General features: G+C 65.4%; 50 protein-coding genes and 1 pseudogene (1 of these 51 only partly in view). 21 read left to right on the top strand and 30 right to left on the bottom strand.

Going from position 1 to position 57,276, the window contains the following annotated elements; all coding sequences use genetic code 11:
* A protein-coding gene (recQ, locus tag G7007_RS14060; RefSeq protein ID WP_181102606.1) for a DNA helicase RecQ crosses the window boundary here: on the bottom strand, window positions 1-975 show its start. It extends 1,164 nt beyond the left edge of the window; 975 of the gene's 2,139 nt are visible here — the first part of the coding sequence; its start codon is at window positions 973-975; its stop codon lies off the left edge, out of view.
* A 242-nt stretch (window positions 976-1,217) separates the two neighbouring features.
* On the opposite strand from recQ, the gene G7007_RS14055 reads away from it, so the two are divergent.
* From G7007_RS14055 to G7007_RS14030, 6 genes are all read left to right on the top strand, one after another.
* The gene (locus G7007_RS14055) at window positions 1,218-1,805 is read left to right on the top strand and encodes a UPF0149 family protein (protein ID WP_060393017.1); all 588 of its coding nucleotides are present in this window, start codon (window positions 1,218-1,220) and stop codon (window positions 1,803-1,805) included.
* Between the two features lie 3 nt (window positions 1,806-1,808).
* On the top strand, window positions 1,809-2,168 hold the full coding sequence (locus G7007_RS14050; protein WP_181102605.1) for a YbaN family protein: 360 nt from the start codon (window positions 1,809-1,811) through the stop codon (window positions 2,166-2,168).
* A 163-nt stretch (window positions 2,169-2,331) separates the two neighbouring features.
* Entirely contained in the window at window positions 2,332-4,119 is a 1,788-nt protein-coding gene (locus tag G7007_RS14045; protein WP_181102604.1) for an N-acetylglutaminylglutamine amidotransferase, read from the top strand.
* Window positions 4,120-4,122: 3 nt separating this feature from the next.
* Entirely contained in the window at window positions 4,123-5,868 is a 1,746-nt protein-coding gene (ngg, locus tag G7007_RS14040; RefSeq protein WP_181102603.1) for an N-acetylglutaminylglutamine synthetase, read from the top strand.
* A gap of 15 nt (window positions 5,869-5,883) precedes the next feature.
* Window positions 5,884-7,077, top strand: a complete 1,194-nt coding sequence (locus tag G7007_RS14035; RefSeq protein WP_181102601.1) for an osmoprotectant NAGGN system M42 family peptidase — start codon at window positions 5,884-5,886, stop codon at window positions 7,075-7,077.
* 86 nt (window positions 7,078-7,163) lie between these two features.
* Window positions 7,164-7,391 (top strand): YheU family protein, encoded by a 228-nt coding sequence (locus tag G7007_RS14030; RefSeq protein WP_181102599.1) that lies wholly within the window; start codon window positions 7,164-7,166, stop codon window positions 7,389-7,391.
* A gap of 3 nt (window positions 7,392-7,394) precedes the next feature.
* Here G7007_RS14030 and G7007_RS14025 read toward each other — a convergent pair whose 3' ends face one another.
* Entirely contained in the window at window positions 7,395-7,727 is a 333-nt protein-coding gene (locus G7007_RS14025) for a YnfA family protein (protein ID WP_181102598.1), read from the bottom strand.
* Window positions 7,728-7,941: 214 nt separating this feature from the next.
* Here G7007_RS14025 and G7007_RS14020 point away from each other — a divergent pair, with 214 nt between their 5' ends.
* Window positions 7,942-8,094: a DUF3309 family protein gene (locus G7007_RS14020; protein WP_085987307.1), complete on the top strand. Its 153-nt coding sequence runs from the start codon at window positions 7,942-7,944 to the stop codon at window positions 8,092-8,094.
* A 20-nt stretch (window positions 8,095-8,114) separates the two neighbouring features.
* Here G7007_RS14020 and G7007_RS14015 read toward each other — a convergent pair whose 3' ends face one another.
* From G7007_RS14015 to G7007_RS13970, 10 genes are all read right to left on the bottom strand, one after another.
* Window positions 8,115-9,326 carry an EAL domain-containing response regulator gene (locus tag G7007_RS14015; RefSeq protein ID WP_181102596.1) on the bottom strand — a complete coding sequence of 404 codons (1,212 nt, stop codon included), beginning with the start codon at window positions 9,324-9,326 and terminating at the stop codon, window positions 8,115-8,117.
* A 2-nt stretch (window positions 9,327-9,328) separates the two neighbouring features.
* Window positions 9,329-13,021: a transporter substrate-binding domain-containing protein gene (locus G7007_RS14010; RefSeq protein WP_181102594.1), complete on the bottom strand. Its 3,693-nt coding sequence runs from the start codon at window positions 13,019-13,021 to the stop codon at window positions 9,329-9,331.
* A complete protein-coding gene (locus G7007_RS14005) occupies window positions 13,018-13,644 on the bottom strand; it encodes a response regulator transcription factor (protein ID WP_181102592.1) in 627 nt (208 codons plus the stop codon). Before G7007_RS14005 ends, G7007_RS14010 begins: the two co-directional genes overlap by 4 nt.
* A 21-nt stretch (window positions 13,645-13,665) precedes the next feature.
* Window positions 13,666-14,403, bottom strand: a complete 738-nt coding sequence (locus G7007_RS14000) for a molecular chaperone (protein ID WP_181102590.1) — start codon at window positions 14,401-14,403, stop codon at window positions 13,666-13,668.
* A gap of 114 nt (window positions 14,404-14,517) precedes the next feature.
* Complete coding sequence (locus tag G7007_RS13995) at window positions 14,518-15,738, bottom strand: hypothetical protein (RefSeq protein ID WP_181102588.1); 1,221 nt, start codon at window positions 15,736-15,738, stop codon at window positions 14,518-14,520.
* Window positions 15,735-18,233, bottom strand: coding sequence for a TcfC E-set like domain-containing protein (locus G7007_RS13990; protein ID WP_181102586.1), 2,499 nt, complete (start codon window positions 18,231-18,233; stop codon window positions 15,735-15,737). The genes G7007_RS13995 and G7007_RS13990 overlap by 4 nt, the downstream gene beginning before the upstream one ends.
* 98 nt (window positions 18,234-18,331) lie before the next feature.
* Complete coding sequence (locus G7007_RS13985) at window positions 18,332-18,952, bottom strand: CS1 type fimbrial major subunit (protein ID WP_308852301.1); 621 nt, start codon at window positions 18,950-18,952, stop codon at window positions 18,332-18,334.
* A gap of 69 nt (window positions 18,953-19,021) precedes the next feature.
* Entirely contained in the window at window positions 19,022-20,686 is a 1,665-nt protein-coding gene (locus G7007_RS13980; protein WP_181102584.1) for a cation acetate symporter, read from the bottom strand.
* Window positions 20,683-20,994, bottom strand: a complete 312-nt coding sequence (locus G7007_RS13975; RefSeq protein ID WP_181102582.1) for a DUF485 domain-containing protein — start codon at window positions 20,992-20,994, stop codon at window positions 20,683-20,685. The genes G7007_RS13980 and G7007_RS13975 overlap by 4 nt, the downstream gene beginning before the upstream one ends.
* Before the next feature lie 250 nt (window positions 20,995-21,244).
* A complete protein-coding gene (locus G7007_RS13970; RefSeq protein ID WP_181102580.1) occupies window positions 21,245-22,093 on the bottom strand; it encodes a glycine betaine ABC transporter substrate-binding protein in 849 nt (282 codons plus the stop codon).
* A gap of 218 nt (window positions 22,094-22,311) precedes the next feature.
* On the opposite strand from G7007_RS13970, the gene G7007_RS13965 reads away from it, so the two are divergent.
* Window positions 22,312-23,886, top strand: a complete 1,575-nt coding sequence (locus G7007_RS13965) for a glycoside hydrolase family 17 protein (protein ID WP_181102578.1) — start codon at window positions 22,312-22,314, stop codon at window positions 23,884-23,886.
* Between the two features lie 443 nt (window positions 23,887-24,329).
* Here the strand turns inward: G7007_RS13965 and G7007_RS13960 are convergent, their stop codons facing one another.
* Window positions 24,330-24,659 (bottom strand): hypothetical protein, encoded by a 330-nt coding sequence (locus tag G7007_RS13960; RefSeq protein WP_258198579.1) that lies wholly within the window; start codon window positions 24,657-24,659, stop codon window positions 24,330-24,332.
* Window positions 24,660-24,921: 262 nt separating this feature from the next.
* Between G7007_RS13960 and G7007_RS13955 the strand changes: the two genes are divergently transcribed.
* The 3 genes from G7007_RS13955 to G7007_RS13945 all read left to right on the top strand — a co-directional run bounded on the left by G7007_RS13955 (window position 24,922) and on the right by G7007_RS13945 (window position 28,175).
* Entirely contained in the window at window positions 24,922-26,220 is a 1,299-nt protein-coding gene (locus G7007_RS13955) for a serine/threonine protein kinase (protein ID WP_181102574.1), read from the top strand.
* A complete protein-coding gene (locus G7007_RS13950) occupies window positions 26,213-27,028 on the top strand; it encodes an MlaA family lipoprotein (protein WP_308852300.1) in 816 nt (271 codons plus the stop codon). Before G7007_RS13955 ends, G7007_RS13950 begins: the two co-directional genes overlap by 8 nt.
* Before the next feature lie 148 nt (window positions 27,029-27,176).
* Window positions 27,177-28,175: an NADP-dependent oxidoreductase gene (locus G7007_RS13945; protein ID WP_181102572.1), complete on the top strand. Its 999-nt coding sequence runs from the start codon at window positions 27,177-27,179 to the stop codon at window positions 28,173-28,175.
* Between the two features lie 319 nt (window positions 28,176-28,494).
* Here the strand turns inward: G7007_RS13945 and G7007_RS13940 are convergent, their stop codons facing one another.
* Genes G7007_RS13940 through G7007_RS13930 form a run of 3 tightly spaced genes read right to left on the bottom strand, consistent with a single transcriptional unit; the run spans window position 28,495 to window position 30,033 of the window.
* Complete coding sequence (locus G7007_RS13940; RefSeq protein ID WP_181102571.1) at window positions 28,495-28,983, bottom strand: DUF421 domain-containing protein; 489 nt, start codon at window positions 28,981-28,983, stop codon at window positions 28,495-28,497.
* A 9-nt stretch (window positions 28,984-28,992) separates the two neighbouring features.
* A complete protein-coding gene (locus tag G7007_RS13935; protein ID WP_308852299.1) occupies window positions 28,993-29,502 on the bottom strand; it encodes a hypothetical protein in 510 nt (169 codons plus the stop codon).
* A gap of 24 nt (window positions 29,503-29,526) precedes the next feature.
* A complete protein-coding gene (locus G7007_RS13930) occupies window positions 29,527-30,033 on the bottom strand; it encodes a CinA family protein (RefSeq protein WP_181102569.1) in 507 nt (168 codons plus the stop codon).
* A gap of 301 nt (window positions 30,034-30,334) precedes the next feature.
* Here G7007_RS13930 and G7007_RS13925 point away from each other — a divergent pair, with 301 nt between their 5' ends.
* Window positions 30,335-31,513 (top strand): GGDEF domain-containing protein, encoded by a 1,179-nt coding sequence (locus G7007_RS13925; protein WP_181102568.1) that lies wholly within the window; start codon window positions 30,335-30,337, stop codon window positions 31,511-31,513.
* 107 nt (window positions 31,514-31,620) lie between these two features.
* Window positions 31,621-33,975 carry an FdhF/YdeP family oxidoreductase gene (locus tag G7007_RS13920; RefSeq protein ID WP_181102567.1) on the top strand — a complete coding sequence of 785 codons (2,355 nt, stop codon included), beginning with the start codon at window positions 31,621-31,623 and terminating at the stop codon, window positions 33,973-33,975.
* A gap of 176 nt (window positions 33,976-34,151) precedes the next feature.
* On the opposite strand, the gene G7007_RS13915 is transcribed toward G7007_RS13920, so the two are convergent.
* A complete protein-coding gene (locus tag G7007_RS13915) occupies window positions 34,152-35,342 on the bottom strand; it encodes an MFS transporter (protein WP_181102566.1) in 1,191 nt (396 codons plus the stop codon).
* A gap of 110 nt (window positions 35,343-35,452) precedes the next feature.
* Between G7007_RS13915 and G7007_RS13910 the strand changes: the two genes are divergently transcribed.
* A complete protein-coding gene (locus tag G7007_RS13910) occupies window positions 35,453-36,421 on the top strand; it encodes a LysR family transcriptional regulator (RefSeq protein WP_181102565.1) in 969 nt (322 codons plus the stop codon).
* Here G7007_RS13910 and G7007_RS13905 read toward each other — a convergent pair.
* Window positions 36,395-37,282, bottom strand: a complete 888-nt coding sequence (locus G7007_RS13905; RefSeq protein ID WP_181102564.1) for a LysR family transcriptional regulator — start codon at window positions 37,280-37,282, stop codon at window positions 36,395-36,397. The genes G7007_RS13910 and G7007_RS13905 overlap by 27 nt on opposite strands.
* Before the next feature lie 87 nt (window positions 37,283-37,369).
* Here G7007_RS13905 and G7007_RS13900 point away from each other — a divergent pair, with 87 nt between their 5' ends.
* Window positions 37,370-38,590 (top strand): alpha/beta fold hydrolase, encoded by a 1,221-nt coding sequence (locus G7007_RS13900; RefSeq protein WP_181102563.1) that lies wholly within the window; start codon window positions 37,370-37,372, stop codon window positions 38,588-38,590.
* A 769-nt stretch (window positions 38,591-39,359) separates the two neighbouring features.
* On the opposite strand, the gene G7007_RS13895 is transcribed toward G7007_RS13900, so the two are convergent.
* Window positions 39,360-40,475 (bottom strand): mechanosensitive ion channel family protein, encoded by a 1,116-nt coding sequence (locus tag G7007_RS13895; protein WP_181102562.1) that lies wholly within the window; start codon window positions 40,473-40,475, stop codon window positions 39,360-39,362.
* Window positions 40,476-40,597: 122 nt separating this feature from the next.
* Window positions 40,598-41,689: an NADH:flavin oxidoreductase/NADH oxidase gene (locus G7007_RS13890; protein ID WP_181102561.1), complete on the bottom strand. Its 1,092-nt coding sequence runs from the start codon at window positions 41,687-41,689 to the stop codon at window positions 40,598-40,600.
* Between the two features lie 55 nt (window positions 41,690-41,744).
* Between G7007_RS13890 and G7007_RS13885 the strand changes: the two genes are divergently transcribed.
* Both G7007_RS13885 and G7007_RS13880 read left to right on the top strand, forming a co-directional pair.
* Window positions 41,745-42,080: an ArsR/SmtB family transcription factor gene (locus G7007_RS13885; RefSeq protein ID WP_181102559.1), complete on the top strand. Its 336-nt coding sequence runs from the start codon at window positions 41,745-41,747 to the stop codon at window positions 42,078-42,080.
* A 643-nt stretch (window positions 42,081-42,723) separates the two neighbouring features.
* Window positions 42,724-43,626: a DMT family transporter gene (locus G7007_RS13880; protein ID WP_181102558.1), complete on the top strand. Its 903-nt coding sequence runs from the start codon at window positions 42,724-42,726 to the stop codon at window positions 43,624-43,626.
* Between the two features lie 44 nt (window positions 43,627-43,670).
* Here G7007_RS13880 and G7007_RS13875 read toward each other — a convergent pair whose 3' ends face one another.
* The 3 genes from G7007_RS13875 to G7007_RS13865 form a co-directional block, all read right to left on the bottom strand.
* Window positions 43,671-44,564 (bottom strand): PA4780 family RIO1-like protein kinase, encoded by an 894-nt coding sequence (locus tag G7007_RS13875; RefSeq protein ID WP_181102556.1) that lies wholly within the window; start codon window positions 44,562-44,564, stop codon window positions 43,671-43,673.
* 134 nt (window positions 44,565-44,698) lie between these two features.
* Window positions 44,699-45,994, bottom strand: a complete 1,296-nt coding sequence (locus G7007_RS13870) for a PQQ-dependent sugar dehydrogenase (protein ID WP_181102554.1) — start codon at window positions 45,992-45,994, stop codon at window positions 44,699-44,701.
* Entirely contained in the window at window positions 45,991-46,419 is a 429-nt protein-coding gene (locus tag G7007_RS13865) for a DUF2231 domain-containing protein (RefSeq protein ID WP_181102553.1), read from the bottom strand. The genes G7007_RS13870 and G7007_RS13865 overlap by 4 nt, the downstream gene beginning before the upstream one ends.
* A 239-nt stretch (window positions 46,420-46,658) precedes the next feature.
* Here G7007_RS13865 and G7007_RS13860 point away from each other — a divergent pair.
* Window positions 46,659-46,970 (top strand): annotated as a pseudogene (locus G7007_RS13860) (TonB-dependent receptor domain-containing protein); the annotation flags it as partial.
* 259 nt (window positions 46,971-47,229) lie between these two features.
* Here G7007_RS13860 and G7007_RS13855 read toward each other — a convergent pair.
* From G7007_RS13855 to G7007_RS13835, 5 genes are all read right to left on the bottom strand, one after another.
* Window positions 47,230-47,409, bottom strand: a complete 180-nt coding sequence (locus G7007_RS13855) for a DUF1289 domain-containing protein (RefSeq protein WP_181102552.1) — start codon at window positions 47,407-47,409, stop codon at window positions 47,230-47,232.
* A gap of 84 nt (window positions 47,410-47,493) precedes the next feature.
* Window positions 47,494-48,213 (bottom strand): TorF family putative porin, encoded by a 720-nt coding sequence (locus tag G7007_RS13850; protein WP_181102551.1) that lies wholly within the window; start codon window positions 48,211-48,213, stop codon window positions 47,494-47,496.
* A gap of 200 nt (window positions 48,214-48,413) precedes the next feature.
* A complete protein-coding gene (locus G7007_RS13845; RefSeq protein ID WP_181102550.1) occupies window positions 48,414-48,851 on the bottom strand; it encodes a DUF3597 domain-containing protein in 438 nt (145 codons plus the stop codon).
* Between the two features lie 83 nt (window positions 48,852-48,934).
* Window positions 48,935-49,828 carry a YsnF/AvaK domain-containing protein gene (locus G7007_RS13840; protein ID WP_219859088.1) on the bottom strand — a complete coding sequence of 298 codons (894 nt, stop codon included), beginning with the start codon at window positions 49,826-49,828 and terminating at the stop codon, window positions 48,935-48,937.
* Window positions 49,825-50,292 carry a YsnF/AvaK domain-containing protein gene (locus G7007_RS13835; protein WP_219859087.1) on the bottom strand — a complete coding sequence of 156 codons (468 nt, stop codon included), beginning with the start codon at window positions 50,290-50,292 and terminating at the stop codon, window positions 49,825-49,827. Before G7007_RS13835 ends, G7007_RS13840 begins: the two co-directional genes overlap by 4 nt.
* Window positions 50,293-50,553: 261 nt before the next feature.
* On the opposite strand from G7007_RS13835, the gene G7007_RS13830 reads away from it, so the two are divergent.
* Window positions 50,554-52,758 (top strand): OsmC domain/YcaO domain-containing protein, encoded by a 2,205-nt coding sequence (locus G7007_RS13830; RefSeq protein ID WP_181102549.1) that lies wholly within the window; start codon window positions 50,554-50,556, stop codon window positions 52,756-52,758.
* An 87-nt stretch (window positions 52,759-52,845) separates the two neighbouring features.
* Window positions 52,846-53,859 carry a DUF4917 family protein gene (locus tag G7007_RS13825; protein WP_181102548.1) on the top strand — a complete coding sequence of 338 codons (1,014 nt, stop codon included), beginning with the start codon at window positions 52,846-52,848 and terminating at the stop codon, window positions 53,857-53,859.
* 12 nt (window positions 53,860-53,871) lie between these two features.
* On the opposite strand, the gene G7007_RS13820 is transcribed toward G7007_RS13825, so the two are convergent.
* A complete protein-coding gene (locus G7007_RS13820) occupies window positions 53,872-55,107 on the bottom strand; it encodes a class I SAM-dependent methyltransferase (protein ID WP_181102547.1) in 1,236 nt (411 codons plus the stop codon).
* A gap of 140 nt (window positions 55,108-55,247) precedes the next feature.
* Here G7007_RS13820 and G7007_RS13815 point away from each other — a divergent pair, with 140 nt between their 5' ends.
* Window positions 55,248-56,087 carry an EamA family transporter gene (locus G7007_RS13815; protein ID WP_181102545.1) on the top strand — a complete coding sequence of 280 codons (840 nt, stop codon included), beginning with the start codon at window positions 55,248-55,250 and terminating at the stop codon, window positions 56,085-56,087.
* A gap of 489 nt (window positions 56,088-56,576) precedes the next feature.
* Here G7007_RS13815 and G7007_RS13810 read toward each other — a convergent pair whose 3' ends face one another.
* Window positions 56,577-57,194 (bottom strand): TPM domain-containing protein, encoded by a 618-nt coding sequence (locus G7007_RS13810; protein WP_181102543.1) that lies wholly within the window; start codon window positions 57,192-57,194, stop codon window positions 56,577-56,579.
* Window positions 57,195-57,276: the final 82 nt, after the last annotated feature.

Raw genomic sequence — 57,276 nt, 5'->3', positions numbered from 1 at the left:
AGGCAGGCCGTCACGCCCGGCACGCCCGGTCTCCTGATAGTAGGCTTCCAGGGACTTGGGCAGGTCCAGGTGGGCGACGAAGCGCACGTTGGGCTTGTCGATACCCATGCCGAAGGCGATGGTGGCGACCATGATCAGACCTTCCTCGTTGAGGAAGCGGTGCTGGTTGGCCGATCGCGTCTCGGCGGCGAGCCCGGCGTGGTACGGCAGCGCCGGGAACCCCTGGTCGCAGAGGAACGCTGCCGTTTCGTCGACCTTCTTGCGCGACAGGCAATAGACGATGCCCGCGTTGCCACGGCGCTCGCCGAGGAACGCCAGCAGCTGCTTGCGGGGCTGCTCCTTGGGCACGATGCGGTAGAAGATGTTCGGCCGGTCGAAGCTCGACAGGAACCGCTCGGCGCCTTGCAGGTGCAGGCGCTGGACGATCTCTTCGCGGGTACGCATGTCGGCGGTCGCGGTCAGGGCGATGCGCGGCACGTTCGGGAACAGCTCGGCCAGTTGCCCGAGCTGGAGGTATTCGGGACGGAAATCGTGGCCCCACTGCGACACGCAGTGCGCTTCGTCGATGGCGAACAGCGAAATGTGCAGGGAATTCAGGAAGTCCAGCATGCGCGGCTGCACCAGACGCTCCGGCGCCAGGTACAGCATCTTGATTTCCCCGCGACGCAGGCGTGCGGCCAGTTCACGCTGCTGGTCGGTGCTCAGGGTAGAGTTGAGCGCGGCCGCAGCGACGCCCAATTCATTCAGGGTGGCGACCTGATCGTCCATCAAGGCGATCAAAGGCGAGACCACCACCGTCAGCCCCGGTCGCAGCAGGCCAGGCACCTGGAAGCACAGGGACTTGCCGCCCCCGGTGGGCATCAGCACCAGGGCGTCGCCGCCATTGGCCACGCATTCGATGATCGCGGCCTGCCGACCGCGGAAACTGTCGTAGCCGAAGACGTCCTTGAGGACGCGCTGAGCCTGTTCGAGCATTGGAAACTCCACGAATCGCCTGATCCTGCGGGGCACAGGCTGACGGAAAAACCGGCCTGGCACACCCACGAATGCGTAAGCGGCTTTTGCCGCGCGGGCAAGACGCCCACGTCGGTGGAAAACCGCCGAGTATACCCCAGCGCAGCTTCCGACAGGCGTTTCGCTGACAGGCGTTCCCTTTGCCCCGCAGCGACTGCAAGGTGCTAGAATTCGGTATCGTTTATTCCCAAGGTAGCCCTGTAATGTCCTTCGCCGAGCAACTGACCCGCCTGCAAGCCTTCCTCGACGCCGACGAGCTGCACGAAGAAGCGCTGGACTACGTCGCCGCCCACGGCTACCTGACCGCGCTGTCGATCTGTGCCGAAGACGTGCCGGAACGTGAATGGATCGATGCGCTGTTCGCCGAACAGCCGCGCTACACCAGCGAAGCGCAGCGCACCGAGATCGAAACCACCCTGGCGTCGCTCAAGGGCCACATCGCGCGCCAGCTGGCCAGCGACGAGGAATTCGAGTTGCCGTGCGACCTGGACCTGGGCGACGAGCCGGACGATTCCGACCTGCGCGGCTGGTGCATCGGCTTCATGGAAGGCGTGTTCCTGCGCGAGGAAGCCTGGTTCGAGAACGCCGAGGAAGAAGTCAGCGAGATGCTGCTGCCGATCATGGTCGGCTCGGGCCTGTTCGACGAGCAGCCGGAGTTCGAGGACATCGCCCGCACGCCGAGCCTGCAGGACGACATGATCGTGCAGATCCCTGAAGCGCTGACCGCGCTGTTCCTGCTGCTGCAAGCGCCGGACGAGAAGCCTGCGCTGCTCAAGCCCCGCCACCACTGATCCGTGACGCGCTACCTGCTGCTGGCCCTGGGCTGGCTCAGCGTCGCGCTGGGGGTGATCGGCATCTTCCTGCCGCTGCTGCCGACCACCCCGTTCCTGCTTCTGGCTGCTGCCTGCTTTGTCCGCAGCTCGCCGCGCTTTCACGCCTGGCTGATCGAACATCCCCGCCTGGGGCCCTGGATTCGCGGCTACCTGGACGGTGAGGGCATTCCACTCAAGGGCAAGGCTTGGGCCATCGGCGTGATGTGGGCAAGCATCGGCCTGTCCTGTTACCTGGTACCCGTGCCATGGGCGCGGGTATTCCTGTTGGCCAGTGCGATCGGTGTCACACTCTATATCCTTCGCCAGAAAACCCGTCGCTGACCTCTGCTGTGCGGCGCTTTTGCAGCGCATCGACACGCACCTGCAAGCGGTCTTCTAGCCCTATATAACCAAAAGCTCTAAAACTCTTGACGTCCGCATCGGGTCACTACCTGAGTGCTCCATGTTGGAGCACCTTCCCCAACGGAAAAACCGGTAAGGACTTATGTGCGGATTAGCTGGCGAGTTGCGCTTCACCCCTTTCAATCAAGCCCCACGTCCGGCGGACCTCGCCGCCGTGGAGCGGATCACCCATCACCTGGCGCCACGCGGGCCGGATGCCTGGGGGTTCCATAGCCAAGGGCCGGTCGCGCTCGGCCATCGACGCCTGAAGATCATGGACCTGTCCGACGGGTCGGCGCAGCCGATGACCGACGGCAACCTGGGTCTGGCACTGGCGTTCAATGGCGCCATCTACAACTTCCCCGAACTGCGCGAAGAGCTGCAGGCCCTGGGCTACGCCTTCCACTCCGATGGCGACACCGAAGTCCTGCTCAAGGGCTATCATGCCTGGGGCGAGGCGCTGCTGCCCAAGCTCAATGGCATGTTCGCCTTCGCCGTCTGGGAGCGCGATACCCAGCGCCTGTTCCTGGCCCGCGACCGCCTGGGCGTCAAGCCGCTGTACCTGTCGCGCAACGGCGAGCGCCTGCGCTTCGCCTCCAGCCTGCCGGCGCTGCTCAAGGGCGGCGACATCGACCCGATGCTCGACCCGGTGGCACTGAACCACTACCTGAACTTCCATGCCGTGGTACCGGCACCGCGCACGCTGCTGGCCAACGTGCAGAAGCTTGAGCCGGCCACCTGGATGCGCATCGACGCCCATGGCCAAGTCGAGCAGAAGACCTGGTGGTCGCTGCAGTACGGCCCCAACGCCGATGAACAGCACCTGACCCTGAACGACTGGACCGACCGCGTGCTCGACGCGACCCGCGACGCCGTGGCCATCCGCCAACGCGCAGCGATCGACGTCGGCGTGCTGCTGTCCGGCGGCGTCGACTCCAGCCTGCTGGTCGGCCTGCTGCGCGAGGTCGGCGTGGACGACCTGTCGACCTTCTCCATCGGCTTCGAAGATGCGGGTGGCGAGCGTGGCGACGAGTTCCAGTACTCGGACCTGATCGCCCGTCATTACGGTACGCGGCATCACCAATTGCGCATCGCCGAGCACGAGATCATCGACCAGTTGCCCGCTGCCTTCCGCGCCATGAGCGAACCGATGGTCAGCCATGACTGCATCGCCTTCTACCTGCTCTCGCGCGAAGTGGCCAAGCACTGCAAGGGCGTGCAGAGCGGCCAAGGCGCCGACGAACTGTTCGCCGGCTACCACTGGTACCCACAGGTGGACGGTGCCGCCGATCCGTATGCGGCCTACCGTGCGGCGTTCTTCGACCGCAGCTATGACGAGTACCGGCAGACGGTCAAGGCGCCCTGGGCACTCGACTACGACGCCGCGGGCGAGTTCGTCCGCGAGCACTTTGCCAAGCCCGGGGCCGAGGCCGCCGTGGACAAGGCCCTGCGCCTGGACAGCACGGTGATGCTGGTGGACGACCCGGTCAAGCGGGTGGACAACATGACCATGGCCTGGGGCCTGGAAGCGCGTACGCCGTTCCTCGACTACCGCCTGGCCGAACTGTCGGCACGGATTCCAGCACGCTTCAAACTGCCCGATGGCGGCAAACAGGTGCTCAAGGAAGCCGCGCGCCGCGTGATCCCCCACGAGGTCATCGACCGCAAGAAAGGCTACTTCCCGGTCCCCGGCCTCAAGCACCTCGAAGGTGCCACGCTGGGCTGGGTCCGCGACCTGCTGACCGACCCGAGCCAAGACCGTGGCCTGTTCGATCCGGCCATGCTCGATACCTTGTTGAGCAACCCCCACGGTCAATTGACCCCATTGCGCGGCTCCAAGCTCTGGCAACTGGCGGCGCTGAACCTGTGGCTCAGCGAGCAAGGACTCTGACCGATGAAACCCCATGAAACGTCCTACGGCCAGCGGTTGCTTCGCGGCCAGACCCCGTCCTACGAGCGCCTGCAGGCGCGTCTGGCCGAGGATGGCAGCGAGCCGCACCATCATCCGCGCGCCGTGCACTGTGGCTGGGGACGGCTGCTCATCGGCCATACTTACCCGGACCCGGCCAACCTGGCCAAGGCGCTGCTCGACGAGCAGCCTGGCGAGCGCGACATTGCGCTGTACGTCGCCGCGCCCCAGCAGGTGTTGGCCTATTCACCCCAGCAACTGTTCCTCGATCCTTCCGACACCCTGCGCTTGTGGTTCACCGACTACCGACCGGCCCAGCGCGTGTTTCGCGGCTTCCGTATCCGCCGTGCCCAGGCCGACAGCGACTGGCAGGCGATCAATACCCTGTACCAGGCCCGCGGCATGCTGCCGATCGACCCCGAGCGCCTGACGCCTCGTCACCAGGGCGGTCCGGTGTACTGGCTGGCCGAGGACGAAGACACCCAGGCGATCATCGGCAGCGTCATGGGCCTGAACCACAGCAAGGCCTTCGACGACCCCGAGCATGGGTGCAGCCTCTGGTGCCTGGCGGTGGACCCCCACTGCACGCGGCCCGGCGTGGGCGAAGTGCTGGTGCGCCACCTGATCGAGCACTTCATGAGCCGTGGCCTGGCCTACCTGGACCTGTCGGTGCTGCACGACAACCGTCAGGCCAAGCGCCTGTACACCAAGCTGGGCTTTCGCAACCTGCCGACCTTCGCGGTCAAGCGCAAGAACGGCATCAACCAGACGCTGTTCCTCGGCCCCGGCCCGGAGGCCAAGCTCAACCCTTACGCCCGCATCATCGTCGACGAGGCCTTCCGCCGCGGCATCGAGGTGCAGGTGGACGATGCGGCGGCAGGCCTGTTCACCCTGAGCCTGGGCGGGCGCCGGGTGCGCTGCCGCGAGTCGTTGAGCGACCTGACCAGCGCGGTGAGCATGACCCTGTGCCAGGACAAGCGACTGACTCGCCAGGCCCTGCACGGGGTCGGCCTGCAGGTCCCCGCACAGCAGCTGGCGGGCGATCCCGAGGAAGACCTGGCGTTCCTGGAGACCCATGGCGCAATCGTGGTCAAGCCGGTCGATGGCGAGCAGGGCCAAGGCGTGGCCGTGAACATCACCCGCGTGGACGAACTGACCCAGGCCATCGAACAGGCCCGGCGCTTCGACAGCCGTGTGCTGCTGGAAAGCTATCACCCCGGCCTGGACCTGCGCATCGTGGTCATCGGTCACGAGGTCGTGGCCGCCGCCGTGCGGCACCCGGCCCAGGTGATCGGCGACGGCACCCACACCATCAAGGCCCTGATCGAGGCGCAGAGCCGACGTCGCCAGGCAGCCACCGGGGGTGAAAGCCGCATCCCGATGGACGAGGAAACCGAGCGCACCCTGCGTGACGCTGGTCTGGACTATGACCACATCCTGGCCAACGGCCAGCGCCTGAACGTGCGTCGCACCGCCAACCTGCACACAGGCGGCACTCTGGAGGATGTCACCGAGCGGCTGCATCCGGTACTGGCCGAAGCGGCCATCCGCGCCGCGCGCGCCCTGGACATTCCGGTGGTCGGCCTGGACCTGATGGTAGGCGCCGCCGACCAGCCCGAGTACGTGTTCATCGAGGCCAACGAACGCGCGGGCCTGGCCAACCATGAGCCGCAGCCCACGGCCGAACGTTTCATTGACCTGCTGTTCCCGCACAGCCGTTCGATCACCTGACCCGAAGGAGCGTGCATGCCTGAAGCCACCCCGGAACCCGACCTGGACTACCTGCGCAAGGTGCTGTTGGAAATGCTCGCCATTCCCAGCCCGACCGGCTTCACCGACACCATCGTGCGCTATGTCGCCGAGCGCCTGGAAGAACTGGGCATCCCCTACGAGCTGACCCGGCGCGGCACCATCCGCGCCACCCTCAAGGGTCGGCAAAGCTCACCGGACCGCGCCGTCTCGGCGCACCTGGACACCATCGGCGCCAGCGTGCGTCAACTGATGGACAATGGCCGTCTGGCCCTGGCCCCCGTCGGCTGCTGGTCGAGCCGCTTCGCCGAGGGCAGCCGGGTCAGCGTGTTCACCGACGCGGGCGTGTTCCGCGGCAGCGTGTTGCCGTTGATGGCCAGCGGTCATGCGTTCAACACCGCCATCGACCAGATGCCGATCAGCTGGGACCACGTGGAAGTGCGCCTGGACGCTTACTGCGCCACCCGCGCCGACTGCGAATCGCTGGGCGTGGGCGTCGGTGACTTCGTGGCCTTCGATCCGCTGCCCGAGTTCACCGAAAGCGGACACATCAGCGCCCGTCACCTGGACGACAAGGCCGGGGTCGCAGCGCTGCTGGCCGCGCTCAAGGCGGTGGTGGAAAGCGGCCAGCAGCCACTGATCGATTGCCACCCGCTGTTCACCATCACCGAAGAAACCGGCTCCGGCGCGGCAGGTGCCCTGCCCTGGGACGTCAGCGAGTTCGTCGGCATCGACATCGCGCCCGTGGCGCCCGGTCAAGCCTCCAGCGAACATGCCGTCAGCGTGGCCATGCAGGATTCCTCGGGGCCCTATGACTATCACCTGTCCCGCCACCTGCTGAAGCTGGCAGGCGAGCACGAGGTGCCGGTGCGCCGTGACCTGTTCCGCTATTACTACAGTGATGCGCACTCGGCCGTGACGGCCGGCCATGACATTCGCACGGCCCTGGTGGCGTTCGGTTGCGACGCCACCCACGGCTACGAGCGTACGCACATCGACAGCCTGGCGGCCCTGAGCCGTTTGCTCGGGGCTTACCTGATGAGCCCGCCGGTGTTCGCCAGCGACTCGCACCCGTCCACCGCTTCCCTGGAGCAGTTCAGTCACCAGTTGGAGCATGACACGCAGATGGAAAGCGAGACACGGGTGCCTGCCGTGGACAGCCTGCTCGGCCACAAGGCCGATCCGCACTGACGGCAGCCAGGGGGGGCTGAGCACCGGCCCCCTCCTCTTCCTACATTTGACGTACTATCGTCTGACCTGAACCGGACGACTTTCCCATGCTCATTCCTTACGACCAGCTCGAAGCCGAGACCCTGACCCGCCTGATCGAAGATTTCGTCACCCGCGACGGCACCGACAATGGCGACGACACACCGCTGCAGACCCGTGTGCTGCGCGTGCGCCATGCCTTGGCCAAGGGCCAGGCGTTCATCCTGTTCGATCCCGAGAGCCAGCAGTGCCAGCTTCTGGCCCGTCACGACGTGCCCAAGGAACTGTTGGAATAAGGCTCAGGACGTCTGCATACGCGGACCGAGCACGATCAGGCTGGCGCCGAGCACGCACAGCAAGGCGCCAAGCCAGTCACTGCCCAAGGGCCGCGCACGCTCGATCAGCGCCAGCCAGCACAGCGAGCTGACGATGTAGATCCCCCCATAGGCCGCGTAGGCCCGCCCTGCGTAGGCGGCTTCGACGCGGGTCAGCACCAGGGCGAAACAGGTCAGGCTGAGCAACGCTGGCACTACCCACCAGGCGCTCTTGCCCAGACGTAGCCACAGGTAGAACGCATAGCAGCCGGCGATTTCGAAGACCGCCGCCAGCACGAACCAGCAATAGTTGACCATGAGGGCCTCTCGTCCTGAAAAGAGCTGGGCAGCATACCTGAATCCGCACCCACGGCTCAGGCAGCGCTGCGGTCAGGTGGCGTAGAGCCACCACCGCGGTCTTTGGTGCGCCGGTTTCTCACACGCATCTCGATGGAATCTTCCCTTCGTCAGGGCAGTCGGAAGAATAGGCGGTCACCTTACCGCTCCCCCTGGACCTCACAAGGACTTCGACATGACCACGATCCTCATCATCATCCTGATTCTGCTGTTGGTGGGCGGTTTACCGGTATTCCCGCATTCGCGCAGCTGGGGCTATGGCCCGTCCGGCATCATTGGCGTGATCCTGGTCGTGCTGCTGGTGTTGTTGCTGCTCGGACGCATATGACCCAGGCCTGAGCCGCCTGCTCAATCGCGATCCGGCCCAGGGCGCTGATCACAGCGTACGCGCCTGAGCAATTCTTCCCGATCGAGCGGCGGTGCCAGGTAGCGACCTTGGGCGCTCTGGCACCCCAGCGTCAGTAGCGCCACGTGCTGCTCGGCAGTCGTGACGTCCACGGCCGTCAACCGCTGATGCAGCTCATCGGCCAGTCGCAGGCAATGGTGAACCACCGCGCGGCAACGCGCCTCGTGGGGCAAGCCCTCGATGAACTGCCCATCCAATCGAATCCGTGTGAAAGGCAACTGGCAGAGCAATTGGCTGCTGCCCTTGTCGCTACCGAATCCCGCCAACCCCAGCTCGCACCCCAGCAGACGCAAACGCAACAGGTTCTCCTGCTCGATCACCGTCAACCGGTAGAGCCCCTGGTCGGCCAGGTCGAGGCACAGGTGGCCCTGGCGGCATTCATAGCGACGGATCAGGGCACGTACCTGCAGGCAGAACTGACGGTCGCTCAGTTGCGCCGTGTGCACACGCATCGACAGTGGCAGCGTACAGCCTTCGGCGCTGAGCGTCTGGTAGAGCGCCAGGCCTTGTTCGAGCATGGCCATCCAGACGTCGTCGAACAACCCACAACGCTCCACCACCGGCAGGAACAGATCGGGCGCCAGGATGCCGAGCAACGGGTGATGCCACTGCGTCACCAGTTCGACCGCCTCGATCCGCCCAGTGGCCAGCTCGAAGACCGGAAAGAAGCAGGCGACGAACTGGTGCTCGCGCAAGGCCTGACGCACCTGGTCCTCGTCGGGCCAGAGGCGCTCGGGCAGTGGCGGCGCGGGCGCCGGGAGCACGGGCACGTTCAGCCATTGACGCAAGGGGTCCAGGGGCAACGGCGGCTCGACATCGCCGAAAAAACGCATCCCCAGTTGCTCGACCAGGCCTTGCAGGCCACGCCGCAGGCTCGGCCCCAGGCAGCCGCTGACCAGTACACCCTTGGCCAGGCGCTCGCGCCCGATCCAGTGGATGAATTCCAGGCCATCCATGTCACCGTCACCGTCGTCTCGCAAGCCACACGCCACCAGGTCCACACCGTCCAGGCAACGCAGCAGCGTCAGTGCTTCGTTGGCCTGGGTCGCCTGCAGGACTTCGGCGCACCCCAGGCGCTCGAAGGTCCGTACGGCAATGGCGCGCTGGAAGCCATGGGCCTCGAGCACCAGGACGCGCCAACCCTCAGTCATCATCGTCAGCCTCCATGGCGGGCATTGGCACCGCTGGCATCCTGCAAGTCCGTTGGAGATTCGGGCCGGCCCTGCTCGCGCCGTCCGCGCAGCTCATCCTCGAGCCCCTGCATCGCCTGGCGAACGGCCTCGACCCGTACGTTCAGCACGTCCAGTGAAACCGGTTTGCCCAGGCAACTGCGCTCGACCTGCTCACAGGCCTTGACCAAGGCGCTGGCACGAACCAGCCGTGCCCCTCCCTTGATCCGATGGGCCAGCCTGGCCAGGGCCGGCAGATCGCCACACTCGGCCAGGCGCCTGAGTTCGGTGAGGTCCTGGCGATTACTCTCGAGCAGGTCGCGCAACAACCCCTTGAGCGCACCCGGGTCGTTGCCGGTCAGACGGCGCAGATTGCCCAGGTCGGCATCGATGGCCCCGGCGCCGGTGCTGGAAGGCCCTTGATCGTCCGTGCCAGAGGTACCGAACAAGGCGGCCAGCGCCTTGAGGCTGAGCGGCTTGAACAGGCAGTCATCCATGCCGGCAGCCAGACAGCGGCGGCGCTCGTCGACCACGGCATTGGCGGTGATCCCCACGACCCGGCAGCGCGGCCAGCCGTGGCGCTGCTCATGCAGGCGGATCGCCCGGCACAGCGCGTAGCCATTCATGCCTGGCATGCTGCAATCGCTGATGACCAGGTCGAAACGCCCAGCGATCCATTGGCGCAGGCCCTGGGTGCCATTGTCGGCCGTGCTGGCGTGGTGACCGAGGTAGGCCAGTTGATGGGCCAGCAGCAAGCGGTTGGCCGGATAGTCGTCGACCACCAGGACCCGCAGGCCAGGCCGTGCGTGCAGGGAGGACGCCTCCTGGGACTCGGCAGGCGCCGTCCCACCGGGCTTGGCCTTCGAGGCAGGCTCGACGGCCATCTCGATCTCGATTCGAGTACCGACGCCCAGAGCACTGTGCAGGGCCATGCTCGCGCCCATCAGCTGGCACAGCGTACGGCTGATGGACAGGCCCAGGCCCGCACCACGACCGCTCGACTGGCGGTGATTGCAGGCCTGCCAGAAGGGTTCGCCCAGTCGGGCCAGGTCGGCCTCCGGAATGCCGATACCGGTGTCTTCGACCGTCAGGCTCAGCGTCAGCCGTGCATCCTCGCGTGGCATCAGGCGCAGGTTCACGCGCACCGTGCCGTGCTGGGTGAACTTGATGGCATTGCTGACCAGGTTGGCGAGCACCTGCTTGAACCGCAGCGGATCGATCAGCACGGCGCGCTCGACCTCGCCTTCCAGTTCCAGGTTCAGGTGCAGGCCCTTGGCACGGGCCTGCGGCTGGAACAGTTGCACCACGCTGCCGGCGTGTCGGGCCAGTTGCACCGCCTCCCGGTTGATTTCCAGGTGCCCGGACTCGATCCGCGTGACGTCGAGGATATCGCCGATCAGTGCCAGCAGCCCACGTGCCGCCTCGGACGCCACCTCGATGGACACGCGGTCGAGGATGCCCTGCTCGGCTTTGCGCAACGCCAGTTCCAACGTGCCCAGCACGGCATTCATGGGCGTGCGGATCTCATGGCTCATGGTGGCCAGGAAGTGGGTCTTGGCCTGATTGGCCTGTTCGGCCTCCTCCTTGGCCCGCTGCAGGTCGGCATGCAGTTGGAAGCGTTCGGTGACGTCGATCCAGCCGGCGATCACGCTGGCACCAGCATGGTCACTGCGGCAAGGCAGCATCCAGTGGTAGAAGATGCGCTCGCGGCCATCGGCCAGGCGTACCTGTCGATCCTCGACCTGGGCCTGCCCCGAACACAGCACCTCGCGCCAACCGCGCTGCCAGGCCAGATGCGGCAGGCAGCCAAGCAGTTGACCGACCACTTCCTCGCGACACACGCCCAAGGTTTCCAGGTAGCAGCTGTTGCAGGTGAGCAGCCGACCCTCCCGGTCGCAGACATACAGCGGGTGAGGCGTTCCATCGATCATCACGCGCATGAATTCCAGCTGATCGGCCAGCGCTCGCTCGGCCTGCTCGCGCACCCGTATCAGGCGGCGCAGGTAGCGGACCCAGGCAAGCGCCAGCACCAGCAGCAGCGCGACCGCCGCGAAACCTTGCAACACCTGCTGTCGATGACGGTGCCAGAAACTGTCGCCAACGATCGGCTCGCCCTGCCAACGACGTGCCAGGGCGTCGAGCTCCTGGGGCGAGAGGCTGGCCAGCGCCTTGTTGAGGATCGTGCCCAGCTCCACATCGGCCTGCCGGGTCGCCAGGGCGAACTGTGCCGGTGGCAATGCCAGGCTGGCACTGATACGAAAACTGCCATGGGGCAGACGTGCCGACAACGAGCGTACGCAGACCAGGGGCAGCACTGCCGCATCGACCTGGCCGTCGCTGATCCTGAGGACCGCATCCAGCGGGCCCTGGGTATCCACCTGGGTGATGCCAGGGTAATGCTCGCGCATGTAGGCACGCGGAAAACCACTGGGCAAGGCGGCGACCCGTCGCCCCTGCAACTGCCCCAGATGCGTGGCCGCCTGGTCGTCGGCTGCGGTGACCAGCACCCGCGCCGAGGTCAGGTAGGCCCGGCTGAAGGTCAGGTACTGCTCGCGTGCCGCGCTGGGCGTCAAGGCGCCGATCAGGTCGGCCCGGCCTTGGCGCAACTGGCCGATCATCTGCTCGACCGTGCCGCCGCTGGCGAACTCGAACGTCAGGCCCGTGGCGCGCCCGATGCGTTCGAGCACGTCGACGCTCAAGCCCTTGAAGCGCCCCTCGGCATCCCGGTAGCTCAACGGCAGCATCTGTTCGTCGAGCAGCACCCGTATCCGGCGCCGGCTCTGCAGCCAGCGCTGCTCGGCCGGTGTCAGGACAAGCAGGGCCGGGGTGTGCTCGGCCAGTTGTTCGACGAAGGGCATCCAGCGCTGGCGGATGCGCGCATGCTCACTGTCCGACACGTTGCCCAACAACGTATCGATCAGCGCCGCCAAGGTCTGCTGGTGCGTCGAAAGTGCGAAACCGATCGGCTGCCGCAACCAGCCTGGGCATTCGCGCAGCATGAGGTTGTTCATCTGCGCCCGGCCGACCAGGTAGTGGCTCTCCACGGCGCTGCCGACGAACACGTCGGCCTGCCCGAATGCCACCGCGCCCATGGCCTGACGCGTGGAGGCGTACCCTTGCACCTGTGCCTGCGGGTAGTGCGTGCGCACCTGCGCCAGCGTCCGGTAGCCCTCGCGCATGGCCACGCGCACGACCCCCTCGGCCTGGCAGCCGACCCGATTGTCGTCGCGTATGGCCAGGCGCGGCACGTCCTCGGCGTAGGCGCGCGACAGCAAAAGGTTGGCTTGCTCGGCCTGCTGTCGGGTGATGCCGCCGAGCAGATCGACCCGCCCTTCGCGCAACGCGGTCGTCGCTTCGGCCATGGAGTCGAACGTCTGTACGTCGATCGGCAGGCGTAGGTAGTCGGACAACAATCCGGCGTAGTCGGCCGTGATGCCCTCGTACTCGTGGCTCGGACCGATCACACCGAGCGGGGGTTCATCCGCCTGGACGACGCCCAGGCTCAACGCGCGGCGTGTCCACAGCCAGCGCAGTTGCGCTTCGTCGGGCGGCGCCAGCTTGCGCCCCAGCACCGCACGCCCCTGCAGGTGCGTACGCGGTTCGTCCGCCCGCGCCAGTGGCAGCCACAGCCCCACCAGCATCCAGAGGATCATGGCCAGGCGTGCCAGGGTGATGATCACACCAGACCATTGCGCCTGGCGAGATCCGCCAGGTCGATCAACGACCTCAACCCGAGTTTCTCGATCAGGCGTGCCTTGTAGGTGCTCACGGTCTTGTTGCTCAGCAACATGAGCTCGCCGATCGCCTTGTTGCTCAGCCCCCGTGCCAGGTATTGCAGGATGACCAGCTCGCGATCGCTGAGGCTGGCCAGACAGGCCTTCTCGCTGACCTGTACGTCCTGTCGGCACACCGAGCTGAGCGACACCTCCGGGAAATAGGTGAAGCCCGAGCGAATCGCCAGCACGGCCCGACTCAGCTCGCCCAGATCGTCGGTCTTGCAGATGAAACCGGCCGCGCCTGCCTTCATGCAGCGCAGCGAAAAGGTGTCGGCCATCTGCGAGGTCAGCATCAGCACCCGTGGCGGATGCTCCAGCGCGTTGATGCGTTGCAGGACCTGCATGCCATCGAGCCCAGGCAGCGAAATGTCGAGAATCACCAGGTTGGGGGCATGCTCACGAATCAGTTGAAGGGCCTCGACTCCGCTGTCGGTCTCGCCGATCACCTCGATGTGGTCGCTCTGCAATTGCAGGCGCACGCTGGTGCGGATGAAGGGATGGTCATCGACCACCAATGCTGTGTACATGTCCTTATGCTCCCTACGCCCTCAACCGTTGAAGGTCATGTCCTGGCGTTGTTTGCCTTCGTGCAGCTCGAAACGCAGGAGGCGCCCCGGCTGGGCTGGAAATTCGCGACTGCGTCCGGGCAGCAGATGGTGCTTGGTGGCGGTGTCGCAGTGGGTACCGGAGGCATCGCACTGACGGAAGTGATCCAGCACCACGGTCGCATTGCCTTGGTTGCTCACGTGCAGTTGCCCCCCCTCCAGCCGGGCCGGCGTCTGATAGTGCACGTCGGCAGGGTGCACGAACAGCAGCGTGCCGTAGCCGGTCAGCAGTTGGACCCCGGCCTTGAGACTGTCGCCGTATGCCTTGGCTTCTCGATCGCTCAAGGCGAACTCGTCCCCCTGCTCAGGCAGGACCGGCATGAAGCGCAGGCGGTAGTAGCGCTCCTTGTCGCGCTTGCCCCGGTAGAGAATGCGCATGGCCTGCATGCCACGCGCCGGCACGATCAGCCGGGTCGGGCTGACGATCACGTCCCGCTTGTCCTGCGGTACGTCATCGAGCCTCACTTCGTGGGGTTTGCCCTGGGCGTCGTAGACCAGTTCGGCCACGCTGACCTTGACGAACGCCGTGCTGTCGCCGCCGTTACGCACCCGCTTGAGCAGGGTGCTCGAACCGGGTTCGAGATAGTCGTACAACCCGCCTACGTTGAGTTCCGGGGCAGCCTGCGCCGGCCCATAAGCCAGCCATGCAACCACCAGCACCACCCACCTGCAGCACACCATGCCTTCGCTCCTTGATAATAGCCAGTCGACATCATTGGCGTATTATTCACCGTTTACCGGGGATGAAATGTGGGACTTTTCCCAAATAAAATGAGAAATTTCTGATAGCGCACATCACAGCTCGGCGTCGAACACCACGGTCACCTCACCCTCATAGGTCGTGCCTGCCTCGCCGAGCATGCTGTCCAGGTCGTTGCCCGTCACTTCGAAGGTCAACTGCCCTGGATGGTTGAGCAGGATCTGCTGCGGTTCGAAGACCGGTGCATTCGCCATGCCCGTGGGCAGTGCCACCTTGCGTGCCGCCCCACCGGCGTGCTGGATGTTGCCAGGCAGGCTCAGACTGACCCCGATGGGTACCTGATGGCCGTTCTGGTTGCGGATCGCGCACCCTTGCCCCATACCGATGGCACAGCGCTTGTAGACCTTGAAAGGCCCGGTCGACCACATGCGCAGCGGTATGTCCCGCGACAGGCGAGCAGGTCGTCCCCGACCGCCCAGCCACGCTTGCCATCCCCCTGGCGGCTCCAGCACGGCGCGCTCGGTGCCCGCAGGCCAGATCACATAGAGGTCATGTTCGACGCTCAGCTCGAAATGCACTGTCAGCATCCTGTCGTTGAAGTCAGTCCGATGGCCGAAGTCAAGTTCCGCGCCGGGGCCCATGGTGAACCGCGCGCTGCCTCGGTAGGTGCCCTGCGGCATACCGATCGGTCGTGGCATGATCAAGCGGTACTTGATACCGGTCTTGCTCACTGCGCTGACCGTGGTGTCCCCCGACGTGCCGGTCCTGGTCCAGCACTCCTGTGGATTGAGAGGGTTCTTGATGCTCCAGACGAAGCGTGCCCGACCCTTCATCGAGGTATTGACCACCAGGCTGCAACCGGACTGCGGGGCGCCCATCACCGGCATGGGGTCGCGCACCCCACTGATCCACTGCAACTGCTGACTGAACTCGGTGAACTGGAAGGTCACTTTGTAGTTGTCGCCCGTCGAAGTGTTGGTAACCGTCACATCGCGCGACGGCGGCATCCTGAAATAGAACAGGTCACGGTTGTCTCCCGTGCCCTGCACCGTTTCCTTGGTGTAGGCGATCGGCAATTCCACGGTGGTGCTATCGCCGGCACTGCACAGAAAGGACCATTCCGAGCAGAATTCGGCGGGTGGCGTGGTGTTCTCGAACCGGCCGCTGGCGTCGCCCCGGTAACTCGCGGAAATCGTCGCTTCGGCCGCCTGGGCGGCCTGTGTCAACAGGCTTGCCAACACCAGCAGGAGCAATGCCCCTGGGCCGGCCATGCGCAAAAGACCACGCACGGCTGGCCGGCTTGTCCTTGGGTTCAACTTTCACCTCCTTCGATCCAGTGGGCGCCTTGCGCCAGCGAGTCATGGCTGCAGGTCAGGTCGCCTGCCAGAACGACGGCTTCCTCACGCCGAAGGGTGTCCAACGGGACATCCAGCCGACACAGTGACCGTTTGCCTCGGCGTATCTCCAGCACCGGTTCGGACTGACTCAACTGCACGGCGAAATACCCATCTGCCTCGCTGACACCCCGGCTGGCATGATTGATCACCGAGACGCCCCCCAGCGCCTGCCCGTGTGCATCGACCAGCCGCCCAAGCAGGGTCACCGTGCGTAGCACGTGCAGTTCCTGGTAGGTGACGCCTCCTCGATTGAGGTGATAGTCGATGCTCGAGGGCTGGATCACGGCTGCCGGATCACGGGTGTCGGCAAAGTCGAACTGCACGTGCCCGGCTTTATAGGCAGATACCGGCACCACGTTGCGTCCGGGACGCAACACGGTGCTGCCGCCTTGGCTGTCGTCGGCCCGCAGGCGCAGTTCGGGCAGATCGCCCTTCACATCCACGATCAGGCCGGCTTCGGGCGGCATGAACTGACCGCTCAAGGCCAGTTCGCCCTCGCCCACCGCCACCAGGCTGTGCAGGTTCAGGCCGGTATTGAGGCCATTGTTGTAGGAAGACGTCTGGGCATACGCATCGCCGTACAGGTATTGGTTGTGGAATTGGGCATTGCCCGAGAAACCCACACCGTAGCGGTCGAAGCTGGCGGTTCCCGCGACCGTGCGCAGGGGTCCCGCCTCGACGTCCTGCTGATAGGTCAGCGAGGCATTCTGGTCCCGAGCGCCGTCACGAGACGTGCGGCTGCCCAGCGTGACGCCGAAGCGGCGGCCTGGCTCGCCCAGGCTCATGCTCAGGCTCAGGTTGACGCCACGGTTGCGCGCCAAGCCAGTGCTCAGCGAGCCAGGCCGGTCGAACAGCGACAACCGCCAGTTGGCATCCGACCCCATCACCTTGCCGTAGAACGCCCACCCCAGATCGACGCCCAGGCCATTGGCCGCTCCGGAGCTGTGTGCCAGCCGCACGGTGGCCGTGCTTCGCTGGGTGACGCGGCGGTTCAAGGTGAACGATGTCTGTACCACGTCGTCCTGGTCCGAGCGCACCCGACGCACGGACTCGGACGGCGACACTCGGCTGCGGCTATGACTGAGCACCAGCGAACCGCTGGCCTGACTGTGGATCACCTGCAGGTCATAGCCGTTGCCTTTGCCTTCGGTCTGGTAGAGGTTGCCATACAGCTTGAGCCGTTCATCGATGTCCCAATCCAGCGAGGAGCCGTACTGCATGGACTGATCGACGTGCTGGGCCGACAGGCCCAGCACGATCCCGGGCTTGAGCAGGTAATTGGTCAGCACGCCAGCACTGAGGCTGCCGCCCTGTTCGTCTTCCCAGTTGCTCAGCAGATTCGACTGGCGGCCCAGGTAGAGGTTGTAGCGCCAGCGCGCATCCAGGTTGCGCCAGTTCGAAGGCTTGTAGACGAACTCCTGGGTACGTGAGGTTTCCTGGCCATCTTCGACCAGGCGCACTTCGATTTCATAGATACCCGACGGCAGCACACGGGTGTCGAGGGTCTGCAGGCCGGGTTGCACCGCCTGGCTGTTGATCAGCGATCCATTGCGGTAGATCTCGACGATCCCCGCCCGATTGGGCGTCACGTAGATGGGCGTGGAACTGGGTTGGCCGCTGTCCATCAACAGGCTGTCGCTGCTGCCGAACATCACACCCAGCGTGCTGTCGGGGGTTTTCCCGTAGAAGCGGGGCTGGCGTGTCAGCCCCTGCGCACCGGGGGTGAAATAACCGAGGCGGTAGAACCGATCGTCGATCACGCGTTCGCCGTAGAACTGATCGAGGCGATAGCGGGTACCCTGGCGCTCGTCGCTGCCATGATCGACCAGTGCATCGGCCAAGGTGGTCCAGTCGCCGAGGCTGCCTCGCGCTTGTGCGGCATAATGTCCCGTGGTGGTGCGTTCACCGCCCACCACATTGAGCTGGTTGCGCAGCAACAGGCCATGCCCGCCTGCCGTCGGCAACTCGTAGTAGCGTGCCCCCTCGCCTTGCTGCTCGACGCGGTCGGTCAGCAGCGACAACTGGGAATTGACCAGGCTGTAGTGGATGGCCTTGAGCCCGTCCGCACAGTCGACCTGGCAATCGCCGAGCGGCCGACCGTCTGCCAGACGCGCCTGCCAGCGCCGGCGTGTCGAGGGGGGCTCCTGGCTGTCGTGGGTATCGGTGAACTCCAGCAGTTGTATCTGCTCGTCGCGCGAGAGCACGACCAAGGCATCGCCCAGGTAGCGGCCGTCGATGTCCACTCTCACCGCAAGCGGCACGTCGAAGAAGTGCGCCTCGAAATCGCTGGGCAAGCCTTGGGCGATGGTGCCAAGCACCGAGCCGCGGGCATGGCCCGGTGTGGCGAGCAGCCCCAGGCAGAAGCCGCAGACGAGCCAGGGACGCCAGGAGGCGAGTAACAGGGAATTGGCCATGAAGCGTTCCGTTGGCAATACCGCCCCCTGCCCCTGCGACCGAACGCAGGAGACGAGGGCAGGCAATGACGGATGGGAAGGTAGGCGCGCGCCTCAGATCAAGGTGCTGCAGTCTCGAAGACCATGCTGATCAGGCCTTGGTAGCTGCCGGGGGTGTAGGTGGCATTGTTCGCCGCAGCGGCCACCTGGAAACCGACGATGGCGCCGGCACTGGCCTGGGCCGCACCCACGACTTCGGTCGAGGTCGGCTTGAGCGTGGTGCCCGCGACCTTGACGTCCAGATCGATCGAATTGGCGCCGTCGGAGATGATCGCTGGCGACATCAGGTAGGCCGAGATCGGGCCGACGGTGCTCTTGACTTGCAGCTGCTTGTCGATGGTTCCGAACGAGGACTGAAACGAATTCCACGGCAGCTCCTGTGGATCGTTCATCCAGCCGCCGCCCACAGGCTCTACGTAGAAGGCGGCCGTAGGTACGGTGGCGATGACCTGCACTTGCTTCTCGATCGGGTCGGCAGCCATCGCGGCAGTGGCAGTCAAAAGGGCAAATGGCAGAGCCAGAAGGGTGCGTTTCACGAATTCAATCTCCTTGGAAAAACCTGCGAGCACATCGCAGGTGGGATTGTCAGCCCGGCTGATGCCGTTGACAGGCAGGATTATTCGCAAATGCTTGTAGGCCCACATCCAGACCGTTCCGAACGTGGTGTGGAAATTTCCCAAGGTTTTTACACCACGTCCTAACGAAAAACGCCCCGCAAGCGGGGCGTTTCGACGATCAGGCCGTGGCGGTCAGTGCGAGACGGCGCCACTGGCCCCCAGACCGGTCTGCGAACGCACGAACTGTGGCATGAACAGCGCACGTTCCTTCTCGGCCGCTGCCGACTTGTCGGTGACCGAGAAGAACCAGATCCCGACGAAGGCGATCAGCATCGAGAACAGCGCCGGGTATTCGTACGGGTAGATCGGCGTGGCATGCCCAAGGATCTGCACCCAGATGGTCGGGCCGAGCACCATCAGCGTCACCGCACTGATCAGGCCGAGCCAGCCGCCGATCATCGCGCCGCGGGTGGTCAGGCGCTTCCAGTACATCGAAAGCAGCAGCACCGGGAAGTTGCAACTGGCCGCGATGGAGAACGCCAGGCCGACCATGAAGGCGATGTTCTGGCTTTCGAACAGGATGCCCAGGCCGATGGCCAGGATGCCCAGGGCCACGGTGGTGATCTTCGACACGCGGATCTCGTCACGGTCGTTGGCCTTGCCCTTGCGCCAGACGCTGGCGTACAGGTCATGGGACACCGCCGAAGCGCCGGCCAGGGTCAGCCCGGCGACCACCGCCAGGATGGTGGCGAAGGCCACGGCCGAGATGAAGCCGAGGAACACGCTGCCGCCCACTGCGTCGGCCAGGTGCACCGCCGCCATGTTGTTGCCGCCGATCAGGGCACCGGCGGCGTCCTTGAAGTCCGGGTTGGTGCTGACCAGCAGAATCGCGCCGAAGCCGATGATGAAGGTCAGGATGTAGAAGTAGCCGATGAACCCGGTGGCGTACAGCACGCTCTTGCGCGCTTCCTTGGCGTCGCTGACGGTGAAGAAGCGCATCAGGATGTGCGGCAGGCCGGCGGTGCCGAACATCAGCGCCAGGCCCAGGGAGAACGCCGAGATCGGGTCCTTGACCAGGCCGCCCGGGCTCATGATCGCCTCACCCTTGGGGTGCACGTCGATGGCCTGGGAGAACAGCGCGTTGAAGTCGAAGTTGACGTGCTTCATGACCATCAGCGCCATGAAACTGGCCCCCGAGAGCAGCAGCACTGCCTTGATGATCTGCACCCAGGTAGTGGCCAGCATGCCGCCGAACAGCACGTACAGGCACATCAGGATGCCCACCAGGATCACCGCGATATGGTAGTCCAGGCCGAACAGCAGCTGGATCAGCTTGCCGGCACCGACCATCTGCGCGATCAGGTAGAACGCCACCACCACCAGCGAGCCGGAGGCCGACAGGGTGCGGATCTGCTTCTGCCCCAGACGGTACGACGCCACGTCGGCGAAGGTGTACTTGCCCAGGTTGCGCAGACGCTCGGCGATCAGGAAGAGGATGATCGGCCAGCCGACCAGAAAACCGATGGAGTAGATCAGTCCGTCGTAGCCCGAGGTGAACACCAGTGCGGAAATACCCAGGAAGGACGCCGCCGACATGTAGTCACCGGCGATCGCCAGGCCGTTCTGGAAACCGGTGATCCGGCCGCCAGCGGCGTAGTAGTCGGACGCCGACTTGTTGCGCTTGGAGGCCCAGTAGGTGATGCACAGGGTGAAGCCGACGAACGCCAGGAACATGACGATGGCCGAGACGTTCAGCGGCTGCTTCTGCACCTCGCCGGTCAGCGCGTCGGCAGCCCACACGGCGGGCGCGAAGGCCCCGATGGCCAGCACGGCCAGGGTATGGAAGGGACGGCTCATGGCTGCGCCTCCTTCAGGATCGCCTTGTTCAGCTCATCGAACTCGCCATTGGCACGGCGCACGTAGAGGGCGGTCAGGACGAAGGCCGAGAGGATCAGGCCGACGCCCAGGGGAATGCCCCAGGTGATCGACGAGTCGGCGGCGATGCGCGTGCCCAGCACCTGGGGACCGTAGGCGATCAACAGGATGAAGGCGCAGTACAGGCCAAGCATGATGGCGGAGAGGAGCCACGCGAAGCGTTCGCGCTTGGCGACCAGCTCCTTGAACCGTGGACTGTTCTGTATCGAAAGGTAAATGCTGTCGTTCATTGTTTTTGTCCTAGCAGCACAGAGTAGGTAGAACCCACCTCCACTTTAGGCCGCCGTGGGCGCCCAGCCAGACGACCTTAGTCTTATAGGTAAGGGTGTGTTGCAGGAGGGGTAACAATGTGGGGGGAGGAAAAGGATGAGAGGGGGAGCTACAAGCTACAAGCTACAAGCTACAAGCTAAGGGACCATAACCTTTGGCTCGGCTTGCAGCTTGCAGCTCGACAGTAGGGTCAGCCACCCACGACGAGGCTTACTGCCCTACCCACGCCTTCACGCGCTCGGGGTGCTTGGCGACCCAGTCCTTCGCCGCCGCTTCCGGCTTGGCGCCTTCCTGAATGGCCAGCATCACCTCGCCGATCTCGTCCTTGGACTGCCAGGAGAACTTGCGCAGAAACTGCGCCACGTCCGGCGCCTTGGCTTCGAGTGCCTTGCTGCCGATGCTGTTGACGGTCTCGGCAGCGCCATACACACCCTTCGGATCGTCCAGGAATTTCAATTTCCACTTGGCGAACATCCAGTGCGGCACCCAGCCGGTCACCACGATCGGCTGCTCCTTGGCATAGGCACGGCCCAGTTCGGAGGTCATCGCCGCGCCCGAGCTGGCCTGCAGCTTGTAGCCGGTCAAGTCGTAGTCCTTGATCGCCTGATCGGTCTTGAGCATGACCCCGGATCCGGCGTCGATGCCGACGATCTTCTGCTTGAAGTCATCGCTGCCCTTGAGGTCGGCAACGCTGGTGGCCGTGACGTACTCCGGCACGATCAGGCCGATGCGCGCTTCCTTGAAGTTGGCGCCGTAGTCGACCACCTTGTCCTTGTTCTTGGCCCAGTATTCACCATGGGTCACCGGCAACCAGGCCGAGAGCATGGCATCGAGCTTGCCGGTGGCCACGCCCTGCCACAGGATGCCCGTGGCCACGGGCTTGAGGTCGACATCGTAGCCCAGCTTCTGCTTGATGACCTCGGCGGCCACATGGGTGGTCGCCACACTGTCCGACCACCCATCCACGTAGCCGATGCTGACTTGCTTGGCCATGGCCTGCCCAGCGCCCATGGCCAGAACCATCGCCGTACCCACCCCCAGAAAACGTCGCAGCTTCATCACGGCATGCCTCTTTCAGGTCTTGGAGACTGCATCATCGGCCTGTGCCCTGTGCCGTCCGGGTCTGCATGCGACCTCCAGCGAGCGCTGAGCGACTGCGCATGGCTATCCACGCCATCGACGCCGGCCGCTCAGCGCGATCCTTGCATGACGACACTTGACGTTCACCGACGACGATGCCTAGCTACCTCCTTCGCACCTGACGATGGATCGACGCGATGCCTGCTTTCGTTCGCCACCCGTGGTTCACCTGCCTGCTGGTCTGCCTGGGGGTGCTGCTGGCACTGGGCGAGTTCTGGCACGCGCTCGGCAAGCCCGTGCAGCTGCCCGATGCCGCCAGTGCGGCGCACCGGCTGCAATGCGCGTCCTACACGCCGTTCGACAAGGACCAGTCGCCGTTCGACCAGCCCTTCGTTCTGCGCCCGGCGCGCCTGGACGCCGACCTGGCCCTGCTGGCCCGACGCTTCCAATGCATTCGAACCTACTCCATGACCGGGCTCGAGGCCATCCCGGCGCTGGCACGCCAGCATGGCTTGAAGGTCATGCTCGGGGCGTGGGTCAACGCCAACCCGGTGGACACCGACCGGGAAGTGACGACGCTCATCGAAGCGGCCAACGCCAACCCGGACGTGGTCACGGCGGTGATCGTCGGCAACGAGACGCTGCTGCGCAAGGAAGTGACCGAGGCACGCCTGGTCGAGCTGATCGAACGGGTCAAGCGCAAGGTGCAGGTGCCGGTGACCTATGCCGACGTGTGGGAATTCTGGCTGCAGCACCCGCGCCTCGCGCCGGCCGTGGACTTCCTGACGATCCATCTGTTGCCCTATTGGGAGGACGACCCACGCGGCATCGACGACGCCTTGGCTCACGTCGCCGACGTGCGCCGCGTGTTCGGCCAGCGTTTCGCGCCCAAGAACATTTTGATCGGCGAGACCGGCTGGCCCAGCGCAGGCCGACAACGGGAAACCGCCGTGCCGAGCCGCCTCAACGAAGCGCGCTTCATTCGTGGCTTCGTTGCCCAGGCGGAGATCGAGGGCTGGCAGTACAACCTCATCGAAGCGTTCGACCAGCCTTGGAAGCGGGCCAGTGAAGGCGCCGTGGGGGGCTACTGGGGGTTGTATGATGCCGACCGGCAGGACAAAGGCATTCTGGAGGGGCCGGTGAGCAATCTGCCGCACTGGCAGGCGTGGTGGTGGGTCGGCGCCGGTGTCGTGGTCCTCACGCTGGGGCTGGCGGGGCGACCTCATGATCGACGTGCGGCGCTGTGGCTGCCTTTGCTGGGTGGCGTGGCGGCCGTGGGCCTGGGCTTGTGGGGCGAGCTGACCCTCAGCCACGCCCGCTTCGCCAGCGAAGGGCTGTGGGCTGCGCTGCTGATCGGGTTGAACCTGGCCGTGCTGACCCACACCGCCCTGGCGCTGGGCCAGCGCCAGGGCTGGCGTGGACGGGCCTATGCCTGGCTGCAGGCGCGTGCGGGCTGGCTGTTGCTGGCGGCAGGGTTCGCGGCGGCGGTCAGTAGCCTGGCCCTGGTGTTCGACCCTCGTTACCGCAGCTTCCCCAGCGCGGCGTTGCTGTTGCCGGCGGTGGTGTACCTGGTCAGGCCGGTGCGTGCGTCGCGGCCTGAACTGGCCTTGCTGGGGGGTATCGTGGGCCTGGGCATCGTCCCGCAGCTGTACCAGGAAGGGTTGGCCAACGGCCAGGCGCTGGGCTGGGCGGGGGTCAGCGGGCTGATGGTCGGAGCGCTGTGGCGAGGGTGGTGGTCAGGGGGTGGCGGAGGCGAAAGGGATCATGGGTGAGCCGTTTCAAGAGGCTTCATGAAACGATGCGTCGACTGTCTTGGACCCGGCGGGCCCAATCGCGGCACTGCCCCCCACACACGTTGGATCGCATTGCTGATCTGCCAGACTTGCGCGACCTTTCTGAGCGGCCCCTGCCGGGCGCCGGACCGGCCGTGATTGGGCCTGCAGGGCCAGGCCTTTCAACGTCTTTACCTAACACGATGTGGACCACATTGCTGATTTGGCAGAACGGTTCACCCTCTGTGTGGGAGCGGGCTTGCCCGCGATGCAGGCGTTGATGGACCGGACGCTATCGCGGGCAAGCCCACACACAGGAGGGCTGCGCGTGCCTGTATCGTGCTGGTGAATCTATGGGTGCAATAAATGACCCTAGCTTGAGGCCTTTTCCAAAGACGTTGAAAGGCATGGCCTGCAGGGCCAAGGCCATTCATCGAGCACGCTTACCCCCGCCGTACCCCCCGCAACGCCCCCAACACGATCGCGAACACCGCCAGACTGGCGGTATACAGCACCATCGCCGGGAGGCCCACCAGTACGGCGGCCAAGCCTACCCCTCTGCCCACTCCACTGCGCAACACCTGCGCCAACAGCGCCAGCCCAAGCGCCGTCCAGGCGAGCACCTGGTGGTGGATCATCCAGCCCAGCCCAGCGCGCACGTCGCAGGGCCAAGGCCCCTCGCCACTTGCGCAGCGACCCACCCAGTGGCCCTCCTCCATGAGGCCATAGCGCACGGCATAACTGCCGATCAGGCACGCGACCAGTGTCGCCATGATGCCTATCCCTCTTGGCCAGTGCTGCATACGAACTCCTGTTCGAGGGTTCAGGCCGATCTCGATGTGACTGAAAGCCGGCAACTGACCGATTGCGTCATTCGACGCGGTGAATGCGGTTTTACCCCATTGCCCGGGCTTGTCGCCCGATCGTTAGCACGGCACTATTTCGCGCAGATAAATAGGCCGTGGTCGGCAACTTTGCCGAGGCAATCATAGTCTTAGCCTGCATATCGCACCACTGCCGTCCCTGGGGGAACTCATGCTTCGATCCTTACGCCTTGCAGCCTTGCTGGGCGGCCTGTTCCTGAGCGCGGTCGCCACGGCGCGGGACATCGACGCCGCCACCTACGGCTATCCGTTGACCAACCCCTTCGAGGCGACCATCGCCACCACGCCGCCCGACCAGCGTCCGACGCTGCCGCACGACGAGGACATCGACCAGGACGACTATAGCCTCACTCTGCGCCCCGAGCGTGCCTTCACCCTGCCGGACAACTTCTGGCCAGTGAAGAAACTGACCTACCGCCTGGCTCGCCAGGACCACAAGGCGCCGCTGATCTTCATCATCGCCGGCACCGGTGCGCCCTACTCCAGCAGCATCAACGAGTACCTCAAGAAGCTGTTCTACCAGGCCGGCTACCACGTGGTGCAACTGTCCTCGCCGACCAGCTGGGACTTCATGAGCGCCGCCTCGCGCTCGGCCACTCCCGGCATCAGCCAGGAAGACGCCGAAGACATGTACCGGGTCATGCAGTCGGTACGGGCTCAGCATCCGCGCCTGCCGGTGAGCGAATTCTACCTGACCGGCTACAGCCTGGGCGCGCTCGACGCGGCGTTCGTCAGCCACCTGGACGAGACGCGTCGCAGCTTCAACTTCAAGCGCGTGCTGCTGCTCAACCCGCCGGTCAACCTGCAGACCTCGGTGTCCAACCTGGACAAGCTGGTGCAGACCAGCGTGAAAGGCATCGACAGCCGCACCAACTTCTATGAGCTGATGCTGCACAAGCTGACGATGTATTTCCGCCAGAAAGGCTACGTCGACCTGAACGAAGCCCTGCTGTACGACTTCCAGCAGTCGCGTCAGCACCTGTCCAACGAGCAGATGGCGATGCTGATCGGCACCTCGTTCCGTTTCTCGGCCGCCGACATCGCCTTCACCTCCGACCTGATCAACCGCCGCGGGCTGATCACGCCGCCCAAGTACCCGATCACCGAGGGCAGCAGCCTGACGCCGTTCTTCAAGCGCGCGCTGCAGTGCGACTTCGAATGCTACCTCACCGAGCAGGTGATCCCCATGTGGCGTGCCCGTAGCGATGGCGGCAGCCTGCTGCAGCTGGTCGACCAGGTCAGCCTCTATGCCCTGCGCGACTACCTGAGCCAGAGCCCGAAGATCGCCGTGATGCACAATGCCGACGACGTCATTCTCGGCCCCGGCGACATCGGCTTCCTGCGCCAGGTCTTCGGCGACCGCTTGACGCTCTACCCCCATGGCGGCCATTGCGGCAACCTCAACTACCGCGTCAACAGCGACGCCATGCTGGAGTTCTTCCGTGGTTAATCGACTGCTGCTCGTCACGGCCCTGCTGGCCGCTGCCCCCGTCATGGCCCAGGAGACCGCGCCACGCACCAGCGTGCTCGAGGCCGATGTGTTCGATACCCATGGCGCACAGAGCGATGGTTTCACCAACCCGCTGCAGGCCCTGAAATTTAATCCCGGCCTGGACCAGCGCGAGTTCGAACGCTCGACCTTCGATGCGCTGAACGTGCCGGACCCGCTCGAGTCGTTCAACCGCCGCGTGTATCACTTCAACTACCGGTTCGACCAATGGGTGTTCCTGCCGGTGATCGACGGCTACAAACGCGTCACGCCCAGCTTCGTGCGTACCGGGGTGAGCAACTTCTTCAATAACCTGGGCGACGTACCCAACCTGTTCAACAGCGTGCTGCAGCTCAAGGGCGAACGCGCCGGGCAGATCACCGCGCGCCTGCTGTTCAACACCGTGATCGGCGTGGGCGGTCTGTGGGATCCGGCGACGCACATGGGCCTGCCACGCCAGAGCGAAGACTTCGGTCAGACCCTGGGCTTCTACGGCGTGCCTGAAGGCCCTTACATCATGCTGCCGATCCTCGGCCCGTCGAACCTGCGCGACACTGCCGGCCTGGTGGTGGACTACGCCGGCGAGCAATCGGTGAACTACCTGGGCATCCCTCGGTCCACCACGGACCACCCGGAGCTGTTCGCCCTGCGCGTCGTGGACCGCCGCTACACCACCAGTTTCCGTTACGGCCAGATGAACTCGCCGTTCGAGTACGAGAAGGTGCGTTACGTCTACACCCAGGCGCGCAAGCTGCAGATCGCTGAATAAGAGGGGGGTTGGGAGCTACAAGCTACAAGCTACAAGCGGTGCAGCATGGGCCTCTGTGCGCTGTCACCGCCTCCACGTTCGGCTTGTAGCTTGCAACTAGCCACTTGCAGCTTCCCCGCCTCCCCTCCCTCTCTCCAAAGGAGTCCCCATGACCGCCAGCAACCGCCGTTTCCTGCTCGCCAAGCGTCCGCAAGGCGAGGTACGCCGAGACGATTTCACGTTCGAGACGGTGACCGTCGCCGAGCCGGACGAGGGCCAGGTCGTGGTCAGGAACCTGTACCTGTCGCTCGACCCAGCCATGCGCGGCTGGATGAACGAAGGCAAGTCCTACGTACCACCGGTGGGCCTGGGCGAAGTCATGCGCGCCCTGGGCGTTGGCGAAGTCACGGCCTCGCGCCATCCCGACGTCAAGGTCGGCGACACGGTCAGTGGTGTGCTGGGCATGCAGGACTACTACGTTGGCGACGCCAAGGGCCTGCAACCCATCGATCCATCGCTGGCGCCGCTGCCGCGTTACCTGTCGGCACTGGGCATGACCGGCATGACCGCCTACTTCGCATTGCTCGAGGTCGGTCAGCCCAAGGCGGGCGACACCGTGGTGATCTCCGGCGCGGCCGGCGCCGTCGGCAGCATCGCCGGGCAGATCGCCAAGCTCAAGGGCTGCCGGGTGATCGGCATCGCCGGGGGTCAGGAGAAAGGCGCCTACCTCAAGACCCTGGGCTTCGATGGCGTGATCGACTACAAGGCCGAAGACGTCAAGGCCGGGCTGGAGCGTGAATGCCCCAAGGGTGTCGACGTGTACTTCGACAACGTCGGCGGCGACATCCTCGATGCCGTGCTGGCCCGGCTCAACTTCAAGGCCCGTGTGGTGATCTGTGGGGCGATCAGCCAGTACAACAGCCAAGACGGTGTCAAGGGCCCGGCCAACTACCTGGCGCTGCTGGTCAATCGCGCGCGCATGGAAGGGTTCATCGTCACCGACCACCTCAGCGAGTACCCCAAGGCGGCGCGCGAGATGGCCGGCTGGCTGGACAGCGGCGAGGTCAAGAGCAAGGAGCACGTCGTCGAGGGTCTGGAGACCTTCCCTGATACATTGCAGAAGCTGTTCAAGGGCGAGAACTTTGGCAAGCTGGTGTTGAAGGTCTAAAAGGTCACCGACTGCAGGGCCGCGGTGATCCTGTCGCGCGGCGGGGCTGGTTTTACGGCCCCTGCGGGGCCGATCGCGGCACAGGGGCCGCTCCCACATGGACCGCGATTGCCTGTAATGCCACGATGGGTGTAGGAGCGGCCCCTGCGCCGCGATTGGGCCTGAAAGGCCCACCTTTGGCACTTGGCAGAAGCCATAGAATCTCCCACATGGACCGCGATTGCCTGTAATGCCGCGATGGGTGTAGGAGCGGCCCCTGCGCCGCGATCGGCCCCGCAGGGGCCGTAAAGTCCGGTTCCCCCTTCAGCCTGTCCGCACGTCAGCCGCCGTCCGTCCCTGCCTGACGGCCTTCGCCCTCAGCCGCATCGTCCCGCGTGATCACCGAAATCTTGCCATTGCGCTCGACGATCGCGTACTTGATGCGCTCCACGCGCTCCACCCCTTGATTGGCCCGTGCCGACTCCAGGATGTCATCCTCGGTCAGCCGGCACCGGCGCATGCGCTCTCGCAGAAAGCGCCCGTCCTCGACCACCACCGTGGCATGCCCGTCCAGCAGGCGCGCAGCGCGGGTCGATCGCACCTTGATCAACGACAAGCCGACATCGAGCACGATCAGCGTGCTGATCACCAGCACGGCGTTGGTGAAGGAAAAGTCATCCCCCAACAACGCTTGCTGGGTGGCCTCGCCGATGATCAGCAGCAGCACGAAATCGAAGGTGGTCAGGTCCGACAGCGAGCGTCGGCCCGCGACCCGGAACAGCACCATCAGGGCGAGGTACATCGCCCCGGCACGCAGCACGGCATCCATGGTCGTTCCTCAGGGATAGACGAAGGTGGCGAAACGCACTGCGCTGCCCGATCCGACCCGGGCCTTGCCGACGATCGAGCCGACGCTGTCGTTACGCAGGCTCAGGTAGAGCCGGGCCACGCCGTCGGCGTCGGTCTTCAGGTGCAGCAGCAGCGCACGCCCCTGGCTGACCGAGGCCGTCGGCTGCGGCTGCATCGATTCCACGGTCAGGTCACGGAACATCGGGCCATCGAGCAGCAGCTTGACCTCGGCGTCCGGTGCGCCCTTGACACGGAGGTTGACGTGCTCGGCTGCGCCATTGCGGCTGAATCGCGCGTATTCGACCTCGACACGGCCATCGGTACTGGTGACCGTGCGGTGGCTGACCGGGCCATTGCCGAACACGCCTGCCAATGCCGCGATCACCACCGCCAGCAGCACATACCAGCCGACACGCTCGAACAGCCATACCCGGCGCTGCATGGGGACGTCCTCCCGGATCGGGAATTCCCTGGACACCTCGTCCTGCTCCATAGCCATGACTCTTCTACTCCGGCGCGACCCTCAGGCCCGTTCGCCCTGCAACCAACGTTGATGAAAATGAATCAATTGAACCAGACCATGGACGGCCGCCTGGTGCAGCACCGCCTGACGCTCACCAAAGAACCGTTCGGTACGGCTGAAAAGGGCCGGCGCGCCTCGATCGGCGAACCCCCAGGCAAAGCACACCGTGCCTGGCGCAATATCACCTTGGGGTTCCGGCCCCGCGACGCCCGTGGTGGCGATCGCCACGCTGGCCGGGCTGTCCCGCAAAGCCCCTGCCACCATCTCCCGGGCGACCTCCTCGCTGGTCAGGCCGCAGCGCTCGATCGTCTGCGCCCGTACGCCCAGCAAGCGCTGCTTGGCCTCGGGGGAGTACACCACGTAGCCGCTTTCCAGCACGCAGCCGGTGCCAGGTTTCTCGGACAACAGCGCCACGATCCGGCCAGCCGTACACGACTCGGCCGTGGTCAGTACCAGTTCATGACACTTGAGGTAGTTGAGCACCCGCTCGATGGGGTCGACACCCATGACCTGTCCCTCGATCTGTATGTCTGCCAATAGACGCCGAGGCCCGGTCAATGGTTCAGGTGAGGCACGCCAGGGCAATGCTTCAGGTGTACTTCGGGCAGCGAAAGGTGAACGAAGACTCATGAAGGACCGTCGCCGAGCACCTCAGCGGCAGGCGCCGACCCTGGGTGTCACCTGCAGTTCGTCGCTTGTTGCCCATGGAAGGCCGTGCTTCTGCACGGCTTATCGCCTGCCGCTTGCAGCTTGCCACCCGGCCCTTACAATCACCGTGATATCACGCCCACCTGCAGGCTTGCCATCCATGGCGCTCGACCCCATCACCATGCTCACCTTGACCATCGCCCTGGCCGCCGCCGCTTCCCTGTACCTGGCCGTCGAGTGGGGCAGCGTGCGCGAGCAGTCGTTGCTGTACTGGAGCGCCGGGTTCGCCACCATCAGCGTGGGCTGCACCTTGTCGCTGCTGCGCAGCCAGGGCCTGCTGGTGGTCGGTATCTGGTTCGCCAACGGCCTGCTGATCACGGCGCACTGGCTGTTCCTGCTGGGGGTGTCGCGCTTTACCGAAGCACGCGTGTCACGGGCCTGGTACCTGATCTTCGTCTGCTGGCTGGCCATGCTGGCACTGCCACCGGAACCGTACTGGTCCAAGGTCATGACGGTGGTCAACGCCTCGCTGGTGGCGCTGCTGTCGCTGCGCGCCAGCTTCCTGCTGCGCCCCCATGGCCGTTCTCTGAGCGTAGGGGCCGTGCAGTTGCGTCACGTGCTGTTCTTCCATGGCGCCTTCTACGTCGCCAAGGCGGTCATCGCGGTCCTGCCCGGCACCCTGCTCGACCTGGCGGCCCTGCGCGGCGAGATCATCCAGGTGTCGCTGGTCGAGGGAGCAATGGCGATCATGCTGATCGCCCTGTCGATGACCGGCACCGAGCGCCACCGCCGGGAAAAGCGCATCGCCCGCCTGGCCGCGCGCGACCCGCTGACCGCGCTCTATAACCGGCGTGCCCTGGAAGTCCGTGCGCCTCGGTTGCTCGAGGCGGTGTCGGCGGCGTGCCCTGGTGGGCTGCTGTTGATCGACATCGATCACTTCAAGCAGGTCAACGACCTGCACGGCCACGCTGCCGGCGATCAGTTGCTGGTAATGTTGAGCGAGCTGATCCGTTCGGTGCCGCCTTACGGCGCCCTGTCGGCACGCCTGGGCGGCGACGAGTTCGTGATCCTGCTCGCCGACACCTGCGCCGAGGCGCTGCGCACTGTCGGCGAAACCTTGCGCGCGCGCTTCCACGCCGCTGCCGCCCTGGCCTTCGAGACGCCTGACGCGGTGACCCTGAGCATCGGCGCCAGCCTGTTCGACACCCCGGGTGCCAGCCTCACGGACGTGATCGAGCGCGTCGACAGGGCCCTGTACGCCGCCAAGCGCGCAGGCCGCGACAGCGTACGCCTGATCGACCAGACCGCCACCGTGGGGGTGCTGCTTCAGGTCGACTGACACGCAGAGCGCCCGCCGCTCGACAGGCCGGCAGAACCTTTCTTCCCACGGCTCACTCGTACGCTTTAGGCACACGACACGTCAGTCTTTGAAGGGAGCACCCTGCCATGCGGCTCATCCACCCCGCTGCCCGCTATCGCCCTTACACCTCTGCATCCGGCGGCTGGGGTTCGGCCCATTCGGTGATGAACATCCTCTGGCGCGAACAGGCCTTGCGCAAGGGCCCCATGGCGTTGCTCAAGCAGAACAAGCCCAAGGGCTTCGCCTGCGTCAGCTGCGCCTGGGCCAAGCCAGGCGACCCGCATGCGCTGGAATTTTGCGAGAACGGTGCCAAGGCCACGGCCTGGGAGCTGACCGCCCTGCGCACCGAGCCCTCCTTCTTCGAGCGCCATACGCTGACCGAGCTGCGCGGCTGGACCGACTATGCGCTCGAGCAGCATGGACGCCTGACCCACCCGATGCATTACGATGCGGCCAGCGACCGCTATCTGCCCACCTCCTGGGAGGAGGCCTATGCGCGAATCGGCGCCACCCTGAAGACGCTGCACCCTGACGAGACCGTGTTCTACGCCTCGGGGCGCGCCTCGCTGGAAACCTCTTTCATGTACCAGCTGCTGGCCCGGGCCTATGGCACCAACAACCTGCCAGACAGCTCGAACATGTGCCATGAAAGCACCTCGGTCGGGCTGCAGGAAAGCATCGGTGTACCCGTGGGCACGGTCACACTGGAGGACTTCGAGCACACCGACTGCCTGTTCTTCTTCGGCCAGAACGTCGGCAGCAACAGCCCACGCATGCTTCACCCGCTGCAGGAAGCCCGCAAGCGCCATGTCCCGATCATCACCTTCAATCCGTTGCGCGAGCGGGGGCTGGAGCGTTTCGTCAATCCGCAGTCTCCGAGCGAGATGCTCGGGCCTCAGTCCACGGTGATCAGCACCCAGTACCACCAGGTGGCCGTCGGCGGTGACACGGCGGCCGTCATGGGCATCGCCAAGGCGCTGTTGGAGATGGACCGCCAGGCCATGGCCCAGGGGCATGCCCCCGTGATCGACCGGGCCTTCATCGAGACCCATACCGAAGGGTTCGACGCCTTCCTGGCGAGCATCGATCGCCACAGCTGGGAGGCGCTCGAGCAGCGCAGCGGCCTGAGCCGCGGCGCGCTGGAAGCCGCCGCCACGGTCTACGCCCGCAGCGAGCGGGTGATGATCGTCTACGGCATGGGCATGACCCAGCACCGCCATGGCGTGGAGAACGTGCAGATGCTGGTGAACCTGCTGTTGCTGCGCGGCAACATCGGCAAGCGCGGCGCCGGTATCTGCCCGGTGCGCGGGCATTCCAACGTGCAGGGCCAGCGCACCGTCGGCATCACCGAAGACCCGGCCAAGGTGCCGGTGGAGAAGATCGAGTCGCTGTTCGGGTTCAAGGTGCCCGAGCACAAGGGCATGGCGACCGTGGATGCCTGCGAAGGCATCGTCGCCGGACGGGTCAAGGCGTTCATCGGCCTGGGCGGCAACTTCCTGCGTGCCATTCCCGATACCGATCGCATGGAACCGGCCTGGGCCGGCCTGAAGCTGAACGTGCAGGTGGCGACCAAGCTCAACCGTACCCACCTGGTGCCGGGTGCCGATGCCTGGCTGCTGCCTTGCTTGGGTCGCATCGAGATCGACCGCCAGGACGGCCATGAGCAGGCCTACAGCACCGAGGACAGCACCGGTTGCATCCGCGGCTGGCGGGGCACGGCCGAGCCGGCCAGCGAGCACCTGCGCTCGGAAGTGGCCATCGTCGCCGGCCTGGCCCAGGCCATGCTCGAGGGACGCACGCAGATCCCGTGGGAGGCCTGGCGCCAGGACTATGCGCTGATCCGCCAGGCCATCGGTCAGGTCTACCCCGAGATCTTTCACGACATGGAAGCCCGGATGTGGGAACGCGGCGGCTTCCATCGACCGCTCCCGGCCACCCGCCGTGAATGGGCCACGCCCTCGGGCAAGGCACAATTCAAGGTGCCGAACGGGCTGGACGAGAACCCCGACATGCCCGTCGATGGCAGCCGCCGCGACGTGGTGCAGCTGATGACGCTGCGCAGCAACGACCAGTTCAACACCACCGTCTACGGCTACGAGGACCGCTTCCGGGGTGTCAGTGGTACTCGCAGCGTGATCTTCCTCAACCGCAACGACATCGTGCGCCTGGGCTTCGCCGCCGGAGACTGGGTGCGCGCGCGCACGGCCGTCGATGTCCAGGTGCGCCGTGAAGTCGGGCCGCTGCAGATCATCGCCTACGACATCCCCGAAGGCTGCGCTGGCGCCTACTACCCGGAGGCCAACCCGCTGATCCCGCTGTGGCACTATGCCGAGCGCAGCAAGGTGCCGGCCGCCAAGTCCGTGCCGATCACCCTGCACCCGGCAGAGCCGCAGCGAAGCGATCTGGACCATGCGGTCCCGGAGAAGGACCAGGTGATCTAGGATTGCCTGCCACCTCCAGTCCTTCAGGGTCTTGGGAGCCCACCCGGCGCAGTGGTACAGGCAATCACGATCCGTGTGGGAGCGGCCCCCGTGCCGCGATTGGGCCCGCAGGGCCCACAAATACTGAAATTATTCCTTTTGAAATCAACAAGAGATCTCGCGCCTTATGAAAGCGGTCAACGGCGCTTGAGCATTCCCAAGGTCAGCAGGATGGCCAGCAGCGCGATCGCCGTGGCGATCAGCCCCAGGTGATCCAGCCCGAAGGTAGTGATGCCGGCGCCCCCGAGGATCGCGCCCAGGCCGATCCCGGCATTGGCTGCGGAGATGTTCAGGGTCGCGGCCAACGCCTGGGCCTTGCCCCCAGCCTGCATGACGCGCACCTGGCAAATCGGGAACAGCGCCGTGTAGGCCACGCCCCAGGCGATCAACGCGACGACCAACCAGAGTCCGTGACGAGCGGCGGGTACGGCGGCCAGCATGCCGACGGCCAGCACCACCAGAAATAGCAGCATCGCCCCCAGCGGACTGCGGTCAACCAGGTAGCCACCCAGCTGGTTGCCGACCATGCCGACCGCCCCGAAGCCCATCAGCCACCACCCCACCTGCCCTGCCGGCACCCCGGCCAGTTGCTCCAGGGTGTCGGCCAGGTAGGTGTAGGCGGTGAACATGGCGGTGAAGGTGAGCACCGACAGCAACACGTGGGCGAGGAAGCGTGGCTCACGCAGGATCACCGTCTGCCGCTCACCCTCGGCAGCCGCTGGGGCACCTGGCAGCGACGGCATGACCCGGTGCATCAGCAGGGCAATGGCCAGGCACACCCCGGCCAGTAGCCAGAAACTGCCGCGCCAGCCGACGGTATCGGCCGCCACGGTTCCCAGGGGCACGCCGAACACCAGGGCAGCCGAGATGCCCAGATACACCCGCGACACGGCCTTGCCTGCGTTGCCGGGACCGGCTAGCTGGCTGGCCGTTTCGCTGGCCGTGCCCCAGAACACCGGCAGGCCGAGCGCCGGAATGAATCGGGCCAGTGCCAGCACCCAGACGTTCGGGGCCACCGCTGCCAGGGCATTGGCGGCGGCGAACACCAGCAGGATGCAGGTGAACAGCCGCTTGCGCTCGACCCGCGCCAGACGCGCCGTGAGCCAGGGCCCACAGAGCATGACGGTGAAGGCGAACAGCGTGACGGTCTGGCCGGCCAGGGCCACCGAGATGCCCAGGTCGCGGGCCAGGGCCGGCAGCAGGCCGAGGATCAGGAATTCGGTGGTGACAATGATGAAGGCCGCGACGGCCATGATCAGGATCGGCACGCCTGAACGGGTGGACGCCGGGGCAGACGATGCTGCCTCGAAGGTGGATACGGACGACATGACACTTGACTCCAAACGATTTGCCGTCAGGCTATTGGAGAATCCATGGAGGATCTCGGGTAAAAGATCCTGATTATCCGGATATGAATTCCTCAATTGGAGTATCACTGATGCAAGGGTCCGAACGGCTCAAGGGCCTGGATGTGTTCGTCGCCGTGGCCGACCTGGGCGGTTTCACCGCCGCATCCGATCGCCTGAACCTCACCAGCTCAGCCGTGGGCAAGAGCATCGCCCGGCTCGAAGAACGCCTGGGTGTGCGCCTGTTTCAACGCACCACACGGCGCCTGACCCTGACCGAGGCCGGGGCGGCGTTCTACCGGACGTGTGCGTCGGTGCTGGCGGAACTGGAAGAGGCCGAAACGGCCCTGGTCACCCATGACCATGAGCCGCAGGGACGCATACGAATCGACCTGCCGGCGTCCTATGGGCGCCTGCATGTGTTGCCGCTGATCCTGGAATTCGTGCGTCAGCATCCGCGCCTGCAACCGCATGTCTCGTTTTCCGATCACTTCGTCGACCCGGCGCACGAGGGCATCGACATCGTCGTGCGCATTGGCGGCTCGGATGCCTGGTCCGCGGCATTGGGGCACCGCTATTTCGGCGCGCAACGCCTGGTGTTCTGCGCCTCGCCCGCCTACCTGGCGGCGCACGGCCTACCGCAATCGGTCAGCGATCTGGACCATCACCACTGCGTGGGCTACGCCCATGGCGATGGCCAGGTTAGCCCATGGTTCTTCAAGGGTCGCCAGGCGGGCGACCAGGAGCGCCGGGTGGTGCAGACACGCATCGCGGTGGGCGATGGCGAGGGCGAAGTCGCCGCCGTGCTCGCCGGCCACGGCATCGGACAACTGCCTACCTGGCTGGTGCAGCGACATCTGGACACGGGTGCGCTGGTGGAGGTGCTGCCTGCCCTGGCGACCGACGGCCTGCCGATGAACCTGGTCTGGCTCAAGAGCCGCGAGAACCTGCCCAAGGTGCGGGCCCTGCTGGATTACCTGGCCGAACGGCTGGTGCCGTTCGGCAGCCTGGAACCCACGTCGCCGGCCACCCCTTCAGGCGTTGCCGGTGGTGTGAGGTGAAGGCGGTGTTTCCAGCCCTTCGAGCCGTCCCGCCGCCTGGGCGAGGATGCTGACGATCTCTTCGCGGACTCGCCGGACCCGAGCGATGGCGCTGTCGGCATGACCGACCAGCCAGAGCGTCTCGCACATGGGCAAGGTGGTCGGCAGGCGCTGCAGCCCCTGCGCCAGAAAGCACGGCAGGATCCCGACCCCAAGGCCTGCGCTGATCGCTGCACGCTGACTGTGCAGGTGCGTGGTGCGCACATCCGGCTGGCGCCCGGTTAAGGCTTCCAGCCACCCCATGGCCGGTAGCTGCACATCCCCGCTCCAGCCGATCAGCCGCACGCGTGACAGGTCCGTGTCCGTGCCAGGCGCGGCGTACAGGCCGTACACCTGGGTGCCTACCCGCTGGCGTGTCAGCGCGCCGTGCTCCGGTTTGACCAGACGCAGGGCCAGATCGGCCTCTCCTCGCGCGATGCCGATGGACGCTACGCCGGTCAGGCACTCCAGTTGCAGCGCGGGGTACTGAGTCAGCAAGGGCTGCAAGGCGGGCATCAGTACGTGGTCGAGCAAGGTCTGGGGCGCGGCCAGGCGTACGCTGCCAGCGACGGCTTCAACCGACGCGCCATGGGCGGTGAAGCGTGCGATGGCCGCTTCCACCCCTTCCGCCTCACCCATCAGCCGCTGGGCATCGTCCGTGGGCAGGTAGCCGCTGGCGTGCCGCACGAACAGCGTGGTACCCAGGGCACTTTCCAGCGCGCCAATGCGCCGGCCCACGGTCTGGATGCCCACGTTCAGATGGCGCGCCGCGCCGCTCAGGCCGCCGTGGCGCATGACGGCAGCGAAGTACCGCAGGTCGTTCCAGTTCAGGGGGGTGTTCATCGTTGGAAAACCGTCTTCCCGCTTTCGTCATGGGTGTCGAAGTGAAGCGCGGGGGATGATAGGCCACCCGCCCAACGAGGATCCAGCATGACACAGCCATCACCCGAATACGCCAAGGCCTTGATCGGACGTTACTTCGATGCGTTCGCACGCGGCGACGTGCAGGCGACCCTCGAGTGCATCCATCCGCAGGCCATCTGGCACATCGATGGCGACCCCGAGGTGGTCACCGTGGGCCTGCTTCAAGGCCACGCCGCCATCGCGACCTGGCTGGCGCGCTTTTCCGAGGGTTTCCAGGCGCAGACGTTTTCCATTCGCTGCCTGCTGGTCGATGGACAGGACGTCGTCGCCATCGGTCGTTTCCGCCACCGCGTGCTGCCAGGCATGAGCCTGGTCGACAGTGATTTCGCCATTCGCTTCACGCTCAGCGATGGCCTGATCGGCCGCTACCAGATCTTCGAGGATTCGTTGGTGATCGCCCAGGCACGCGCCACCGGCTCGCCTGCGCGTCAGTTGCGGGTGGATGGCGTACGCCTGGGTTGGAACGACGTGGGCAACGGTAGCCCGGTGATGTTCCTGCATGGGCTGTTCCTGGACCGTCACGTCTGGAACCCGGTGGTCGAGGCGTGCAGCGCCCGCCATCGCTGCCTGGCGTTCGACATGCCAGGCCATGGCATCAGCCAGTGGCGAGCCGGCCTGACGCTCGACGGCATGGCTCGCCTGTTCGCCCTGTGGGCACAGGAAAACGATGCGACGCCTGTGACGCTCGTGGGGCACAGTCAGGGGGGCATGGTGGCGCTGCAGCTCGCGGCAGCCTTTCCCGAGCGCGTGGCGCGCCTGATCGTGATCAACACCAGTGCGCGCGCCGAGCCGGCCGAACGCCTGCCGACTTGGCGCAGGCGCCATGAGCGGTTGCTGGCGGGCGCAGGCGAAGCGGTGTTCGACGAGGTGCAGGCGTTCGCCGGTCGACCGGCGCCAGGGCGCTGGCAATCGGCCGAGACGGCACGGCAGCGTCAGGCGCTGGGCCACTGTGCGCCGAACGATGTGGCTCAGGCACTGGAAGCCGCTGTCCTGGAGCGCAGGGACATGCGGGCCTGCCTGGCGAAAATTCGTTGCCCGGTCACGGTCCTGGCAGGCGGCCAGGACACCGCCACCCCACCTGAGCTGGGTCGGGAAATCGCCACGTCGGTGAGTCGAGGAACGTTACAAGTGGTGGAACATGGCGGGCATCAGTTGCCTGTGGAGGCACCTGAGGTGGTGGTCAACGCGATCCTGGCGCCTCAGGACAGAGGACAGGCAGGTCTCTGATCGCGGTAGCGAGGGTGAGGCTATCCGCTCATGGAGCCTCTCGGCCTCACGCTGTCGCGCAGAGAACATGACGGTAGCTGGCAGGATCCGGGGCTTTATTGCTGATCGATTTAGGGCCGCTTTGCGGCCCATCGCGGCCGGACCGGCCGCGATTGGTCCCACAGGGCCAGGGCTTTCAACGTTTTTGACCAACACGAGGTGGACCACATCGCCGATCTGGCAGAGCGACTCATCCCCTCCTGTGGGGCTTGCCCGCGATGGCATCTACAGCCTCGCTGCATCGCCAATAGACAGAGCGCCGACCTACTCACCTTGCAGGGGCTGAACAGGCCCTATCGCTGGCAAGCCAGCTCCCACCCAGCCCGCATGAAACCTGCCGGCATGTATCCGCTCGGACACCACCCTGTGGGGCTTGCCCGCGATAGCGTCGGCAGCCTTGCTGCATCGCCGACAGACAGAGCGCCGGCCTATCCACCTTGCAGGGGCTGAACAGGCCCTATCGCTGGCAAGCCAGCTCCCACCCAGCCCGCATGAAACCTGCCGGCATGTATCCGCTCGGACACCATCCTGTGGGGCTGCGCTTGCCTGCATCATGCCGGTGAATCTGGGGGTGCAACCATGACCCTGTCTCGAGGCTTTTTCCAAAGACGTTGAAAGGCATGGCCCACAGGGCCCACAAAAGCCTGTGAATGATTGCTGTCCGTTCCCACAGGTCCGTGATAGCGGACCCCATGGCAGCGCGGTGCCGGCACGGCTGGCGGGCCGACGGTCAGTGCGCCGCCCCGGCGCTCTGCCGTGGCACGCCTTGCGCCTCCACCGTCACCGGCATCTCCGGCAGCCGGTTGTTCATGACCCGCACGTTGCGCACCGGGTGCGCGAAGCGGACCTCCAGGTCGCGCAGCCCCTCGAGCAGTTGCAGGTTGATCTCCTGCTGCAGGTCCATGTAGCGGTTGTAGTCCGGGCTCTGGACGATGTACACGACCTCGAACAGCAGGCGGCTCTCGTCGAACGACAGGAAGTGCGCCCGATCGAAACGCGTGTCCGGCTGGCGCTCGATGATCCCGCGCAGCATGGGCGAGACCGCGCGCACCTTGTCGGACGGCGTGTCGTAGCTGATGCCGAAGGTGAAGACGATGCGGCGGGTGTCCATGCGTTTGTAGTTGTGCAGGGTCTGCTTGAGCAGGTCGGCGTTGGAACACACCACCTGTTCGCCGCTGAGGCTGCGGATGCGGGTGGTCTTAAGGCCAATGTGCTCGATGGTCCCGGCCACGTCGCCGAAGACCACGAAATCGCCGATCTCGAATGGCTTGTCGAAGCCGATCGACAGGGAAGCGAAAATATCGCTGAGCACCGTCTGCACCGCCAGGGCCACGGCGATACCGCCAACGCCGAGGCTGGCCACCAGCGCGGTGATGTCCACCCCCAGGTTGGCCAGGATCGACAGCAGCATGATCGCCCAGACCACGATCAGGCCCAGCACCGAGACGATGGTGGTCATGACCGGGTTGAAATGACCTTTGTCCTTGTGGAACAGCAGGCCTCGCCCCCACAGGCGCACGCAGGCATCCAGCCACAGGGCCACCTGCAAGGCGAGGACCACGAACCAGCCATGGGACAACCCTGCTCGCCAGGTGCTGGGCAGGTCGATCAGCTTGAGGGCCAGCAAGAGAGAAAAGACGAACAGCAACACACCGCTGGTGCGGGTGACGATGGCCTTCGCCCAGATGCGGCCCTTGTGGCCGCCCACGGCGTCTTCTTCCTGGGTCAGGCGCCTGCGCAGCAACGATACCAGGCTGCGCAACACCAGATGAATGACCACGGTTGCGGTCGCGACGATTCCGATATTCAACCAGACCGTCGTGTCCAGCCACGCTTCCCACTGCATCGTGCCTCCTCGAAAACTCACCGGTAAACAGTTCTGTTTTCGGAAGGCTCAGGGCCGATAAGTTCCCGTCGATGTCGTGGAGGCCGGCCCACTGGATCATGGCGACCGGCCACCTAGCAGGCTCAGCGGTAGCGTTCGAGCCAATGGGCATAGGGAGCTGGCAGCGTCCAGGACGCCTTGTCCACCCCCAGTTCCTTGGCGGCGAAATAGGCCCAGTGCGGGTCGGCCAAGTGAGCACGACCGACTGAGACCAGGTCCAGTTGACCCGCTTCCACGGCTTGATGAGCCAGTTGCGGCGTACCGAAGCCCCAGGCCGAGGTCACGGGCAGGTCCGCCTCGCGGCGCACGCGCTCGGCGATCGGCCCCATGAAGGCCGGACCCCACGGGATGTTGGTGTCAGGAATGGTGAACCCGACGCTGACGCTCAGCAGGTCCAGGCCGCCGGCCTTGAAGCGACGCGCCAGCTCGATGGATTCGGCCAGGGTCTGCTCGTCGCGACCGTCGTATTCGATCACGCCGAAACGCGCGGTCAGGGGCAGGTGCTCGGGCCAGACTTCGCGTACGGCAGCCAGGGTTTCGAGCAGGAAGCGGCTGCGGTTGTCGAAGCTGCCACCGTAGGCATCGGTACGCTGGTTGGAGTGCTCGGAGAAGAAGCTCTGGCCCAGGTAGCCGTGGGCGAAGTGCAGCTCGATCCACTCGAACCCGGCATCACGGGCACGGCGGGCGGCATCGACGAAGTTCTGCTGGACGCGGGCGATGTCCTCCAGGGTCATGGCGCGCGGCACCTTCGGCAGGTGCTCGCCGAAGGCGATGGCCGACGGCGCGATGGTCTGCCAGCCCCGTGGATCGTTGTCGGCGATGTGGTCGTCGCCTTCCCAAGGACGGTTGGCGCTGGCCTTGCGACCGGCGTGGGCGATCTGGATTCCCGGCACGCAACCGGCCGCCTTGATGGCCTTGACCACCGGAACGAACGCATCGGCCTGTTCGTCGGTCCAGATGCCTGCGCAACCGGGCGTGATGCGACCTTCCGGCGCCACGGCCGTGGCCTCGACCACCAGCAACCCGGCACCGCCTCGGGCCAGGCCGGCCAGGTGGACATGATGCCAGTCGTTGATCAGGCCGTCCTCGGCCATGTATTGGCACATCGGCGGGATGGCGATGCGGTTACGCAGCGTGACGTCCTTGAGGGTGTAGGGTTGGAACAGTGCGGACATGGACAGGCTCCTTGGGAGGCTCACGTGTTTTCGATAGTTCGATCATAATCGAACTATGGCATTTGATGAAACCCCCGTTATCATGTGCGCCATGCGATCCTACACACACCCTGATCCTGATGACTTCGTGCTCGAACGCGTGCTCTACGCCCTGAGCGATCCCGTTCGCCTGGACATCGTGCGCTGCCTGGCCACGGTGGACGAAGCCAGTTGTGGCGAACTGGACGGCGGCCGTCCGAAGTCGAGCATGTCCCATCACTTTCGCGTGTTGCGCGATGCCGGGCTGGTGCAGACCCGCAATGTCGGCACCACGCACATGAACTCGCTGCGGGCCGAGGCGATGCAGGCACGGTTTCCGGGGCTGCTGGCGTCAGTGCTGGCGCAGCGGTGAGGTCGATGTGACGGGGCGAAGGGATGTTTTTGCAGGGCTGTCTTGTGGGTCTTTCAACGTCTTTACCTAACACGATGTGAACCGCATTGCTGATCTGGCAGAGCGGTTCACCCCGTGTGGGAGCGGGCTTGCCCGCGATGCAGGCGGTGATGGGCCGGACGCTATCGCGGGCAAGCCCCCACAGGAGGGCTGCGCGTGCCTGTATCCTGTCGGTGATTCGATGGGTGCAACAAATGACCCCATCCTGGCGTTTTTTCAAAGACGTTGAAAGGCCTGGCCTTTCAGGCCCGCAACATTCACCACACCGCCACAACCGACGAACACGGCCGCCTCAGCCACAACCGCCACGAACACTCCTGAATGGCGCACGCTGATACCTGCATGTCGCAATCAGACAACGGCCCGTCTCTGACAATCGATCGCCTTTCTCTCCTCCCCCTCATACTCCCGCCCTCAGAACCGCCCTGCGCCATGGGCCGCTCTGCGCGACACCGCGAGTCGGCAGCCTCGCTTTACAATTCCAACGCTGCGGCGCCCTGTGCATCGGCCTCTGCGTCTGCACGCCCCTGACCCTCGTTCGAACAACCTCGTGCCACGCGGCCAGCAAGCGCCCGCGCGCGCTTTCGTGAAGATTTGACTGCCCATGCTCGCTACCTCCCTCCCCGGCGCCCACGTCTCGACCGGTCCGCGCACCGCATTGCTCGTGGCGCACCTCGCCGCCGTGCTGTTCGGCCTCACCGGCATCCTCGGCGCCCTGATCCAGGCCGACGCCAGCGTCATTACCTTCGGCCGTGCCGCCATCGCCTTCATCGCCCTGGGTTTCGTGGCTGGCCTCAAGGGTACGCGCCTGCTGGACGCGCTGACCTGGCGCAACCTGCCCGTGATTCTCTTGACCGGCACGCTGCTAGCCGTGCACTGGGTCGCCTTCTTCGTCGCCGTCAAGGTCGGCGGCGTGGCCATGGCGACCTTGGGGTTCGCCGCGTTTCCGGCATTCATCGCGCTGATCGACGTGCTGGTCTTTCGTGATCGCCTCGGTGCCCTCGACGCGTTGCTGCTGATGCTGGTCTCGACCGGACTGGTCCTGGTGGTGCCGTCGTTCGGCCTGTTCGATCAGGGGACGTTGGGGCTGGCCTGGGGGCTGGCCTCGGGCCTGGCCTTCGCCGTGCTGACCGTGGTCAATCGACGCCGCGACGCCAGCATGGACGCGTTGCAGACCGCCTTCTGGCAAAACGGGGTGGTGGCCATGCTGGTCGGCCCCGTGGCCCTGGGCGCCTCGGGTGCGCTGCAACTGGGCGGCGATGACTGGACGCACCTGATCCTGCTCGGCGTGTTCTGCACAGGCATGGCGCAGCTCCTGTTCGTCAAGAGCCTGGAGGGCCTGCAGGCTCGCACGGCGGGCATGATCATCGCGCTGGAGCCGGTCTATGCGATCGCAGGCGCCTGGTGGCTGTTCAGCGAACCACCCTCGCTGCGGATGCTGTGCGGCGCGTTGGTGATCGTGCTCGCTACGCTACTGAGCGCGCCCTGCAAGGCACCGGCCCATTGAGCCAAACGGTCGCCGCCCCCTGGCAGGTGGCGGCGCCTGCGGCGTCACTGCAACCAGGGTGGGGTCGGTTCCGGGTCCCTGTTCGGACCCTGCTCGGCGTCCGCCCTGCCGGCACGGCGACGAGCGTCCTCGAACTGGGCCGCCTCGATTTCCCGCAATACACCTCCGACATCGGCTTCGTGGGTATCGTCTTCGTACACCCCCGTCAGCGGTGAGTCCGGCGTGAGTCGACCGGCCTGGTACAACGACCAGATCTCCCGCGCATACCGCGTCTGCTTGATCGACGGGTCGAAACGGCCGAAGTAACCGTTCATGTTCTCGACGTCACGCGCCAGCATGCTGAACGCATGGTTGTTGCCCGCCGCATCCACGGCCTGCGGCAAGTCGATGATCACCGGCCCGTCGGGACCCAGCAGTACGTTGAATTCGGACAGGTCGCCATGCACCAGGCCAGCGCACAGCATCAACACCACCTGGCGGATGACGAACTGGTGGTACTCGCGAGCCTGCTGCGGCTCCAGCACCACATCGTTGAGCCGTGGCGCGGCATCGCCGTCAGCGTCGGTGACCAGCTCCATGAGCAGTACACCGTCCAAAAAGTCATAGGGCTTGGGCACACGCACACCGGCGCTGGCCAGGCGGAACAAGGCCGCCACTTCGGCGTTCTGCCAGGCATCCTCGGCCTCCTTGCGACCGTACTTGGAGCCCTTGGCCATGGCCCGGGCCTGGCGACTGTTGCGCACCTTGCGCCCTTCCTGGTACTCGGCGGCCTGGCGGAAACTCCGCTTGTTGGCCTCCTTGTAGACCTTGGCGCAGCGCAGGGCCTGACCACAGCGGACCACATAGACCGCTGCTTCCTTGCCGCTCATCAAGGGCCGGACGACTTCGTCGACCAGACCGTCCTCGATCAGCGGTTCAATCCGTTTTGGTGTCTTCATCGGGTGTTTTCTGGATACTGCGTGGCCGAACACCGGACCATGGTCTCACAGGTGACGGCAATGCGCTTGCCTGCCGCAAGACCGAAGGCCCGGACCTGCAAGGCTGCCTGGCAGGGGCCGGGCAGCCGATCACCTCATGGCGTACGCGTGACGCGCCAGATTGTGTTGGCCAGGTCGTCGGCGATGATCAGTGCGCCTTTCGGGTCCACCGTCACGCCCACCGGGCGACCGCGGGTCTTGCCGTCGTCATCACGGAAGCCCGTGGCGAAGTCGACCGGTTCACCGGCTGGCTTGCCGTCGCGGAACGGCACGAAGATGACCTTGTAGCCCACCGGCTCGGAGCGGTTCCAGCTGCCGTGCTCGCCGACGAACACGCCGTCGGCGAAGCGCTCGCCCATGGCCGGCAGCGAGAAATCGACACCCAGTGCAGCCACGTGCGAACCCAGGCTGTAGTCCGGCTTGATGGCCGAGGCGACCTTGGCCGGATCCTGCGGCTGGGCGCGGGGGTCGACGTTCTGACCCCAGTAACTGTAGGGCCAGCCGTAGAAGGCCCCTTCCTTCAGCGAGCTGAGGTAATCCGGCACCAGGTCCGGGCCCAGTTCGTCGCGCTCGTTGACCACCGCCCAGACCTGCCCGGTGCCGGGCTGGATGGTCAGGGCCGTGGGGTTGCGGATACCCGTCACGTAGGGTTTGTGTGCACCGGTCTGGGCATCGATCTGCCAGACCACGGCGCGGTCCACCTCGGCCTCCATGCCACGCTCGGTGACGTTGCTGTTCGAGCCGATGCCCACGTACAGGAAGCGGCCGTCGTCGCTGACCGCCAGGGACTTGGTCCAGTGGTGGTTGATCTGCGACGGCAGTTCGGTGAGCGTGACCGGCGCGCCGCTGGCCTGGGTCTGCCCCTCGGTGTAGTCGAAGGTCACCAGGGCGTCCTGGTTGGCGACGTACAGCTTGCCGTTGGCCAGGGCCAGGCCGTACGGCGCATTGAGGTTCTCGGCGAACACCGTCTGCACTTCGTAGCGCCCGTCGCCGTCGGCGTCGCGCAGCAGGGTCAGACGGTTGCCGCCCTTGACCTGGGTGTTGCCCTTGGCCTTGATGTAGCCAGCGATGACGTCCTTGGGCTTGAGCTTGGCGGCATTGCCGCCGCGGCCCTCGGCGACCAGGATATCGCCGTTGGGCAGCACCAGGGTCTGGCGTGGAATCTTCAGGTCCTTGGCGATCGCCGTGACGGCGTACCCGTCCGGCACCGTGGGCGTGCGGTCGCCCCAGGCGCTCGGTTCGGCGATCTTCATGCTCGGCAACAGGCCGCGCTGTTGCTCGGGCAGCTTCGGGTCCGGCCCACGGGCCTGGGTCGCGTCGGGGTCGGTGTCGCCGCAGCCGCTCAGCAGCAGGGCCAGGCTCAGGGCCGTCAAGGCATAGGTCGGTTTCATGCCACCTCCTCCGAACGCAGGCCGGTCAAGCCGATCCAGGCCGTGATCAACGACAACAGGGCCACGATGGCCGATACGACAAGCCCCGTCGGCATCATCGCCCAGGCATCCTTGGCATGCTCGAACGCGCCGACCAGGCCCAGCACCCAGGTCACCAGCAGCAGTACGAAATACAGCGCCGCACGCCCACTCTTGCGCTCGGCACGGATCAGGTTGACCAGAGCGAACAGCAAGGCCAGCCCGGCGAACAGCAGGCCGCCTGCGATCAGCCACGAGGCGAAATTGCTCCACTGGATCTGGTAGGTCTTGGCATAGGCGATGTCGCTGAGCAGCGCGCCCAGAAATAGCGGCACGGCGCCTGCGAGCAGGATCGCGTGCAGCGGCCCGGGCCGGCAGCGATGGAGGGGGTAGGCAGTTGCGGTCACGGCGGTCTCCTCGAGGTTCAGCGACCTGGATCACGGTTCGGCGTGGGTACGCTGGCCCTCAGAGTCGCGTAGACGTTGCAGAAAGAGTGATCGCCCGATGACCGCTTTAGTTCACCGTCATGACCCGGTGAACGCCCGGGCCAGGTCTTGCTGTCCCACATTGCCGGGCTGCCTTTTTGTTAACAATTTGTGAAACTGCGCCAGCGAATTGATATTATCTGCACCGAATTCTCATTCGCGACCGTATCAGTCAGTTCGTCCCTAGCCACACCTTGCGCAGCCTGCTGACCTACCGCCTGCCGACCCTGCCGCAGGTCAAGGTCGGCGGTCGCCTGAGCTGGCAGAGCACCGTGCGCAGCGACGATTATCCTGAAGCGCGCCAGGAGGCCTATGCCTTGCTGGACCTGATGACCACCTACGACATCGACGTTCACTGGAGTACGTCGCTCAACCTCAACAACGTGACCGACCGCAAGTACCTGCAATCGCTGCAGACCGGCAGCAGCTCGAACTACGGCGCACCGCGCAACCTGACGGCATCGGTGACCTGGACCTCTGAAGGCGCAAGACCTGGGACGCCGACGCTATCGATGGCGTTGGTCTCAGTGGGATTTGCCCGCGATACAGGCGACGGGCCGGACGCCATCGCGGGCAAGCCCGCCCCCACAGGCCCGTGAGCGGCCGACCTCACCGCGGCATGGTCATAGGTGCCTGGACTGTATCAATGATCTGACAGATCGCCATGTCACCTTGTGGGAGCCGGCTTGCCGGCGATGACGGCCGTGCAGGCACCCTCGCCCACCAGGCGAATCACTTCTTTTTCTTCAGCGCCTTCAAGCGAGCCTTGGCCTGCTTGACCACCTCGGCACGCTCGCTCTTCTTCAGGCGCTTCCATTCACGGATCTCGTCCTTCAACCGCCCGCAGCCGGTACAGACGCCGTCGCGGAGCTTGCAGTTCGAGGTGCAGGGGTTCTCGCTGTCGTTGCCCAACTCATCGTCTCCCACAGGTGGCGAGCATGCCTGTCGTTTCGACACGGCCAACGGGACGACGACTCAACCGCCACGTGGACACGGCTAGAAGAAACTGCGCTGGGCCTTGAGCATGACCCTGCTGTCGCACTGCGCATTGATGCCCGAATACACGTCGCAGCCGCTACCGCTCAGGTCCGAACCGCTGTAGATCAGGTCCAGGTCCATGCCTAGCCAGGGCCGCGACAGCTTCACGGACCAGTCGCTGAACGCATTGATCTCATTGCCACCACCAATGGTGAACGGCGTTCCCAGGCGGTGATGCGCCACCTTGAAGGTCACGCCGATGTCGAGCAGGGGCACCTGACCCAGGTCGGCATACAGCGTTCCCGTGCGGTTGTCCGGGTTGTCGTTGAGCGCACCGCCCAGCCGACTGCCCAGCATCGTCAGCCCGCCATACACGGCATGGCTGTCACCGCCGGAGATTTCAGGATAGCTGTAATGGATCATGCCCACCTCGTACCCCAGGCTGGTGTCGAAGCGGTGGCGGTAGCCCAGGTAGCTGTCCAGCTGCAAGGTGGAGGTGGGCGCGATGCCCATGCTGGGCGCGAACTGGCCAAAATACAGACCGCTCGGATGCGTGAAGTCCAGTCCGCCATGAAACGAGCTGACGGCACTGGGCGCGATCAGCCCCTGGGCCATGCTGCGTGAGGGGGTGGTGCCGAGCTTGAAGTCGAAATCGCCCAGCTGCCGCTGGATCTGCTGGGCCCAGGCACCTGGGCTGACGAGGACCACGATGGCCACCAGCAGAAGAGGCCTGGTCATGCCGGTCTCCTGGGATGTCTGTTCTAGGGGCAAGGAGAATACCTGCGTCGGCCATGGATGGATGACCGTCCGTCGATACAGTCCGCCGCCGTGGCCCGACGCGCCCAGCCTCGACAAAACGGCCACCCGCGTGGCAGGACGTCTGTCCCGTCACACTGGCGGCCGTTTCATGGCCCTTCTGGCGAAGGGTGGTCCCTCGATCAGTCGAGCAGGTCGGCAGGCACCTGACCACCGTTTTCCGACAGCTTCTTCAGCACGGCCTTGTGCAGCCAGACGTTCATGGCTGCCGAGTCGTCGGTCGAACCGGTGTAGTTCAGCTCCTTGGCCAGTTCCTTGCGATTGCTCAGGCTGCTGTCGATGTTCAGCAGCTTGAGCAGGTCGACGATCGAGGTTTTCCAGTTCAGCTTCTCGCCGTTCTGCGCCGCCAGGCCGTCGAGCTTGGCTGCGACGTCGACCTGCGACAGCGCGGCCGGTGCGGGCGTGGACGCCGACGCCGTGGCCCCTGGTGTGGCCGAGGCAGAAGCGTTTGGCGAGGCGGCGCCGCCACCGGCGGTCGAGGCGTCGCTGGCCGCTGGCGCAGTGCCCTGATCGTGTTTGCGCAGGCCCAGTTTTTCGAGGATGGTGCCGAAGAGACTCATGTCGATTTCCTTTCTCTGAATGAAATGGTCAAGCGATGGGCAGGGCCAGCGGACGCTAACGTCCCCCAGCCTCCCGGCCACGATCAATGGCGTTTGAGGGGATCGTGCGGTGTGTCGATCGAGGCATCGCGACGCACGGTGCCTGGATCGTTCTGGACCTCGACATCGGTACGACGGACCGTGTCACGAATGGTTTCCTGGTGATCGCTGGACTGCTTGCCCACGCTGACCTCTTCCACCACACGGGCCGACTTCTCGACCACGGCCTGCTCGGCGGTCTCCTGGATCTCGATCGAGCCTGCCTTGAAGCCATCCAGGTCGGCTGCGGTGGCCGGGCGGTCTACCGGACGACGCTCGATGTGGGCGTGTTCTTCGTGCAGGTTCACCGTTTCTTCGACGGGGCGCTCGCTGATGCGCGAGACCACACGGACACGGCCGGTGGTGACTTCACGCTTGCCGACGCGCAGGTCTTCCTCGATCACCGGGATCGCGGCATCGCCAACGGGCGTATCGAGGCTGCGGTCCACGACCTCGGCGCGGTCAGCACCCAGATGAGTGCCGGCGACGTGGGTCGTGGCGCCGGTGTTTTCGCGGCTCCAGCCGGCGACGCGTTCGTCGACGTCGATGGCGCCGTTGCGCTCGAGGATGTCTTCGGCCTTGTCGGCCTGCTCATCGCTCATGACCGTCACGGTCAGCACGGCCGCACCGCGGCGGGACAGCTCGGGGTAAGCGGTGGCATAACGGTGCGGCTTGCTGGCATCGTGCTCATCGGTACCGAACAGCGAGCTGAAAAAATGGCTGACCTTCTCCCCGAAGGATTCATGATGAGCGGTATCGTCGGCACGCCCTTCGGCGGCATGCAATTCGGAAGACGACAGTTCGATATTGCTCTCGAGCACGTGTTGGGCCAGCAGCTCGCGCTTGGCGGCCTGGGCTTCGGTCAGGGTGTCGAAAGCGGCAACGAGTGTATGAGTCATGCGTCTCTCTCTTTGCAGGTAATGGAACTGGAGGTCCGGTCGGCGACAGGCGTGTCGCCTTGCGGGTCGTCGGTCGATGCCTCGCGGTGCGTGAGCACGATGTCTTCACGACGCAGGCTGACCGTCTGTTGAAACGGAACGTCTTCGACGAAAGGCCGGATATGCAGCTCTTCCTTGAGCACCAGGCGCTTTTCGACGACGAGCACTTCTTCGAGTACAGGAATGATGGTCACGCCGTCTTCGATCCGCGTCTGCGGCGGGTGGTCCCGGTCCACCGGCGTGCCTTTGACGACACGCTCGACCGACGCCCCTTCTCGACGCAGGGTGTCGTTGATCACCTGTTCATGCGCATGCACCTGTTTGTCCACGGTCGTGGTGCCCGTGACAATGGTCCGCTTCGACAGGCTGGCCACTTCCTCCAGTACAGGAATGGGCGCTTGGTGATGATCGGGCCGGGAGTCCATGACGCGAATCGTTTCCTCGAAATCTCATGGGTTACCCTTAACCTGAGTGACGCGCATGCGCCTCGGTTCAACCGAACCGCCCTCATCGGCCGACGAATGGTCGTCAGCTCCCTCCCCTGGGCGGCGCAAGACTTTGCCCGACAAAACCCGGATAATGCCCACCTCTCGTTCCCCCAGGCTTCTTTTCGTGGTCTTCATCCGTGCCGGGTGTCGGCTGCGTCATGCCTTTTCGTTTCACTCGTGCTCACGGTGCCGCCTGCAATGGAAATCAAAGTCAACTTCCTCGACAACCTGCGACTTGAAGCCAAGTTCGACGATTTCACGGTGGTGGCCGACCAGCCGATTCGCTACAAGGGCGACGGCTCCGCCCCAGGTCCGTTCGACTACTTCCTGGCCTCCTCGGCCCTGTGCGCGGCCTACTTCGTCAAGCTGTACTGCCAGAGCCGCGACATCCCGACCGACAACATCCGTCTGTCGCAGAACAACATCGTCGACCCTGAGAACCGCTACCAGCAGATCTTCAAGATCCAGATCGAGCTGCCCGCCGACCTGGCGGACAAGGACCGCCAGGGCATCCTGCGCTCCATCGAGCGCTGCACCGTGAAGAAGGTGGTGCAGACCGGCCCCGAGTTCGTCATCGAAGCGGTCGACGACCTCGACGCCGACGCCCAGGCCCTGCTGATGCCGGCCCTCGACACCTCGGGCCACACCGAGGTCCTGGGCAAGGACCTGCCGCTGGAGCAGACCATCGCCAACCTGTCCGCACTGATCGCCGACCTGGGGATGAAGATCGAGGTCGCCTCCTGGCGCAACATCGTGCCCAACGTCTGGTCGCTGCACGTGCGCGATGCGCAGTCGCCGATGTGCTTCACCAACGGCAAGGGCGCCAGCAAGGAAGCCGCCCTGGCGTCGGCGCTGGGCGAGTTCATCGAGCGGTTGAACTGCAACTTCTTCTACAACGACCAGTTCTGGGGCGAGGACATCGCCAACGCCGCCTTCGTGCACTACCCCAGCGAGCGCTGGTTCAAACCGGGGCGCCGCGATGCCTTGCCCAAGGAGATCCTCGACGCCCACTGCCTGGCCATCTACAACCCCGACGGCGAACTGCGTGGCTCGCACCTGTACGACACCAACTCCGGTAACACCGAGCGCGGCATCTGCGCGCTACCGTTCGTGCGCCAGTCCGATGGCGAGACGGTGTACTTCCCGTCCAACCTGATCGAGAACCTGTACCTGAGCAATGGCATGAGCGCCGGCAACACGCTGTTCGAGGCCCAGGTGCAGTGCCTGTCGGAAATCTTCGAGCGCGCGGTCAAGCGCGAGATCCTCGAGGGCGAACTGGCCCTGCCCGACGTGCCCGAGCAGGTGCTGGCCAAGTACCCTTCGATCCTGGCGGGCATTCGCGGCCTCGAGGAACAGGGCTTCCCGGTGCTGGTCAAGGACGCCTCGCTCGGCGGCGAATTCCCGGTCATGTGCGTGACCTTGATGAACCCGCGCACCGGTGGTGTGTTCGCCTCGTTCGGCGCGCACCCGTGCCTGGAAGTGGCGCTGGAACGCAGCCTCACCGAACTGCTGCAGGGCCGCAGCTTCGAGGGCCTGAACGACTTGCCGCGCCCGACCTTCGAGAGCCAGGCGCTGACCGAGCCGAACAACTTCGTCGAGCACTTCATCGACTCCAGCGGCGTGGTGTCCTGGCGCTTCTTCAGCGCCAAGGCCGACTTCGACTTCGTCGAGTGGGACTTCTCCGAGCAAGGCCAGGCATCCACCGCCGACCAGGCCGCCGCGCTGTTCGGCATTCTCGAAGCGCTGGGCAAGGAGGTCTACATGGCGGTGTATGACGACCTGGGCGCCGCGGCCTGTCGCATCCTGGTGCCGGGCTACTCGGAGATCTACCCAGTCGACGACCTGATCTGGGACAACACCAACAAGGCGCTGGCCTTCCGTAGCGACATCCTCGACCTGCACCGCCTGGACGACACGCGCCTGCAAGCGCTGCTCGAGCGCCTGGAGGACTGCGAGGTGGACGACTACACCGACATCGCCACGCTGATCGGGGTGGAGTTCGACGACAACACGGTCTGGGGCCAGCTGACGATCCTCGAGCTGAAGCTGCTGATCCACCTGGCGCTGCAGCAGTTCGAAGAGGCCCTGGACCTGGTCGGTGCGTTCCTGCAGTACAACGACAACACCCTCGACCGGGGCCTGTTCTACCAGGCCATGAGCGCCGTGCTGGAAGTGGTGCTGGACGACGAGCTGGAGATGGCCGATTTCGAGGGCAATTTCCGCCGCCTGTTCGGTGATGCGCGCATGGACGCGGTGCTGGGGTCGGTCGACGGCAGCGTGCGTTTCCACGGCCTGACCCCGACCAGCTCGAAACTCGAAGGGCTGGACCGCCACCTGCGCCTGATCGACAGCTACAAGAAGCTGCACGCGGCCCGTGCCCGTGCGGCCGGCCTGAACGACTGAGCCTGTCAACGCGACGCGAGTGGGCAGCCCGGCGGCCGCCCCTCACGTGGTAGAGTGCGGGCGTTCATCGCCTGCAGGATCTCTCCCATGCCACAGCCTTCTTCAGACGCTCACCTGCCCAGCTGGGCCGAGGTCAGCGACCGTCATCCGTGCGACGCCCTGCTGCTGGGCAACGGCGCCAGCCGGGCGATCTGGAAACCGTTCGGCTATTTTTCGCTGTTCGAGCAGGCCCAGCAGGTCCGGCACAAGGCGCTGGGCGTCAGCGACCAGGCCTTGTTCAAGTCGCTGGGCAGTGAACTGTTCGAACCGGTGCTCAGCGCGCTCAACACCACGGTGCGCGCCAACGCCGCCCTGGCCATTGGCTCGACGGCGCCGCTCAACCGCTACTACTCGATCAAGGAAGCGCTGATCCACGCCGTGCGCGCGGTGCATGTGCCGTTCGGGCGCCTGCCCGAGCCGACCCTGCAACGCCTCAACACCGAGCTGCGCCGCTACGCTCGCGTCTATACCAGCAACTACGACCTGCTCCTGCCCTGGGCCGTGCAGCAGGCGCCCGACGGCTTCGCCAGTCACTTCGACGAGCAGGGCTTCTTCGACGTGCGCCAGCGGACCGGCACGGGCACGCAGGTGCTGCATCTGCACGGCGGCTTGCACCTGCTCAAGCTGCCCGATGGCAGCACGCGTCAGCGCGCGGCACGTGGCAGCGAGCTGCTCGATGGCTTCGCCGTCAACCTGCCAGGGGAAGTGCCGCTGTTCGTCAACGAAGGGCCGAGCGACGACAAGCTCCGGGTCATCCGCCAATCGGACTACCTGAGCGCGAGCCTGGGCGAGCTGGCACGCGAGCGGCGCGGGCTGTGCCTGCTGGGCCAGCACCTGGACAACGGCGACCAGCACCTGCTCGAGGCCATTCGCCAGGCCCGCCCCAAGCACCTGGCCATCGGCTTGCGGTCACTGGGCGAGGCGGCGATCCTCAACCAGAAACGCCACTTCGGCGAACGCTTCGCCGGGCTCGCCAGCACGCCGGTGCATTTCTTCGATGCCGCCAGTCACCCCTTGGCGATGCAGGACCTGGCCGTGGCCGTACCGACCCCGCGGCGCTAGCGGCAGCGGGCTTCAGTGCGCCGCAGCGATCGGCTGGGCGAGCCAGCCATCGGCGCGCAGCAGGGTTTCCAGGCAATGCTCGCGCACGCCATAGAAGCGCTTCAAGTCGTCGATCCGGGCCAACTGCGCCGCGTTGTCGCCCGGCTGGGCGCGCTTGACCGCCAGGATCATCTTGTTCTTGTTGGTGTGCTCCAGCGAGATGAACTCAAAGACCTTGGTCTCGTAGCCGCAGGCCTCGAGGTACAACGCGCGCAAGCCATCGGTCAGCATTTCGGCCTGCTGGCCCAGGTGCAGGCCGTACTGCAGCATCGGCTGCAGGACGTCGGGGCTGTGCAGCTGCGGGCGGATCTGCTTGTGGCAGCACGGTGAGCACATGATGATCGTCGCGCCGCAGCGGATACCGGTGTGGATCGCATAATCGGTGGCCACGTCGCAGGCATGCAGGGCAATCATCACGTCGATCGCCGCGGGCACTACGCTGCGCACGTCACCGCATTGAAAATCCAGACCGGGATGGTCCAGCCGCGCGGCCGCGCCGTTGCACAGTGTCACCAGCTCCTGGCGCAACTCCACGCCCGTGACCTGGGCCTGGCGGCCGAGTCGGTCGCTGAGGTAGTCGTGGATGGCGAAGGTCAGGTAGCCCTTGCCGGAGCCGAAGTCGGCGACCTTCACCGGCTGCCCGGCGTCCAGTGCGGCGTTGCCCAGGGCATGGTCGAAGACTTCGATGAACTTGTTGATCTGCTTCCACTTGCGCGACATCGACGGGATCAATGCCCCTTGCGCATCGGTCACGCCCAGGTCGCGCAGGAACGGGCGTGACAGGTCCAGGTAGCGCTTCTTCTCCCGGTCGTGGCCGGTCGAGGCCTGCTCGCGGGCCACGGGCGTGCCGTGCTGCTGGAGCATCGGCTTGCCCTTCTTGCTGAAGGTCAACTGGGTCTCGCCCTCGTCGCTGAACAAATGCGCGTTGCGAAAGCTGCCGGGCAGCAGCTCGGCCACGGCCTCGAGCGCCTGCGCCGTAGGCAGGTTACGGGTAATATCGCGGGTCTGGTGACGGTAGACCAGCGACAGGCAGTCCTGGTCCTTGATCCGCACCGGCTTGGCGATGAGCCGCTGCAAGGTCTCGTCGGCGCCGACGGGGCGCGCCAGGACCAGCTTGCTCAGGTGCTGCCCCTCGAGCGCAGCGGCCAGCAGGGCCAGGAACCGGTCACGCGCATCGGGCGTGGAAGCAGCAGGGGGTGTCACGGACATGGGACGGGGTGCCTCGAAGATCGAATGACGCGCCGCAGGCGCTGTGGCCGGCATTCTACGTCGAGGCGCTACCGGGCGCAGCCTTTGTCGATGGGCGCACCGAGTTGCGCTGTTTTTCACCTGCACACAGGGATGCACCGATGTCATCGTACGCTTTCGAACTGGTCATGCTGGCGGCCGTCCTGCACGCGCTGTGGAACGCCATCGTCAAGGCCGGCCAGGACACCTTCCTGACGACCATGCTGGTCACCACCTGCGCCGCCCTGTGGGCCGCCGCTGCCCTGCCCTTCCTGCCGGCACCGGCACCGGCACCGGCGAGCTGGCCGTTCATCGTCGCCTCGGCGCTGTTGCAGGTGCTCTACTACGCCTTGGTCGCGCGCATCTATCGCGTCGCCGACATGAGCCAGACCTACCCCTTGATGCGGGGTGTCGCGCCACTGCTGGTGGCCATGTTCGGCACGCTCGTGCTGGGCGAACACCTCACGGTGGGCGCCTGGCTGGGCATCGGTGTGATCTGCCTGGGCATCCTGCTGACCCTGGCAGGCGCTCGGGCGCAGCGTCGGGATGGGCTGGGGCTGGCGCTGCTCACCCCCCTGCTGATCGCGACCTACACCCTGGTCGATGGCGCGGGTGTACGCCTGTCGCAATCGCCGATCGCCTACACGCTGTGGATCTTCCTGCTGGGCGGCGCGGTGATCGCCGGGTGGGCGGGGCTGACCCGCGGGCGCCGTTTGCTGCGCTATGCCCGTGGCAATGCGCACCTGGGTGCCATCGGCGGCTTCGGCACGTTGGCCGCCTATGCGCTGGCTCTGCAGGCCATGACCCTGGCGCCGGTGTCGATGGTCGCCGCCTTGCGCGAAAGCTCGATCCTGTTCGCCACTCTGATCGCCTGGTGGGTGCTCAAGGAACCGGTGGGCCGGGCACGCTGGGTGTCGGTGGGGGTGATCCTGGTGGGGGTGGTGGTGTTGCGGTTGGCGTGAGGATTGGGTCGGATTTGCATAAGCAGCTGTCCTTTCCTGCTCGGCACATGGACCACCGCGTGGGCTGATGTGTGGGCCTTGCAGGCCCAATCGCGGCACGGGGGCCGCTCCCACATGGACCGTGATTGCCCGCACCACTGGGGCGGGTGAGCGGCCCCTGCCGGGGCGCCGGACCGGCCGCGATTGGGCCCGCAGGGCCAGGCCTTTCAACGTCTTTGCCTAACACAATGTGAACCGCATTGCTGATCTGGCAGAGCGGTTCACCCGCTCCCACAGGAGGGCTGCGCGTGCCTGTATCATGTCGTTGAATCGATGAGTGCAACAAACGATCCCATCCTGGAGCTTTTTCCAAAGACGTTGAAAGGCCTGGCCCGCAGGGCCCATGAAATCAGCCCCCCCTATGCGTCAGGTCAACCTGCAGGAGCACCACCGTGCCGGTAAACACCATGGCTCGAACCCGTAGCAACCCCAGCGCCCAGACACGCCTCCTCAGTCCAACACCACCAACCGGTTCGGCAGCTCATCCCGTGCCTGCGTCAGTGGCACATGCACCGCCAACAGCGCGCCGCACGCTTCGATGCACTCGACGAAGCCGTCCAGGGTCCTGCCCTGGTGCACCTGCTCGGCGAAGCGGGCGACGATGCCGTCCCAGGCGTCATCGCCCAGACGCTCGGCCACGCCGTGGTCCACCAGAATCTCGACGTAGCGCTCCGCCTCGCTGACGAAGATCAGCACCCCGGTGCCCCCGACCGTGTGGTGCAGCCGTTGCTCGAGGAACTGCCGGCGCGCCAGGTTGGCCGCTCGCCAGTGCCGGACGCGGCGCGGGATCAGGCGTGTGGTCAGGGCCGGCAAGCGGAACACCAGGCACAGCACGATGAACGTCAGCCACTGGGTCAACAGCAGCAGGTTCACCCCCAGCCAGCCGAACACGTAGTGCAGCACCCCCGGCACGATCAAGGCCACCAGGCTGGCCCAGAGCAGCGGGATGTAGGCATAGTCGTCAGCACGGCGCGCCAGCACCGTGACCAGTTCGGCATCGGTGTGACGCTCGACGCGGGCGATGGCTTCGGCCACCTGGCGTTGTTCGTATTCGCTGAGCAGTGTCATGCCGTCCTCATCTCGTTGAGTGTCGTTCTACCAGCCACCGGACGAACCTCCGCCCCCGAAGCTGCCACCGCCGCCGCCAAAG

The sequence above is a fragment of the Pseudomonas entomophila genome, from assembly GCF_013523125.1.
Classification (GTDB): Bacteria; Pseudomonadota; Gammaproteobacteria; order Pseudomonadales; family Pseudomonadaceae; genus Aquipseudomonas; species Aquipseudomonas entomophila_B.
This window is presented reverse-complemented; position numbering and strand designations above follow the sequence as displayed.

Excerpts from the sequence above, each read along its gene's own strand:
- G7007_RS14055 (WP_060393017.1), top strand. The coding sequence starts at position 1,218 with ATGTCCTTCGCCGAGCAACTGACCCGCCTGCAAGCCTTCCTCGACGCC.
- G7007_RS14045 (WP_181102604.1), top strand. The coding sequence starts at position 2,332 with ATGTGCGGATTAGCTGGCGAGTTGCGCTTCACCCCTTTCAATCAAGCC.
- ngg (WP_181102603.1), top strand. The coding sequence starts at position 4,123 with ATGAAACCCCATGAAACGTCCTACGGCCAGCGGTTGCTTCGCGGCCAG.
- G7007_RS14035 (WP_181102601.1), top strand. The coding sequence starts at position 5,884 with ATGCCTGAAGCCACCCCGGAACCCGACCTGGACTACCTGCGCAAGGTG.
- G7007_RS14030 (WP_181102599.1), top strand. The coding sequence starts at position 7,164 with ATGCTCATTCCTTACGACCAGCTCGAAGCCGAGACCCTGACCCGCCTG.
- G7007_RS14025 (WP_181102598.1), bottom strand. The coding sequence starts at position 7,727 with ATGGTCAACTATTGCTGGTTCGTGCTGGCGGCGGTCTTCGAAATCGCC.
- G7007_RS14020 (WP_085987307.1), top strand. The coding sequence starts at position 7,942 with ATGACCACGATCCTCATCATCATCCTGATTCTGCTGTTGGTGGGCGGT.
- G7007_RS14015 (WP_181102596.1), bottom strand. The coding sequence starts at position 9,326 with ATGATGACTGAGGGTTGGCGCGTCCTGGTGCTCGAGGCCCATGGCTTC.
- G7007_RS14005 (WP_181102592.1), bottom strand. The coding sequence starts at position 13,644 with ATGTACACAGCATTGGTGGTCGATGACCATCCCTTCATCCGCACCAGC.
- G7007_RS14000 (WP_181102590.1), bottom strand. The coding sequence starts at position 14,403 with ATGGTGTGCTGCAGGTGGGTGGTGCTGGTGGTTGCATGGCTGGCTTAT.
- G7007_RS13990 (WP_181102586.1), bottom strand. The coding sequence starts at position 18,233 with ATGGCCAATTCCCTGTTACTCGCCTCCTGGCGTCCCTGGCTCGTCTGC.
- G7007_RS13980 (WP_181102584.1), bottom strand. The coding sequence starts at position 20,686 with ATGAGCCGTCCCTTCCATACCCTGGCCGTGCTGGCCATCGGGGCCTTC.
- G7007_RS13975 (WP_181102582.1), bottom strand. The coding sequence starts at position 20,994 with ATGAACGACAGCATTTACCTTTCGATACAGAACAGTCCACGGTTCAAG.
- G7007_RS13970 (WP_181102580.1), bottom strand. The coding sequence starts at position 22,093 with ATGAAGCTGCGACGTTTTCTGGGGGTGGGTACGGCGATGGTTCTGGCC.
- G7007_RS13965 (WP_181102578.1), top strand. The coding sequence starts at position 22,312 with ATGCCTGCTTTCGTTCGCCACCCGTGGTTCACCTGCCTGCTGGTCTGC.
- G7007_RS13960 (WP_258198579.1), bottom strand. The coding sequence starts at position 24,659 with ATGGCGACACTGGTCGCGTGCCTGATCGGCAGTTATGCCGTGCGCTAT.
- G7007_RS13955 (WP_181102574.1), top strand. The coding sequence starts at position 24,922 with ATGCTTCGATCCTTACGCCTTGCAGCCTTGCTGGGCGGCCTGTTCCTG.
- G7007_RS13945 (WP_181102572.1), top strand. The coding sequence starts at position 27,177 with ATGACCGCCAGCAACCGCCGTTTCCTGCTCGCCAAGCGTCCGCAAGGC.
- G7007_RS13940 (WP_181102571.1), bottom strand. The coding sequence starts at position 28,983 with ATGGATGCCGTGCTGCGTGCCGGGGCGATGTACCTCGCCCTGATGGTG.
- G7007_RS13935 (WP_308852299.1), bottom strand. The coding sequence starts at position 29,502 with ATGGCTATGGAGCAGGACGAGGTGTCCAGGGAATTCCCGATCCGGGAG.
- G7007_RS13930 (WP_181102569.1), bottom strand. The coding sequence starts at position 30,033 with ATGGGTGTCGACCCCATCGAGCGGGTGCTCAACTACCTCAAGTGTCAT.
- G7007_RS13925 (WP_181102568.1), top strand. The coding sequence starts at position 30,335 with ATGGCGCTCGACCCCATCACCATGCTCACCTTGACCATCGCCCTGGCC.
- G7007_RS13920 (WP_181102567.1), top strand. The coding sequence starts at position 31,621 with ATGCGGCTCATCCACCCCGCTGCCCGCTATCGCCCTTACACCTCTGCA.
- G7007_RS13915 (WP_181102566.1), bottom strand. The coding sequence starts at position 35,342 with ATGTCGTCCGTATCCACCTTCGAGGCAGCATCGTCTGCCCCGGCGTCC.
- G7007_RS13910 (WP_181102565.1), top strand. The coding sequence starts at position 35,453 with ATGCAAGGGTCCGAACGGCTCAAGGGCCTGGATGTGTTCGTCGCCGTG.
- G7007_RS13905 (WP_181102564.1), bottom strand. The coding sequence starts at position 37,282 with ATGAACACCCCCCTGAACTGGAACGACCTGCGGTACTTCGCTGCCGTC.
- G7007_RS13900 (WP_181102563.1), top strand. The coding sequence starts at position 37,370 with ATGACACAGCCATCACCCGAATACGCCAAGGCCTTGATCGGACGTTAC.
- G7007_RS13895 (WP_181102562.1), bottom strand. The coding sequence starts at position 40,475 with ATGCAGTGGGAAGCGTGGCTGGACACGACGGTCTGGTTGAATATCGGA.
- G7007_RS13890 (WP_181102561.1), bottom strand. The coding sequence starts at position 41,689 with ATGTCCGCACTGTTCCAACCCTACACCCTCAAGGACGTCACGCTGCGT.
- G7007_RS13885 (WP_181102559.1), top strand. The coding sequence starts at position 41,745 with ATGGCATTTGATGAAACCCCCGTTATCATGTGCGCCATGCGATCCTAC.
- G7007_RS13880 (WP_181102558.1), top strand. The coding sequence starts at position 42,724 with ATGCTCGCTACCTCCCTCCCCGGCGCCCACGTCTCGACCGGTCCGCGC.
- G7007_RS13875 (WP_181102556.1), bottom strand. The coding sequence starts at position 44,564 with ATGAAGACACCAAAACGGATTGAACCGCTGATCGAGGACGGTCTGGTC.
- G7007_RS13870 (WP_181102554.1), bottom strand. The coding sequence starts at position 45,994 with ATGAAACCGACCTATGCCTTGACGGCCCTGAGCCTGGCCCTGCTGCTG.
- G7007_RS13850 (WP_181102551.1), bottom strand. The coding sequence starts at position 48,213 with ATGACCAGGCCTCTTCTGCTGGTGGCCATCGTGGTCCTCGTCAGCCCA.
- G7007_RS13845 (WP_181102550.1), bottom strand. The coding sequence starts at position 48,851 with ATGAGTCTCTTCGGCACCATCCTCGAAAAACTGGGCCTGCGCAAACAC.
- G7007_RS13840 (WP_219859088.1), bottom strand. The coding sequence starts at position 49,828 with ATGACTCATACACTCGTTGCCGCTTTCGACACCCTGACCGAAGCCCAG.
- G7007_RS13835 (WP_219859087.1), bottom strand. The coding sequence starts at position 50,292 with ATGGACTCCCGGCCCGATCATCACCAAGCGCCCATTCCTGTACTGGAG.
- G7007_RS13830 (WP_181102549.1), top strand. The coding sequence starts at position 50,554 with ATGGAAATCAAAGTCAACTTCCTCGACAACCTGCGACTTGAAGCCAAG.
- G7007_RS13825 (WP_181102548.1), top strand. The coding sequence starts at position 52,846 with ATGCCACAGCCTTCTTCAGACGCTCACCTGCCCAGCTGGGCCGAGGTC.
- G7007_RS13820 (WP_181102547.1), bottom strand. The coding sequence starts at position 55,107 with ATGTCCGTGACACCCCCTGCTGCTTCCACGCCCGATGCGCGTGACCGG.
- G7007_RS13815 (WP_181102545.1), top strand. The coding sequence starts at position 55,248 with ATGTCATCGTACGCTTTCGAACTGGTCATGCTGGCGGCCGTCCTGCAC.
- G7007_RS13810 (WP_181102543.1), bottom strand. The coding sequence starts at position 57,194 with ATGACACTGCTCAGCGAATACGAACAACGCCAGGTGGCCGAAGCCATC.